General features: G+C 65.2%; 54 protein-coding genes (2 of these 54 only partly in view). 25 read left to right on the top strand and 29 right to left on the bottom strand.

Annotated features, from left to right (window positions below; all coding sequences use genetic code 11):
* From mutL to IEY49_RS03745, 4 genes are all read right to left on the bottom strand, one after another.
* Positions 1–441, bottom strand: partial view of a DNA mismatch repair endonuclease MutL gene (gene mutL / locus IEY49_RS03760; protein ID WP_189004686.1) — the 5' end (the start) only. Its footprint begins 1,215 nt before the window's first position; 441 of the gene's 1,656 nt are visible here — the first part of the coding sequence; it begins with the start codon at positions 439–441; its stop codon lies off the left edge, out of view.
* Positions 442–498: 57 nt separating this feature from the next.
* The gene (locus tag IEY49_RS03755; protein ID WP_189004685.1) at positions 499–1,893 is read right to left on the bottom strand and encodes an FAD-binding oxidoreductase; all 1,395 of its coding nucleotides are present in this window, start codon (positions 1,891–1,893) and stop codon (positions 499–501) included.
* 113 nt (positions 1,894–2,006) lie between these two features.
* A complete protein-coding gene (locus IEY49_RS03750; protein ID WP_189004684.1) occupies positions 2,007–2,477 on the bottom strand; it encodes a TlpA family protein disulfide reductase in 471 nt (156 codons plus the stop codon).
* Between the two features lie 131 nt (positions 2,478–2,608).
* Positions 2,609–3,460: a hypothetical protein gene (locus IEY49_RS03745; protein WP_189004683.1), complete on the bottom strand. Its 852-nt coding sequence runs from the start codon at positions 3,458–3,460 to the stop codon at positions 2,609–2,611.
* Between the two features lie 386 nt (positions 3,461–3,846).
* Here IEY49_RS03745 and IEY49_RS03740 point away from each other — a divergent pair, with 386 nt between their 5' ends.
* The gene (locus tag IEY49_RS03740; protein WP_189004682.1) at positions 3,847–4,926 is read left to right on the top strand and encodes an alpha-hydroxy acid oxidase; all 1,080 of its coding nucleotides are present in this window, start codon (positions 3,847–3,849) and stop codon (positions 4,924–4,926) included.
* A 103-nt stretch (positions 4,927–5,029) separates the two neighbouring features.
* Here the strand turns inward: IEY49_RS03740 and IEY49_RS03735 are convergent, their stop codons facing one another.
* Positions 5,030–6,373, bottom strand: coding sequence for a DUF2254 domain-containing protein (locus IEY49_RS03735; RefSeq protein WP_189004681.1), 1,344 nt, complete (start codon positions 6,371–6,373; stop codon positions 5,030–5,032).
* 466 nt (positions 6,374–6,839) lie between these two features.
* Here IEY49_RS03735 and IEY49_RS03730 point away from each other — a divergent pair, with 466 nt between their 5' ends.
* Positions 6,840–7,247: a hypothetical protein gene (locus IEY49_RS03730; RefSeq protein ID WP_189004679.1), complete on the top strand. Its 408-nt coding sequence runs from the start codon at positions 6,840–6,842 to the stop codon at positions 7,245–7,247.
* A 70-nt stretch (positions 7,248–7,317) separates the two neighbouring features.
* On the opposite strand, the gene mutS is transcribed toward IEY49_RS03730, so the two are convergent.
* Entirely contained in the window at positions 7,318–9,873 is a 2,556-nt protein-coding gene (gene mutS, locus IEY49_RS03725; RefSeq protein WP_189004677.1) for a DNA mismatch repair protein MutS, read from the bottom strand.
* A 359-nt stretch (positions 9,874–10,232) separates the two neighbouring features.
* On the opposite strand from mutS, the gene IEY49_RS03720 reads away from it, so the two are divergent.
* Both IEY49_RS03720 and IEY49_RS03715 read left to right on the top strand, forming a co-directional pair.
* Positions 10,233–10,559 (top strand): 4a-hydroxytetrahydrobiopterin dehydratase, encoded by a 327-nt coding sequence (locus IEY49_RS03720; protein WP_189004675.1) that lies wholly within the window; start codon positions 10,233–10,235, stop codon positions 10,557–10,559.
* Positions 10,556–11,011: an acyl-CoA thioesterase gene (locus IEY49_RS03715; protein ID WP_189004673.1), complete on the top strand. Its 456-nt coding sequence runs from the start codon at positions 10,556–10,558 to the stop codon at positions 11,009–11,011. Before IEY49_RS03720 ends, IEY49_RS03715 begins: the two co-directional genes overlap by 4 nt.
* 119 nt (positions 11,012–11,130) lie before the next feature.
* Here the strand turns inward: IEY49_RS03715 and IEY49_RS03710 are convergent, their stop codons facing one another.
* The 10 genes from IEY49_RS03710 to IEY49_RS03665 all read right to left on the bottom strand — a co-directional run bounded on the left by IEY49_RS03710 (position 11,131) and on the right by IEY49_RS03665 (position 23,202).
* Positions 11,131–11,751, bottom strand: a complete 621-nt coding sequence (locus IEY49_RS03710; protein ID WP_189004671.1) for a cyclase family protein — start codon at positions 11,749–11,751, stop codon at positions 11,131–11,133.
* Between the two features lie 259 nt (positions 11,752–12,010).
* Positions 12,011–12,457: a CHRD domain-containing protein gene (locus IEY49_RS03705; protein ID WP_189004669.1), complete on the bottom strand. Its 447-nt coding sequence runs from the start codon at positions 12,455–12,457 to the stop codon at positions 12,011–12,013.
* A 22-nt stretch (positions 12,458–12,479) separates the two neighbouring features.
* On the bottom strand, positions 12,480–13,247 hold the full coding sequence (locus tag IEY49_RS03700; protein ID WP_189004667.1) for a cupredoxin domain-containing protein: 768 nt from the start codon (positions 13,245–13,247) through the stop codon (positions 12,480–12,482).
* A 630-nt stretch (positions 13,248–13,877) separates the two neighbouring features.
* Positions 13,878–14,774, bottom strand: a complete 897-nt coding sequence (locus IEY49_RS03695; RefSeq protein ID WP_189004665.1) for a haloalkane dehalogenase — start codon at positions 14,772–14,774, stop codon at positions 13,878–13,880.
* Between the two features lie 418 nt (positions 14,775–15,192).
* A complete protein-coding gene (locus IEY49_RS03690) occupies positions 15,193–15,882 on the bottom strand; it encodes an anti-sigma factor (protein WP_189004663.1) in 690 nt (229 codons plus the stop codon).
* Positions 15,879–16,439, bottom strand: a complete 561-nt coding sequence (locus tag IEY49_RS03685) for an RNA polymerase sigma factor (protein ID WP_189004661.1) — start codon at positions 16,437–16,439, stop codon at positions 15,879–15,881. The genes IEY49_RS03690 and IEY49_RS03685 overlap by 4 nt, the downstream gene beginning before the upstream one ends.
* A gap of 279 nt (positions 16,440–16,718) precedes the next feature.
* Positions 16,719–17,546: a GNAT family N-acetyltransferase gene (locus IEY49_RS03680; protein ID WP_189004659.1), complete on the bottom strand. Its 828-nt coding sequence runs from the start codon at positions 17,544–17,546 to the stop codon at positions 16,719–16,721.
* 2 nt (positions 17,547–17,548) lie between these two features.
* Positions 17,549–17,797, bottom strand: a complete 249-nt coding sequence (locus tag IEY49_RS03675; RefSeq protein WP_189004657.1) for a hypothetical protein — start codon at positions 17,795–17,797, stop codon at positions 17,549–17,551.
* A gap of 100 nt (positions 17,798–17,897) precedes the next feature.
* Positions 17,898–20,825, bottom strand: a complete 2,928-nt coding sequence (locus IEY49_RS03670; RefSeq protein ID WP_189004655.1) for an ATP-binding protein — start codon at positions 20,823–20,825, stop codon at positions 17,898–17,900.
* A gap of 352 nt (positions 20,826–21,177) precedes the next feature.
* Positions 21,178–23,202 carry a DNA gyrase subunit B gene (locus IEY49_RS03665; protein ID WP_268239005.1) on the bottom strand — a complete coding sequence of 675 codons (2,025 nt, stop codon included), beginning with the start codon at positions 23,200–23,202 and terminating at the stop codon, positions 21,178–21,180.
* Positions 23,203–23,481: 279 nt separating this feature from the next.
* On the opposite strand from IEY49_RS03665, the gene IEY49_RS03660 reads away from it, so the two are divergent.
* From IEY49_RS03660 to IEY49_RS03605, 12 genes are all read left to right on the top strand, one after another.
* The gene (locus IEY49_RS03660) at positions 23,482–25,617 is read left to right on the top strand and encodes a vWA domain-containing protein (protein WP_189004653.1); all 2,136 of its coding nucleotides are present in this window, start codon (positions 23,482–23,484) and stop codon (positions 25,615–25,617) included.
* A 14-nt stretch (positions 25,618–25,631) separates the two neighbouring features.
* Positions 25,632–26,114, top strand: coding sequence for a hypothetical protein (locus IEY49_RS03655; protein ID WP_189004651.1), 483 nt, complete (start codon positions 25,632–25,634; stop codon positions 26,112–26,114).
* 93 nt (positions 26,115–26,207) lie between these two features.
* Positions 26,208–27,521: a LysM peptidoglycan-binding domain-containing protein gene (locus IEY49_RS03650; protein WP_229780609.1), complete on the top strand. Its 1,314-nt coding sequence runs from the start codon at positions 26,208–26,210 to the stop codon at positions 27,519–27,521.
* Between the two features lie 61 nt (positions 27,522–27,582).
* Entirely contained in the window at positions 27,583–27,870 is a 288-nt protein-coding gene (rbfA, locus tag IEY49_RS03645) for a 30S ribosome-binding factor RbfA (RefSeq protein WP_189004647.1), read from the top strand.
* Entirely contained in the window at positions 27,867–28,319 is a 453-nt protein-coding gene (locus tag IEY49_RS03640) for an acyl-CoA thioesterase (RefSeq protein WP_189004645.1), read from the top strand. Before rbfA ends, IEY49_RS03640 begins: the two co-directional genes overlap by 4 nt.
* Positions 28,316–28,792 carry an NUDIX hydrolase gene (locus IEY49_RS03635; protein WP_189004643.1) on the top strand — a complete coding sequence of 159 codons (477 nt, stop codon included), beginning with the start codon at positions 28,316–28,318 and terminating at the stop codon, positions 28,790–28,792. The genes IEY49_RS03640 and IEY49_RS03635 overlap by 4 nt, the downstream gene beginning before the upstream one ends.
* A 197-nt stretch (positions 28,793–28,989) precedes the next feature.
* Entirely contained in the window at positions 28,990–29,307 is a 318-nt protein-coding gene (locus tag IEY49_RS03630) for a PadR family transcriptional regulator (protein ID WP_189004641.1), read from the top strand.
* Entirely contained in the window at positions 29,304–29,633 is a 330-nt protein-coding gene (locus IEY49_RS03625; protein WP_189004639.1) for a hypothetical protein, read from the top strand. The genes IEY49_RS03630 and IEY49_RS03625 overlap by 4 nt, the downstream gene beginning before the upstream one ends.
* Positions 29,630–30,316, top strand: coding sequence for a signal peptidase I (gene lepB / locus IEY49_RS03620; protein ID WP_189004637.1), 687 nt, complete (start codon positions 29,630–29,632; stop codon positions 30,314–30,316). Before IEY49_RS03625 ends, lepB begins: the two co-directional genes overlap by 4 nt.
* Positions 30,317–30,395: 79 nt before the next feature.
* On the top strand, positions 30,396–32,123 hold the full coding sequence (locus IEY49_RS03615) for a sensor histidine kinase (protein ID WP_189004635.1): 1,728 nt from the start codon (positions 30,396–30,398) through the stop codon (positions 32,121–32,123).
* Complete coding sequence (locus IEY49_RS03610) at positions 32,120–33,148, top strand: DUF4097 family beta strand repeat-containing protein (protein WP_189004633.1); 1,029 nt, start codon at positions 32,120–32,122, stop codon at positions 33,146–33,148. Before IEY49_RS03615 ends, IEY49_RS03610 begins: the two co-directional genes overlap by 4 nt.
* Positions 33,145–33,795 carry a response regulator gene (locus tag IEY49_RS03605; RefSeq protein WP_189004631.1) on the top strand — a complete coding sequence of 217 codons (651 nt, stop codon included), beginning with the start codon at positions 33,145–33,147 and terminating at the stop codon, positions 33,793–33,795. Before IEY49_RS03610 ends, IEY49_RS03605 begins: the two co-directional genes overlap by 4 nt.
* Before the next feature lie 58 nt (positions 33,796–33,853).
* On the opposite strand, the gene IEY49_RS03600 is transcribed toward IEY49_RS03605, so the two are convergent.
* The 3 genes from IEY49_RS03600 to IEY49_RS03590 form a co-directional block, all read right to left on the bottom strand.
* Complete coding sequence (locus IEY49_RS03600; RefSeq protein ID WP_189004629.1) at positions 33,854–35,374, bottom strand: tripartite tricarboxylate transporter permease; 1,521 nt, start codon at positions 35,372–35,374, stop codon at positions 33,854–33,856.
* Positions 35,375–35,905 (bottom strand): tripartite tricarboxylate transporter TctB family protein, encoded by a 531-nt coding sequence (locus tag IEY49_RS03595; protein ID WP_189004627.1) that lies wholly within the window; start codon positions 35,903–35,905, stop codon positions 35,375–35,377.
* Positions 35,906–35,984: 79 nt separating this feature from the next.
* Positions 35,985–36,944 carry a Bug family tripartite tricarboxylate transporter substrate binding protein gene (locus tag IEY49_RS03590; RefSeq protein ID WP_189004625.1) on the bottom strand — a complete coding sequence of 320 codons (960 nt, stop codon included), beginning with the start codon at positions 36,942–36,944 and terminating at the stop codon, positions 35,985–35,987.
* A gap of 207 nt (positions 36,945–37,151) precedes the next feature.
* On the opposite strand from IEY49_RS03590, the gene IEY49_RS03585 reads away from it, so the two are divergent.
* From IEY49_RS03585 to IEY49_RS03575, 3 genes are all read left to right on the top strand, one after another.
* On the top strand, positions 37,152–38,768 hold the full coding sequence (locus IEY49_RS03585; RefSeq protein WP_189004623.1) for an ATP-binding protein: 1,617 nt from the start codon (positions 37,152–37,154) through the stop codon (positions 38,766–38,768).
* The gene (locus IEY49_RS03580) at positions 38,765–39,460 is read left to right on the top strand and encodes a response regulator (protein ID WP_189004622.1); all 696 of its coding nucleotides are present in this window, start codon (positions 38,765–38,767) and stop codon (positions 39,458–39,460) included. Before IEY49_RS03585 ends, IEY49_RS03580 begins: the two co-directional genes overlap by 4 nt.
* 68 nt (positions 39,461–39,528) lie before the next feature.
* A complete protein-coding gene (locus IEY49_RS03575) occupies positions 39,529–40,434 on the top strand; it encodes a hypothetical protein (protein WP_189004620.1) in 906 nt (301 codons plus the stop codon).
* 220 nt (positions 40,435–40,654) lie between these two features.
* Here the strand turns inward: IEY49_RS03575 and IEY49_RS03570 are convergent, their stop codons facing one another.
* From IEY49_RS03570 to IEY49_RS03550, 5 genes are all read right to left on the bottom strand, one after another.
* Positions 40,655–42,184, bottom strand: a complete 1,530-nt coding sequence (locus IEY49_RS03570; protein WP_189004618.1) for a glycoside hydrolase family 36 protein — start codon at positions 42,182–42,184, stop codon at positions 40,655–40,657.
* On the bottom strand, positions 42,174–44,168 hold the full coding sequence (locus IEY49_RS03565) for a beta-galactosidase (RefSeq protein WP_189004616.1): 1,995 nt from the start codon (positions 44,166–44,168) through the stop codon (positions 42,174–42,176). The genes IEY49_RS03570 and IEY49_RS03565 overlap by 11 nt, the downstream gene beginning before the upstream one ends.
* A gap of 94 nt (positions 44,169–44,262) precedes the next feature.
* Positions 44,263–45,114 (bottom strand): carbohydrate ABC transporter permease, encoded by an 852-nt coding sequence (locus tag IEY49_RS03560; protein ID WP_189004614.1) that lies wholly within the window; start codon positions 45,112–45,114, stop codon positions 44,263–44,265.
* Complete coding sequence (locus IEY49_RS03555) at positions 45,114–46,043, bottom strand: carbohydrate ABC transporter permease (protein ID WP_229780608.1); 930 nt, start codon at positions 46,041–46,043, stop codon at positions 45,114–45,116. Before IEY49_RS03555 ends, IEY49_RS03560 begins: the two co-directional genes overlap by 1 nt.
* 101 nt (positions 46,044–46,144) lie before the next feature.
* The gene (locus IEY49_RS03550) at positions 46,145–47,455 is read right to left on the bottom strand and encodes an ABC transporter substrate-binding protein (protein ID WP_189004611.1); all 1,311 of its coding nucleotides are present in this window, start codon (positions 47,453–47,455) and stop codon (positions 46,145–46,147) included.
* Positions 47,456–47,923: 468 nt separating this feature from the next.
* Between IEY49_RS03550 and IEY49_RS03545 the strand changes: the two genes are divergently transcribed.
* Together IEY49_RS03545 and IEY49_RS03540 are read left to right on the top strand one after the other, a co-directional pair.
* Positions 47,924–48,940 (top strand): LacI family DNA-binding transcriptional regulator, encoded by a 1,017-nt coding sequence (locus IEY49_RS03545; RefSeq protein WP_189004609.1) that lies wholly within the window; start codon positions 47,924–47,926, stop codon positions 48,938–48,940.
* A 54-nt stretch (positions 48,941–48,994) separates the two neighbouring features.
* Positions 48,995–49,744 carry a TspO-related membrane protein gene (locus IEY49_RS03540; protein WP_189004607.1) on the top strand — a complete coding sequence of 250 codons (750 nt, stop codon included), beginning with the start codon at positions 48,995–48,997 and terminating at the stop codon, positions 49,742–49,744.
* 199 nt (positions 49,745–49,943) lie between these two features.
* Here the strand turns inward: IEY49_RS03540 and IEY49_RS03535 are convergent, their stop codons facing one another.
* Positions 49,944–50,192 (bottom strand): hypothetical protein, encoded by a 249-nt coding sequence (locus tag IEY49_RS03535; RefSeq protein ID WP_189004606.1) that lies wholly within the window; start codon positions 50,190–50,192, stop codon positions 49,944–49,946.
* Positions 50,193–50,436: 244 nt separating this feature from the next.
* Here IEY49_RS03535 and IEY49_RS03530 point away from each other — a divergent pair, with 244 nt between their 5' ends.
* The gene (locus IEY49_RS03530; RefSeq protein WP_189004603.1) at positions 50,437–51,045 is read left to right on the top strand and encodes an HD domain-containing protein; all 609 of its coding nucleotides are present in this window, start codon (positions 50,437–50,439) and stop codon (positions 51,043–51,045) included.
* Positions 51,046–51,409: 364 nt separating this feature from the next.
* Here the strand turns inward: IEY49_RS03530 and IEY49_RS03525 are convergent, their stop codons facing one another.
* The 3 genes from IEY49_RS03525 to IEY49_RS03515 form a co-directional block, all read right to left on the bottom strand.
* Complete coding sequence (locus IEY49_RS03525) at positions 51,410–51,826, bottom strand: inorganic pyrophosphatase (protein WP_229780607.1); 417 nt, start codon at positions 51,824–51,826, stop codon at positions 51,410–51,412.
* Positions 51,823–52,203, bottom strand: coding sequence for a hypothetical protein (locus tag IEY49_RS03520; protein ID WP_189004601.1), 381 nt, complete (start codon positions 52,201–52,203; stop codon positions 51,823–51,825). The genes IEY49_RS03525 and IEY49_RS03520 overlap by 4 nt, the downstream gene beginning before the upstream one ends.
* Positions 52,204–52,265: 62 nt before the next feature.
* Complete coding sequence (locus IEY49_RS03515) at positions 52,266–53,105, bottom strand: alpha/beta hydrolase (RefSeq protein ID WP_189004836.1); 840 nt, start codon at positions 53,103–53,105, stop codon at positions 52,266–52,268.
* 601 nt (positions 53,106–53,706) lie between these two features.
* On the opposite strand from IEY49_RS03515, the gene IEY49_RS03510 reads away from it, so the two are divergent.
* From IEY49_RS03510 to IEY49_RS03500, 3 genes are all read left to right on the top strand, one after another.
* A complete protein-coding gene (locus IEY49_RS03510; protein WP_189004599.1) occupies positions 53,707–53,877 on the top strand; it encodes a hypothetical protein in 171 nt (56 codons plus the stop codon).
* 64 nt (positions 53,878–53,941) lie between these two features.
* A complete protein-coding gene (sdaAB, locus tag IEY49_RS03505; protein WP_189004597.1) occupies positions 53,942–54,607 on the top strand; it encodes an L-serine ammonia-lyase, iron-sulfur-dependent subunit beta in 666 nt (221 codons plus the stop codon).
* Positions 54,608–54,788: 181 nt separating this feature from the next.
* Entirely contained in the window at positions 54,789–55,436 is a 648-nt protein-coding gene (locus IEY49_RS03500) for a hypothetical protein (RefSeq protein ID WP_189004595.1), read from the top strand.
* A 91-nt stretch (positions 55,437–55,527) separates the two neighbouring features.
* Here the strand turns inward: IEY49_RS03500 and IEY49_RS03495 are convergent, their stop codons facing one another.
* Positions 55,528–56,253, bottom strand: the 3' portion of a protein-coding gene (locus tag IEY49_RS03495; RefSeq protein WP_189004593.1) for an IclR family transcriptional regulator. It continues 39 nt past the right edge of the window; only the last 726 of its 765 coding nucleotides appear in the window; its start codon lies off the right edge, out of view; it ends in the stop codon at positions 55,528–55,530.

Genomic DNA, 56,253 nt, shown 5'->3' with positions numbered 1-56,253 from the left:
CTGCACGGTGACCGTGGTGCCTGCCGGGGCCGAGGTGCGCGAGACACGGAGCTCCTCGCCGTGGGCCTGCACCTGTGCTGCCCCGACCTGCTGGGCCGGACGGGTGACCAGTTCCAGCTCACCGGCCTGGGCTGCAGCCCAGAGCGCTTCACCCCGGAAGCCCAGCGTCGTGACCCGGGTCACGGCGCCCTCCTCGGGAGCCAGTTTGCTGGTCGCGTGGCGTGCGGGGGCCAGGACCACCATGTCGGCCGGGATCCCACAGCCGTTGTCGCGCACCCGGACCAGGGCCAGCCCGCCGCCCTCCACCTCGATGTCCACGCGGGTGGCTCCGGCGTCCAGGGCGTTGTCCAGCAGCTCCCGCACCACGTCGAGCGGGCGCGACACCACCTCGCCCGCAGCAATCAGGCGGGCAACATGCGGTGGCAGGACGTGAATCTTCATAGGTAAGGTCCGCCCTGAGGCTAGCGCACCTCCTTTGCGGTGATTGCGCCGGGCGTTTTATTCGCTCGCAGCGCCCGATTCCGGATCCGGCAGGATCTTGCCCGGATTGAGCAGCCCCCGCGGATCCAGCAACGCTTTGAGGTCCCGCATCAGCTCCAGGGCGCCTGCATGCTCCTGGGCCAGAAAGCGGCGCTTGTGCAGGCCCACCCCGTGTTCACCGCTGCAGGTTCCTCCCAGAGCCAGCGTCTGCGCAATCATCCGGTCATAGACCGCCTCGATGCGGGTCCAGGTGTCCTGGTCGTCCGGGCGGGCATGGAACAGCACATGAAAGTTGCCGTCCCCCACGTGGCCCAGCAGGCTGGCGTGCAGGCCGGCCCCATCCACCTGCGCACGTGTAAAGGCAATAATTTCGGGCAGATGCTGCAGCGGCACGCACAGGTCGGTGCTGAGGCTGGTGTGCTCGGGGTACAGCGCTTTAAGCGCATAGAACGCGTGGTGACGGGCTTCCCACAGGGCGGCCCGTTCGGCGGCGCCCCGGGCCACCCCGACCTCCTGGGCGCCGGCATCCAGACACAGCTCGCAGCACAGGGTCAGGGCTTCTTCCAGGGCCGCCGCGCTGGGGGAGGCAAGTTCGATCCACAGGGTGGGGTGTTCGGGAAAGGCAGTGCCCTTGTGCAGGTTGACGGCCCGCAAGCCCTCGGCGTCCATCAGCTCCAGTCGTTCGGGTTGCAGGGCGGCCGTCATGACACTGACGGCGCAGGCGGCGGCGGCCTCCACGCTGGGAAAAGGGCAACGCAGCGCGACCAGGTGCGACGGCAGCGGCCAGAGCCTGACGGTGAGCTGGGTAATGACCCCCAGCGTGCCCTCCGCCCCGATAAACAGGTGCTTGAGGTCATAGCCGGCGCTGGTCTTGCGCGCCCGGCTGCCCACCCGGATCACCCGGCCGTCCATGAGGGCCACCCGCAACTCCAGCACGTTGTCGCGCATGGTGCCGTAGCGCACCGCGCCCGTGCCGCTGGCATTGGTGGACGCCATACCGCCCAGACTGGCCTCTGCCCCCGGGTCCACCGGGAAGAACAGCCCCTGTGCCCGCACCAGCCGGTTCAGTTCGGGGTAGGTCACGCCCGGTTGTACGGTTGCCTGGAATCCGGCGGGCTGCACGTCCACCACCTCTTTCATGCCGCTGACATCCAGGGAGAGGCCTCCTTGCAGGGGAATCAGCTGGCCTTCCAGGCTGCTGCCGGCTGCAAATGCCACCACCGCAAATTCGTGGGCACGGGCCAGGGCCAGGGCGTCCACCACATCCGCCTCACAGAGGGCGAAGACGATCGCGTGGGGCCGCATCTGTTCCAGGCCACTCTCATCCCGGCTGTGGGCATCCAGAACCGCTGGTACGGTGCTGAACTGCTCCCCGAAACGGGCGCGCAGCGCGGACAGGGCTTCGGGAGTCATGTGACCATCATGGCGCACAGACGGTTCCGGAAGGGTGGCATCGACAGGCCGGATGACTCCACCCAGAGAAGAGAGCCACGGACTCAAACCGGTTTTACCCTGCGCGGCCGTCCTCAGGTCAGGCCGAGCCGGGCGCTGATCTGGGCCTCATCCTTCGGGCCGCCCACCAGGGCACCTTCGATCTTCCCGGCGACACTGGTCAGCACCAGTGTGGGAAATACGCGAACCCGGTACTGCCTGCGAAGTTCTGCGCCGCGGTCAAGCACCAGCTGCTCTCCATAGGCATGGTCAGGAAGGGTGCCACGGCGTGCATCGATGACCCGCAGGTCAACCCCAGCGGTCGCCGCCAGCCGGCCGATAAACAGGTCTATCTGATCGCACCCGACGCACGCCTCGGCCTTGAAGTACAGCAGGGTGCGCCGCGTCAGGTTCAGCGAGGGGGGAGGGGGAATGGTTTCGCCCGGTCGTGGTCCGCTCGCGGCGACGAGTTGATCCATCAGGGGGCCCAGGAACCGGGGAAGTCTGATCTGCACAGGCATCTGCTCCGGATTACGGCGAAGGGCGCAGTGAAGTTTCGCCAGCATGGTGCATCCCGCCTTGAGCATTCAACGAACAGGGCTGCCGGGAAACCAGACCCGGCAGCCGTGTGTAGCTCACAGGTGTCATGGCGCGCTTGCAGACGAGGGACGTCGCTTCTGACCCCTGGAGCCTGGCCTCAGACTTTTGGCAACGGCGTGGTCGTGATCGTCTGGACGGACTCGTCGGCCGGCGGTACGAACGGCGTTTTGCCCAGCAGATGGTCCAGCATGGCGGGGAAAGCCATGTCGTTCGGCAGAAGCATGACCTGCGTCTGCATGGTAATGCGGTGAACGCGGTTGACCTTTGCTGCCACCCGGCGGGCCATGGCGAGGTGACCGTCGGGCTCGTGCCCCACGTTCGCGATGACCAGAAACAGCTCGTCGGTCAGCTGAAACATCCAGTCGCTGGCCCGCAGCTCGCCCCGCACCGCGTCACGCGCCCGGCGGAGGGTGGTGGCGACTTCGGTCGGGTCGTACAGTTGCCGGGCGACCGGCAGATCGGTGATCCTCACGGCCATGGCGGCGCCCTGCCCACCCGAGCGCTGGTATTCCGCCTGCAGCACGCCCACGAACATCTGGGCCAGACCCGGGCCCGGCAGTTCGGTTACCGGGTGCAGTTCGGTCTGCCGGGTCAGCAGCTGGGCCTGCTGGGTGATCATGGCCTGGGCCCCGCGTGCCTGATGGGCCACTTCACTGCCCAGGCGAGGAAGCAGCGCCGCACCGATCAGCCACAGCCAGTGCGTGCCTGAGGCGCCTTCAGGCACAGGCAGGCTGCCGCTTTGCCAGGCCACGGCCGTGACGAAGGCCAGAACCAGCCCCAGTGCCAGGCTCCAACTGGGAGACAGCAGCACGCCAGCACCCGCCGCCACGATCAGCCCAAGTCCCAGGGGCCACCCCAAAACAGAGCCGGCGACAAAGGCGCAGCTGCCCAGCAGGGCCACCAGCACGAGAAGGCGAAGCTTGATGCTTTTTTCGACGGTCAGTGACATGGCAGGGTCCCTTTGTGAATGAGGCGGCGATGGCGCGTATCTTCTATTTTAAATAGAAATTTCATTCAAGTCCGTTACAGACCTTGTTACTCGTGATAATTCTGCCTGGAGATGGGGTGCAGGAGGCCTCTTAATCAAAGCAGGTGGCAGTATTTCGCGCGAGTAACCCCTGCATCCGGCAGATGGACCGGAAGATGGTGTGGCGTGGTGCAGGGCCCCATGGACAGGAGGCCAGGGCGAAAGTTGACCTCCGGCTTGCCCCATCGGCGTCACGCTTCCTGGGACTGGCCGAAAGATCCAGGCTGCGCCGCTGCACCGGAATGAGTGCCCGGATGTGCCAGCATGCGGTGCGTGCTACACCCCGGTTCCCCACACCAGGAGGCCTTATGACTGCTCCGCACCTGCCCGATCTGCTTAACCTGACCGATATGGAAACTGCCGCCCGGCAGGTCATGCCACCGGACGCGCTGAATTATTACGCCAGCGGCGCCAACGACGAACACACGCTTCGCGCCAATCGCGCCAGCTTTTCCCACATTCGGCTGCGCCCGCGAGTCCTGGTGGACGTGTCGAACATTGACCTGAGCACCGAGGTCCTGGGCCTGCCCCTGAGTTTTCCCGTTGGGATCGCTCCGTGCGCCATGCATGGCCTGGTGCATCCGGAAGCCGAGGTTGCCACGGCCTGCGCGGCGGCGGCGGCCGGCAGCCTGGCGACCCTCAGCACCATGAGCCACAAACCCATCGAGGCTGTGGCGCAGGCGGCAGATGGCCGGATGTGGTTCCAGCTGTACCTGTACCGCGACCGCGAGGTCAGCCGCGCCCTGGTGCAGCGCGCCGAGGCCGCCGGAGCCCGCGCTCTGGTCCTGACGGTAGATACGCCGTTCCTGGGCCGCCGTGAGGTTATGCTGCGCTCGCCGCTGCACCTGCCTGAAGGCATGAGCCTCCCCAACGTGGGTCAGCGGCAACCCGGCACCGAGCACCTGGATGACCTGAGTTACCTGAACACGCTGTTCGATCCCAGCATGAACTGGCGGGACCTGGAATGGTTGCGCTCGGTGACGCGGCTGCCCATTGTCCTGAAGGGCATTCACACCGCCGAAGACGCGGCGCTGACCGTGGAGGTAGGCGGGCATGTCTGGATCAGCAATCACGGCGGCCGGCAGCTGGACACGGCCGTGACCCCGCTGGAAGCCCTGCCTGAAATCGTTGATACCGTCCAGGGGAGAGCCGAGATCTACCTGGACGGTGGCATCACCCGTGGGACCGATGTACTCAAGGCCGTGGCCCTGGGCGCCCGCGCAGTGTTCCTGGGACGCGCGCCGCTGTACGGGCTGGCGGTGGCTGGCGAGGCTGGAGTGCGGCACACCCTGGAACTTCTGCGCGAGGAGTTGCAGCTGGCCATGGCTCTGTGCGGCAAGGTGCGTCTGGCTGATCTTGGGCCGGAAGTGCTCCGGCCGACCTCTTAGAGACCACTTCAGCACTACCGGCGCCAGCCCGGGCCCTGACCTTCACGAAACGTGCAACGTCTGGTGCCGGTGCACGGACTCCGGTCATCTGACCCAGGGGCGCTCACTCATGAATCTGGACAGGGAGTGGCCGCGCCGGGTCTGTCAATTTTCGCCTGTCATGGCAGACGTCGACGAAGCGCTGATATCGCCGCTGTAGGGCATCGCGGTCGTGCTGGGCCTCGGTATGTTCAAGCGCTTCGGTATACACGAGGTCGGCGTGCGTCTGCAGAACACTTCGCCGGTCCGGATCCACCAGAACCGCCGCCGCCCGGGTGAGCACCTCGAGCATGCGGATCATCACGGCTGGGTGGGTCCTGCCGTACTGCCGGATCATGTTGAACATGGTCTCCACCATTCCGGAGAACCCGGGCTGCGGCATGATCAGCCGTACCTGGCCTTCGTGCTCGAACTGTCCATTGATCAGGCCACGCTCCTGAAGGGAGACCAGGGCGTCACCGAGATGATCCAGGACCGTCATGGCTGTGTACGGATCGTTCGTCCCCGGAGACAGGGCCCGGGAGGCGACCTCCACGAGTTTCCGGGCTGCATACTCGATGTCCTGGTTGGTCGTGCGGCTCCGCCCGATGGTCATCGTGCGCGTGATTCCCTTACATGCCCGTGGTGTCACCCAGGCGACCGGAATGCCCTTCATGACGAAATCTCCCGGTCTGACCAGAAGGCAGACGGTCGCGCCGTGGCTGACAGCCAGATGTACCAGGGCATCTGTATCAACACTCTGGAGGTACCCGCTCCGTGGGGCGGACACGATGTCCTGACCTGTCCATTCCGGTGGAAGCAGGTGCTGCTGGTCATGGCGCTGTCCCTGGACCGTCTGGGTGGTCAGCGTCCGGTGCAGGTCGTCGTGAACCGAGCGTATGACGTACCCCACGTTGATACTCGTGGCCACGTGATGAATAAAGTAGATCAGCACAATGATGCTGATGAACGTAAACAGCAGTGCCAGATGCACGCCCAGATGCGGGACGGATTCCGGCTGGCTTTGACCGATGGGAACCGACCGCAGGATCGTGAATGTATAGGAGACGGTTCCGAGGAACATTCCCAGAGAGACGCTGTTGCGCCAGTCACGTGTAAAGCTCTCCATCAGCCGGGGACCCATCTGACCCGACGCAATGCTCAGCGCGGTGATCGTGATCGTAAAGACCGTACCTGCAACGCCGAACAGGGACGACGCGATTGCACTCAGCAGGGACCGGGCGCCTTCCACGCCTCCGGGAAATGTGATCAGCTGGTTCCGACCAGACTGAGGCATCAACCCCTCCAGCCGGATGGTCAGCACAGCCAGCAGCACGAAGAGAACGACCATCAGGCTGGGCAGGAACCACAGGCTGTGCAGCATGTCTCTCAGGCGAGTTGCGAGCCGCGAGTAGGCAGAGGAGCGCATCAGCCCTGCACCACCGATGTGGGGCGGATCCGCCAGGTACCTCCTCTGGGGAGGCCCTTACCTTCGTGGGCCTTGAACCTAGATCGTGTCATCTGCGGCCGCTCGCCCTGACCGGCCAGCCAGGGCCGTGGGGCCGGGGCAATCGTAGCCCGACAGGGAGCGCATTAGGTTGATCAAGTTGCCCGGGGTGCCGTCCTGCATGCTGCCACCCTAGCACTGGCTGTGGATGGCCTTTACCAGGCTCGCCTTACTGCACATTGAAGTGCTGGTGAAGTTGTGATCGCCGTGGTTCCGCTCAGTCGGGCGCAGCAGGACGTACACCGCATCAGAGAATGACTGCATCCGATGGCCAGTCTGCGCTCACTGGCCAGAGCACTCCGGGTTCTTGCCGGGGTAACGCCTTTCCACTGCGGTAAATAAAGCTGCCCCGCTGTTCGCACCCTGTGAACGGTTTAAGCTGATCCGCATGAAGCGTGCTGCCCTGGCCTGTCTCCTGGTTCTCGTCGCCTGCCAGAAGAGAGACCCCGACGGTACCCTGCTGCCCACAGACAACAACTACACCACTGTCCCGGCTGTCGTGTTGAATTCGGTGCAGGGCGAGAATGTGCCCATGCGCCTTGCAGACAAGGAGTACCGGGTTCTTGTGTCCTATCCGGACGATATGGAATTTGACCGGTACAGCGACTGCGACCTGAAGGTTGAACTGCGCAAACACCGCGCCAAGCAGGGTGCGAATATCTATTCGCAGATGGCCCCGGGATCGCTTGACTCCACAGAAGTCTCGTTGGAAGAGCCTGGACTCTACCGGGTCTGGATCTCCGGCCGGCACGATTACTGTGCGCCTACACTCGTGTTTCAGCCGGAGGGTGCTTAGAAATTTGTCTGTCACGCGCGGGGCATAGCTGTCCGGGCGGCCGACTCAGCCGCTCTGGCGGCGCCCGAGCTCACGCCTGGCCTTCAACCGCTTCGGGTGATTCCTCTACCACAGCCCGCTGCCAGCCGTGCAGGATCTCCAGCGCCTGCATCGGCGTCAGGCGGCTGAGGTCCAGGGCCGCGAGTTCACCGATCAGCCGGCGGTCGTCGCCCCGGGCGTTCAGCGAGGTCAGCAGCCGCGCCGCCCGCTGGGTCACCGGGGCAGGCAACCCGGCCAGACGGGCGACCTCCACACCGTAGCTCTGCCGCGCGGCTCCAGGCACCACCTGATGGTAGAAGGTCAGCCCGCCCGAGCCGGCCGCGTCCTCCTCGGCAGCCACATGCAGGTTGACCAGCCCCGGAAAATCCGCTTCCAGGCGTGTCAGCTCGAAATAGTGGGTCGCAAACAGCGTGTGCGCCCGGGTAGTATGCAGATGTTCAAGCGCGGCGTGCGCGATGGCCAGCCCGTCCAGGGTGCTGGTACCCCGGCCCACCTCATCCAGAATGACCAGACTGCGGTGCGTAGCGCCGTGCAGAATGGTCGCCAGCTCGCTCATTTCGACCATAAAGGTGCTGCGTCCGCCCGCCAGATCGTCCGAGGCACCGATGCGGGTATGAATCGCGTCGTACACCGGCAGCTGCGCGCGGTCAGCCGGGACGAAGGAGCCGATCTGATGCAGCAGCGCGCACAGGGCCACAGTGCGCAGATAGGTACTTTTGCCGGCCATGTTCGGCCCGGTCAGCAGCAGGGTGTGGCGGCCTGAACCCAGCTGCGCGTCGTTGGGCACAAAGCGCCCACCGGCCGACCGTTCCACCACCGGGTGGCGCGCCTGCACCAGCCGGGTCTGGCCGTCCGTGGTCTGGGGCCGGGTCCAGCCACTTTCCACAGCCAGTTCGGCCAGGGCCGAGAGAACGTCCAGTTCGGCCAGCGCGCCGGCCGCTTCACTCAGCGCTTCGGCGTGGGCCGACAGGGCGTCTCGCAGCTCGGTAAAGACCTCCACTTCCAGGCGGCTGGCCGCCGCTTCCAGCCGGGCAATCTCGCGCTCGCGCTCGCGCAGGTCCGGGCGGGTAAAGCGCGCCCGGTCCTTGAGGGTCGCCACCTGCCGGTAATCGGACGGCACCTTGCTGAGGTGAGGCCCGGTGACTTCCAGGTAGTAGCCAAAGACGTTGTTGAACCCGACCTTCAGGCTTGAGATGCCGGTGCGTTCACGTTCGGTGATCTCCAGTTGCGCCAGCCACTCCCTGTGACGCAGGGCCCCGGCACGCAGGTCGTCCAGTTCGGCGTGAAAGCCCTCACGGATCAGGCCACCATCTCCGAGCCGAAGCGGTGGGTCGTCGACCATCGCCGCCCGGATCCGCGTGACCACGTCCGGCAGGGACGAAAGCCGGGTGTGAACGCCTGCAAGCAGGCCGTCCTGCCCGGCCAGCAGCGTCACCGCGTCTGGCAACAGGTCCAGCGTGCGCGCCAGGGACGCCACCTCACGGGGGGACGCGCGCCGGGTCGCCACCCGGGCAGCCAGACGTTCCAGGTCATGGGCACGGTAGAGCAGCGAGCGCACACTGCCGCGCAGGTCCGGTGCGCGGGTCAGGGCCTCCACGCTGTCGAGCCGGGCCTGGATGCTCAACTCATCCAGCAGGGGAGAGCGCAGCCAGGCGCGCAGCCGTCTTCTTCCACCTGCTGTGCGCGTCTGGCACAGCACGTCCATCAGGGTCACGCCCTGCGGGGAATGGGCCTGAAACAGCTCAAGTGCCCGCACGGCGGCTTCGGGCAGGCGCATCTGGGCGCCGGGTTCGAAACGCACCACCCGGCGGACCATGTCCAGCTGCCCCTGCTGGGCCATACGTGCGTACCCGAGGACGGCCCCACACGCCCGCACCAGTGCCGACGAGTTCAGCGACCCAGGGACCTCGCCCAGGGTGCGGTGCAGTTCTGCCCGGCTGGCCTCCTCGGCGAAGTTGGCCGGTGAAAGCATGACCGGGAAGCGCCCCTGAAAGTCCGAGAGCAGCGCCGGGTTCCCGGAGAGTTCCGGTGCCAGCAGCACCTCGCGGGCACGGTGGCGGCCCAGTTCGTCATACAGCGCCGCGCGGGTATGAAAAGCCGCTGCCCGAAAATCCCCGGTGCTGACGTCCAGCAGGGCCAGGGCGTAGCCGTCCCCCGTGGCCACCGCCGCCAGATAGTTCTCGTCGGCCCCCAGGTGCCGCTCCTCGGTCACGGTGCCAGGGGTCAGGAGCTGAGTGACCTTGCGGTCCACCAGACCTGTTCCGGCCTCTTCCATCTGGTCGGCCACCGCCACGCAGACTCCAGCCGAGAGGAGCTTTTCGACGTTCTGATCCAGCGCCCGCACGGGTATGCCAGCCATAGGAGTGCTGAATTCCTTGCTGGTCTTGTGCGTCAGCGCAAGACCCAGCAACCGGGCCGTCCGCTCAGCGTCCTCACCGAAGGTCTCGTAAAAATCGCCCACCTGAAACAGCAGGATGGCGTGAGGCAGCTGCTGCGCGACTTCGTCGCGCATTCGTACGTATTGATCCAGCATGGGTGGCAGCGCGCCTGACCCGGTCCCCTTAAGTACACTCTGCGCTGCTCGCATGGGCGCCAGAATACCGGGACGGCAGCGCACAGATCGCGAATGGACGCGGAATTCCGCGAGCCCCTGTTATCGGGTGGTCAGGTTGCCGGTCTACTCGTCACAGCCCAGTGCTCTGAGCAGGTCCAGGTGGGTGATGGGCGGCGGTACAGGTGCCGGCCGGTTACGGGCAACAGAATAACGACCACGGAACAGGCGACGGAGAAATACAGTCATGAGGCACCTCTCTTCTTCGATTTCTGATATGAAACTGATTGTAAGTTAAATTTCCTTACTTTTTTGTGACCCTTCTTTCGGTTGTGTGCAACTGAACCGGGTCGCAAAGGAGACGGGGGTAATGGGTACTCCCCTAACATGAAGCCATGAGCTACCACCCTTACGACCCGCGCATGGCCTACGACCCGAAGCGCAAATTGACCGACGGTGACGTGCAGGAGCGTAAGCCCGACGGCTGGTGGGGCGACGAGGGCAAGCTGTTCCGGGACTTTGCGTTCGAGACCTATCAGGCTGGACTTGACTTTGTGGTGAAGGTCGCAGCCCTGGCCGAGCAGCGCGGGCACCACCCCGATCTGCACTTGAAGTACCGCCGAGTTCGGGTGACTTTTTTTACCCACGACGCAGGAGGCGTGACCATGTTGGACCTCGACGGCGCGCAGGCCGTCAATGACCTGCTGAATGAGGACCGTTGACCACATTTCCGGGTCTGGACTTTCCCTGGGAAGCGCTGCCCGCCGAGCGCCGGCACGAGATGCAGCGCACCGTACAGGCCTCTGACCTCGATGATCTGGACCATGTCAACAACACCGTGTACCTGTCGTGGTGTGAGGCGGTTGCCCGTGCACATGCACTGCGCCTGGATATGGGTACTGCAGCTCTGGCAGCCCTGGGCGCTGTACCGGTGGCGCGCCAGCACACCATCACCTATCTGCGCCCGGCCCTGCTGGGTGAGGTGCTGCGGGTACGCACGGCGCTGCTGGAACATGCCGGGTTGCGCAGTGTGCGTGGCTATACCATCGACCGCCTGACAGGCGCTGAACCTCAGCGTCTGGTGGAATGCCGGACCGACTGGGTCTGGGTGGACCCGGTGACCGGCCGGCCCAGACGCGCGCCCACTGACGTGGCCACCCGTTTTGGGTTCTGAGTCGATGGCAGCGGATTTGTCGTCGGGGCCCTTGCGAAGACGTCCGTAAACCACGCGCGCTCGACCAGGGGGCCGCTGGCGCCTGTTGTAGGCTCTGAGCTGCTGGCGTCCGTCATCAATTACAGCAGGCGCAACACCGCGCGGGCAGGGGCACCGTCGACGCCAACCAGGGGCAGCGGCAGACACAGCAACTCGTACTCGCCGTCGTTCACCGCGCTCAGATTCAGGCCCTCCAGAATGTAGATGCCACTGTCCTGACAGGCATGGTGGGCGTCCAGTGTCTTGCTGGTCAGAGGGTCCACGCTGGGCGCATCGGTGCCGATCAGCTGTACGCCTCGCCTCGCCACCTCACGCACAAAGTCCGGACTCAGGGTGCGGAAGTCTTCAGGGAATACCGTCCAGTGCTCAGGCTGGCCGGTATTGAGCAGCAACCGGGATGGCAGGGTCTCTGGAAGTGTGCCGAAAACCTCTGATCCGATCATCCCGCTGCCATGGACACTCAGGACCCGGCACGTGCCCACGTAGACCTCCAGCGGTACGGCGTCCAGGCGCTCTCCCAGGTCGTCATAGTGCCAGGGAGCGTCGACATGCGTGCCTGTATGGGTGCTGGTGCACAGCTCGCTGGTGTTCACGCTGTCCCCGCCGGCCATGCGCGCACCGGGATTGACGCGGAAAGGGGCGTCGCCGGGCCAGTTGGGGTGGGCAGCGGTCAGGGCACGGGAGATATCAAGCAGCGTCATGGTCACAGGGTAGAGGAGAGACCCGGCCAAGCGGCCTGAAGGACCAGCACAGAAAGGTTGCTGTTCCCCTCCCTGGAGGGAGGCCATGAGAAAGCCTCAGCAGGCATGGCCATGGAGCGATACAGCCGGCTTGCCAGCCGCGAATCGCATCCTCGGCAGTCGCCACAACACTTCAGGCAACCCGGCATGTGCCGGGTTGCCTGAGCGACTTCGCATTGAAAATGCGGAGGTGCGGTCCATATGGCCCGCAGTCCTGGTCTCAGCCCTTGACCATCTTGATGGGTGCGCACAGCGGCACGACCGAGAGGGCGTCGCCGTGGTGCACGTTGATGTACGCGCCCTGGTCACCCGCGATTTTGGCCATCTCATTGGTGACGCTGACTGTGGCGCGGCCACTGGCGTCCGCCGTAAAGGGCGGGAACCCGACCGTCACAGGCCCGTTGGAGGCGCAGGGGTCGGTGTTCGATGCCGGCCCGAAAGCATGGTAGTGAGACGCATAGGTCTTGCCAGGGGTCAGGCCTGTCAGGGTGAGCGTGGTGGTTACCATGCCGTCTGCTTTGGTCATGACCATGGCGGTTCCAGCGGCCTGGGGATCAGCTGTGATGGGATTGTGCTTGAACGCCAGGGTTCTTGGCTGGCCCATCATGGTGCATGCGCTGAGAACGGAAGCCGCGACCATCCCGAGAATAATGTTACGTTTCATCATATTCAGTTCCTCCGTCATGCATTCAATCGGTCACGATGATCGTGCCGTTCATGCCTTCGTGATACGAGCAGTAGTACTCGTAGGTGCCTGCCTTGCTGAAGGTGTAGCTGTAGCTTTCGCCTTTTTTCAGATCGTCCGAACGCAGGGAAGGCGTCGTCAGTGAGATCACGTTATGAAGTGCGGCGCCCTGATGCTTCCAGGTCACGGTCGTTCCCGCCTTGACCGTGATCACCCTGGGCTGGAACACATGATCCCCAATAGCAACATTGACCGCTGCTGTCGGGGTTGCCGGGGCCGGGGTGACCGCAGCTGGGGTGACAGCAGATGAACGTGCGGCGGGCGGGGTTCGGCGGACAGCCGCGCACAGTGGCACCACCTTCAGGTCACTGGCCGCATGGACGTTGATGTACGCACCGGCATTGGACGCCACCTTCGAAGCTTCGGCTGTCACCTTGACGGTGGCGCGTCCGGTAGCGCTGGCGGTAAACGGCGGAAAGCCCAGGGTCACGGGTCCATTGGTCATGCAGGGGTCGGCACTGGCCTGAGGCCCCAGGGCGTGGTAATGGGCAGCGTACGCTTTTCTGGGCGTCAGGCCAGAAAGGGTCAGCGTTGTTTCGAGCATATTCGTTCCGGCAGACCGCACCACCGCCCGCCCACCTGCTTTCGGATCGGTCCGCTCAGCGGTGTGCTTGAACATGTGCACCTGCGTGGGAACCGTTGCGGCGGCTCCTATACCCAGCAGCAGCGTGCCGCCGGCCAGTGAACGCAGAATCAGTTTGCCTCGTGGCATGAAGTCCTCCTTGCCCATTGATATGCAGCAATCCGGACTTTGGATTCGTCGAGACAGCAAAGTGCCTGTCTCCGCACGACGACATGATGGCCTATGAGCGCCTCGGCAGCCGGTATACACCGTGGCCACCGGATAGAACCTTGTATTCAGTGGCAGAAAGTCATCGTCGACGGTGAACGTTTGCTAAGGATTACGGTGGTGGGTCCGGTGGGATAGGACTTCATGGAAGTGTTGCCGACACCTGATTTTTTCAGCGGTGCCTGTAGCGAATCTGACAAAGAGACCTGTCTCGGCTGAGGATCTATTCAGCCTGATACAGGTGGGCCTTCCGTTGGTTGACACCGGGCCGCCGGGCGTTTCGGCGAGGTGAGGGCACCCCATGGCTACTCGTCGAGCCAGCCAACGGAACCCGGAATCTCCACGATTAAGGCGCGGAGATCGGGCCGACGGGTATCAGGCGCGAAAGCTTCGAGAGCCTGTATGACCAGAAAACGGTCGGCTTTGTCGACACATTTTGGTTGACCCGGTTTCCAACCATCGGGTAACGCTGTGTTATGCGGTGCGGCCAGCTGGCTTCGCCCGGAGGAGTCGGAGGCCGCTGTAGAGGGGCCAGCGGTGACGCTCTCCGTCTTATTCGGGGGTGGCAAGCCCCTGGACAAAGGCTGCGACAGCCTGTCCGATCTCGTGTGGTGAGTCTTCCTGAATAAAGTGGCGGCCAGCCACCGTGACTTCCTGCTGACTGGGCCAGCTGCGGCAGAACTCACGCTGCCGACCGGTCAGGATCGAGCCGGGCTCCGCGTTGATAAACAGCTTGGGAATCGGGGTGGTGCTCATGAACCGGCCATAAGCCTCCACCATTGCGATCACTTCTGCCGGCTCACCCTCGATGGGCAACTGCTGAGGAAATGTCAGCATGGGACGGCGTTCCTCGCCGGGGTGAGGGAAGGGTCGCCGGTAGGCTTCCATCTCCTGCTCTCCCAGCTCCCGGATGACCGACGACGGCAGAATGCGCTCAATAAACACATTCTTTTCCAGAATCAGTGTCTGTCCAGCGGGGCTGCGCAGGGCCTGGAACATCCGGACGCCGCCCGGGTCCCAGTCGTCCCAGGTAACCGGCTGCACGATGGTCTCCATGTAGGCGATGCCCGCCACACGCTCTGGATGACGCGCCGCCCAGTGAAAGCCCAGCGCGCCGCCCCAGTCGTGCAGCACAAGCACAACACCGCGCAGGTCAAGCGTGTCGAACCAGGCGTCCAGGTAACGGGCATGCTCGGCGATGGTGTAGTTCCCTCCCGGTGCCTTGCCGGACTCGCCCATGCCCACCAGGTCGGGAGCCAGGCAGCGCCCGATTCCCTCCACTTCGGGAATCACATTGCGCCACAGGTAGGACGATGTTGGATTGCCGTGCAGAAAGACGATAGGAGGACCACCGCTCCCCGTATCCACGAAGGCGAATTCTGTATCGAACACCTGAACCCGGGTGCGGGCGTAAGGATCGGCCGGAGATGGCCTGGAATCGTTGGTCATGCGGGCCTCCTGAGAAAGAGGACGACGAAGCCGGAACAACGCAGTCCTCTGCAGGATAACAACATTCTTTGCAGCAGGGCTTGAGCTGATGCTCCCGCAGACTGGCTCCGTCAAATGTTCCCAGCACCCGGGCGATGGAACAAAACGGATACAGCGTACTGCGGTGGGCACGGACGCTAAACCCTCGGGCCAGCAGGCGGTGTTGCGGTTACAACCGCACAGGTGTTTGAACCGGCATGGGACGGGTTTTCATCATCTCGGCCGCTTGTTTCAGTTTCAAACTGGCAAGGGGCCGATTTGCAGGCTCAGAGGCGCCGTTCGTCCACCTGTCGCTCCACGTCCTGAAGCGTGTTGTCTTCCGCCGGCCAGATTGCATCCTGCTTCTGCATTCAACCGGAAGCTGTATATCTCCACCCTGCTACACGCCCGGCAGATTGACCCGGCCAAGCGGTCGGGTGGGGGCCGGGCTTCCCCCGGCCGGCTCAATGCTGATTCCCACCGAGCCGTAGCCCTGCCAGCGGACCTGCATCACAGTGTTACCAGTGATGCCCAGACTGACCGGAACGGCTGCCTGAGTGTCCCCAGCCTGCCGTCCCCAGGCCTGGTAGACCTGACCGGCTGGAGCCGGGCGATTAAGCACCACCAGGGCCTGGCCGTCCTCACGGACCCACAGTGTTCCGAAGATCTCGCCGGTGCGGGTCGACAGAGGCAAACGCACGGCCCCCTGCGCTTCCCAGCGGGTGACATCTGTCTGCAGGGTGGGTGGTGTGACGAGCATCCAGGTGGCATAACCCCCCAGCGCCAGGAGGGCGGCGATGGCTGCCGCCAGCGGCCATGCGGGGCGAGGGCGCGGAGGTATCCGACCTGAATGGTGCGCCGCGGGTTGCAGGCGACGAAGCTGAAGGCGTTCCCAGCCGCCCTCGGGTGCAGCGGCGGGCGGCAGGTCATCGGCCAGCGTGTACAGAGCTTCTTGTAGTCGGACAACCTCGGTGCGGCAGGCCCCGCAGTTGGTCAGATGCGCCTCGACCACCTCCAGCTCGTGGTGTTCAAGGTCACCCAGGACATAGCCGGGCAGCAGTTCCGCCGGGTGAGCGGAGGGGGGATTCACGGCAGCATCCTTTGGCGCAGTTTCAGCAGGGCGCGGCGCAGGCGGCTCTTGACGGTTCCCAGGGGAAGACCTGTCCGGGCCGTGATTTCAGCGTGGGTGTAGCCATCGAAAAACATGGCTTCCAGAAGTTCGCGGTCGGTCGTGCTCAGCCTGTCCAGGGCGTCACGGATAACGACGGCGTCCAGCGGATCACCTGCAGGCGCAGGGGCCGCTAGGTCAGGCACGGGTCCCCTGGAGGGATCCTCCTGACGCTGCGGGCGAGAGCGCCTGGACCGCAGCCGCTCCAGACACAGGTGCTGGGCGATGGTCAGCACGAAAGTTCGCACGGTGCCGCGAGTGGGGTCGTACCGCTGCGCCTGGACTTCCAGCCGGAGGAACGTGTCCTGAAGGACTTCCTCGGCGTCAGCAGGGGTCCCCAGCATGCGCAGACACACCCGGTAGGTCACGCCGGACAGGTCGTCATAAAGTGCTTTGAGGGCTGATTCTTCTCCATACTGGAGCTGCGCGATCAGGTGGTCGTGTGCGGCCTCAATGGATTGGCCACCAGGAGGACGCATGGGATCAGTCTGCCACGCTGCGGACGATGGGTTGGTATTCCGCAGACCGGCAGCCTGCCCCAGAAACCGTGGCACGGTCATATCTGAACTATGCCCGGCAGGGTCCCGTTGGATGCACATTTCCAGGCCATGAAGCGATCCGGACCTTTAACTGTGCCGAAAACGGGTCTGAGCGATAACGGCAAACCGAAGCACACCTGTCCCGGACCTCCTGCAGCAAAAAGGTCAGAAGACAGGCGTGCCACTCGAACAGCCCGGACCGTGTGCAGGCCTTTACGCTCAGGACGGCGTGTAAATGTAGTTCGGCTGCATGTAGGCCAGCTGGAAGCCGCTGCGCAACATGTTGTGGTACGACGGATTCGGTTTTTCGGGCGGGTCCTCGGCGGTCTCGACGGTAATCAGGTCGCACCCCAGCGCCGCGGCGTCGCGGATGCGCCGGGCCAGCAGGGCACCCTGTCCTCCCCGGCGCCGGAACTCGGGCAGCGTGCCCGCGCCTATAAAACGGGCAGTCTGACCTTCCACGAACATACTGGCGGCGGCGACCGGAGTCTCACCGTGGTACGCCAGGTAGCAATGGGCGCCGGGATGCCCGACCAGTGCGGTCATCAGGACCACCAGCGAGGGCGGCAGTCCGTACCCGCGCGCCAGGGTGTCACCGAAGACGGTGGCCAGTTCCTGCCCCACACGCTCCACGCGCAGCTCGGTGCTCACTTCCGGGGGAGGGCCCAGGTCACGCGTGAAAATTGCCCAGGAGTCCTTCCGGACCACCCCGCGCGCTTCGAGCCATGTGGGCAGCGAGTCGGGCGCGGCAATGGGGCTGAGCTGCACCATGAACGGCAGCCCCTCGGCGCGGTACAGCGCCACGAGCTCGTCCACCTGTTCCGGTGTGCCGGGCATACCGACACCCAGGTTCACGACGCGGTTAAAAAGAACAATCGGCACGCTGCCAACCATGCACGCGCCGGCAGATCCGACCCGCACCGTCTGCATTCGCAGCTCCTGCCGGACGTCCGGGGGCAGGTTGCTGTACATCTCCACAAAGGCCTCATCGAGCTGACTGCGGCGCAGGGCGATGTCCTGGGTGGTCAGGGTGGCTGCGGCGGTCATGGTCACTCCCCGCCGCAGATGGCATGGGTTCCGTCGTGACGGTGCGCCGTGCTGCTGACCAGCGCGCCGTAGGTCAGGCCGAGCTGTGTGGCGGCCGTACGGAGCATCAGCCGCACCTGGGCAAAGTCTCCCCAACGGGCGTGGTCGGACACGATCAGCCCGACACAGCTGGCGCGGGTATTTGCACCCGCCTGAGCAGGTGCGAAAGAAACAAGACCGGTGGCCAGGACCACGATAAACACTTTTTTCATCTGCCTTCCCCTTTGAGGTTCTTCCTCGCTCTCAGGGTAAAAAACCTCGCCCGAGCGCACATCGGGGAATCCCCGTAGATGAGCCTGTGCCGCGCCCGGTTTACCCCTTAGGTCCTGTGCTCAGCTGATGCTCCAGTGCGTACGTGGCTGCCTGAACGCGGGAAGTGACCTCCAGCTTGGCCAGGATGTTTGTTACATGCACCTCCACCGTTCGCTCGGAAATGCCCAGCGCGGTGCCGATACGCCGGTTGGGGAGGCCCTGGGACAGCAGACCCAGCACTTCGCGTTCGCGGCGGGTCAGCAGTTCCCGTTCGGGTCCGGGGGCAGACAGGCCATACTCACCCTCCAGCCGGGCGATCACGTCCAGTTCGGCCCTGGCGCCCACCTGTTCGAGCAGGGCGCGCGCCAGGGCCAGTTCACGCCGGGCCTCCTCACGGTCCCGCCTGGTGCCGGGCAGGAGTGCCCCGGCCAGGCGCAGGCGGGCACGGCCCTCGCGGAAGGGGAGACCCGCGCCCTGCCACACCGCTATGCAGGCGCGGTAGTGTGCGGCGGCCTGGGCTGTCTGCCCGGCATGCTGGGCCTCCAGGCCCCGGGCTTCGTGCAGCCAGGCGCCTGGAATGGCTCCACCTGTGGCACCAGCGACCTGGGACAGCACCTGTACGACAAACCCCACGTGGTCTGAATGACCGGAAGCCAGCAGCGTCTCGACGGTCTCGTACACGGCTGCGGCGCCATCGAGGCTGGGTACCCGGGCCTGTTCGAAAGCCATCAGACGGTTCACCTGATCCAGGGCGCCTGCCAGATCCCCGGTGGCGTGCCGTGCCCGCGCCAGCACCGGCAGGCCAAGACGCAGCGCGGCGGCTCCCAGAGGCTGTCCGGCCGCCAGCAATGGCTCCAGTGAAGCGCGGGCTGCCTCGGGGTGGCCCGCGCGCAGATCCAGTTCGGCCTGGAAAATCGTGGCGTGGAGCCGCGTGACAGTGGCCACTGCAGCGTCAGCCAGGACTGCCTGGAAGTGAGCAGCTGCCAGCTCGGGCTGGCCGCGTTCCAGGTGGATCAGGCCACGGTAGCTGCGTTGCATGCTGTGAATCATGCCCAGGCCGCCTTCACGGCCCATCGTGTCGGCTTGATCGAAGAGGGTCAGCGCCTGATCGTAGGCGCCCAGTGGAATATGCAGCAGCGCCAGATGAAACAGTGAGGTGGCCGAGCAGCCATAGCAGGGCAACCGCCGCGCCCGCGAGGCAGCTTCTTTCAGAAGGGTCTGCCCGTGTTCCAGCTGCCCGAGCTGGGCCCGGGCCATGCCCAGATGCTGCAGGCATCGGGTCACGATATGTTCGTCCTGCAATGTCCGGGCAAGGTCCATCGCCCGCTCGCCGTGGTCAAGGCTTTCGTGAAGCTCCCCCTGGTACTGATGCAGCCGCGCCAGGGCGCTCAGGGCCAGTGCCAGGGCAGCTCCGGGAGGCACGCCGCAAAGGGCGCCCAGGGCCGCCTGCAGCAGCGCGAAAGCCTGCTCATGGTCGCCGTGGTAAAAGGCGGTCACACTGCGGTACCGCAGAATCTCCGAAATTTTCCCGGGCTCGTTCAGCTGCGCAAACAGCCCATGGGCTTCACTCCAGGCCGATTCGGAGATGTTCCGGTCACCCACATGCCACGCCGCGCGGGCAAGAGCGTCAAGCAGGTCGGCCCGTTCCCGCGTATTCAGGCCAGTACTCAGCGACAGGGCCGTCTCGAAGAAGGTCACGGCCTCGCGGTGGGCAAACACCCCCGAGGCCCGCTCGCCGGCCAGCCGGGCATAGCGCGCGGCCTCAGGCTCGTGTGACCGCAGGCTGTGGTGCGCCAAGGCTTCAAGCAGGTTGTTCTGTTCGGGCGCTCCCAGGGACTCCAGGGCGCGGAGCACGCGGCGGTGGCGTACGCGGCGGTCCCGGCCCAGCAGGCTCTCGTAGACAGCCTCGCGCGTCAGGGCATGGCGGAACGAATACCAGTCCTCGGCTTCCTCGTAAATCAGGCCGCGCTGCACCAGTGCCTCCATGGCCCGGATCAGTTCGGGCTCGCTCAGCCCGGTCACTGTGAGCAGCAACTCGAAGCCGAACTGGCGCCCAAGAACAGCAGCGTAAGCCAGCGTTTCGCGCTCGATGGGCTCCAGGCCCGCCGTCCTGGTGAGCACGCTGTCGCGCAGCGTCTCCGGGAGGCTGCCCCAATCCGGTGCCCGCCCGTGCTGTGCGGCCTGCACCAGCAGTTCGAAGTCCCCCCGGTCCTTCAGGGCGTACAGCAGTTCCTCGGCATAAAAGGGATTGCCGCCCGAGCGGCCGTGCAGGCCATCCACCAGGCGGCTGGGCAGGACGCGTTGCAGAAGCCCTTCGGCCAAAAAGGAAAGTTCTTCAGGCGACAGGGGAAGAAGCCTGACCTCGTCACGCCGGCGTTCGCGGTTCAGACGCTCCAGCAGGTTGCCCAGCGCTGGAGTGCGGTCCTGGGCATCCGTGCGGTAGGTCGCCAGGATCAGGGTCTGCTGCGGCTCCACTTCCCGGGCCAGATGCGCGACGAGTTCCTGACTGGTCCGGTCGGCCCAGTGAAGGTCTTCGAGCACCAGAACCCGTGGTGCTGTGTCAGCTCGTGCCAGAAGGCCACTGAAGGCTTCGAAAATCCGCCCTTTGCGTCCTTCGGCATCCTCAATGACCGGCAGGGAGGGGAAACTGAATTCCGGCAGCAGAGGAGCAATCTCCGCCGCCAGCCTCGCAAGGTCTGCCGGAAGCTCATGGTCGTTGCGCTGCCCAAGCAGTTTCCGTATGGCCTGGACAAAAGGACTGTAGGGCGGGGCCGACTGATCCTCATAACAGGTCCCCTCCAGCACCTGGGCGCCAGCGGCACGCACCGTGGCCAGGAAGGTGCGCAGCAGATGGGTTTTGCCCACACCAGCTTCCCCGGACAGCAGGACCAGGCGGCCACTTCCCCGGCAGGCATGGTCGAAGTGGGCCCGCAGCAGCCCTAGCTCGGTGTGACGACCTATGAGTGCCTGCGAACGGTGCGGACTCACTGCAACCTCCGGGGGCCTGCCCGGGTAAGGGTGTCGGCTGACTTCCTGTGGCTTTAGCGTACTCCGAAAGGTTCCTGGGTGCAGAGGAGTAACAGGCGGGGATCACCGGGACCAGCCACGGGCATTGAGCCGGCGGGGCCAGCCTGGCGGCGGTATTCCTTCCGATCCGCTCACTCCACAGCAGTTGGAGGGTTCCACCGTCAACGGCCGTGATTGCCGCCAGGAGTCACCACGGCCGTGTGACTATGCTGCCCGGCTGTTATGCAGCCTGACTGGACCGGCCCCACACGGTCGGTTCCGGAACAAAAAAGAAGGAGGCGACCATTCGCCTCCCATTGCTGTGTTGCTTGCCTTAAACGCTGATTTCGGCGAAGCGGGCGTTTTCCTGGATAAAGGTCTTGCGCGGCGCGACTTCAGTGCCCATCAGGTTCTCGAACACCTCGTTGGCCACGATCAGGTCCTCGATCTGCACCCGCTTGAGCGCGCGGGTCTCGGGGTTCATGGTGGTGTCCCACAGCTGGTCGGCGTTCATCTCGCCCAGGCCTTTGAAGCGCTGGATCTCGTACTTCTTGCCTTCCTTGGTCGCGCGGGTCACGTGCACCTTGAGGTCCTCGTTGGTGTACAGGTAGGTGCCCTTCTTCTCGCGTCCTACCATGATGCGGTACAGGGGAGGCTGCGCGATGTACAGGTAGCCGGCCTCAACCACCGGGCGCATGTAGCGGTAGAAGAACGTCAGCAGCAGGGTAGCGATGTGGCCGCCGTCCATGTCCGCGTCAGTCATGATGATGATCTTGTGGTAACGCAGGTTGCTCAGGTCGAAGTGCATCCGGTCGCCGGTGCCCTCGACCCCGGCACCGATGGCGCCGATCAGTGCGCGGATCTCGGCGTTCTTGAGGATCTTGTTCAGGTCGGCCTTCTCGACGTTCAGGATCTTGCCGCGCAGGGGCAGAATGGCCTGGAAGCGCCGCTCACGGCCGCCCTTGGCACTGCCACCTGCCGAGATCCCTTCCACGATGAACATTTCACTCTCGGCCGGGTCCTGAGAAGAGCAGTCGGCGAGCTTGCCGGGCAGGTCGTCGTTTTCCAGCGGGTTGCTGCGGCGCACGATGTCGCGGGCCTTGCGCGCCGCTTCGCGGGCGCGGGCCGCCTCGGCCGCCTTCTCCACGATGGTCTTGCCAACCCTGGGATTCTCTTCCAGGAACTCGGCGAACTTCTCGCCGACCACGGCGTTCACGGCGGTCTGGGCCTCGCTGTTGAGCAGCTTGACCTTGGCCTGTGACTCGAACTGAGGCTCGCCCAGCTTGACCGACACCACGCAGTAGATGCCTTCAAGCAGGTCATCGCCGCTGGGGACCGGGTGACCGGACTTGATCAGGTTCTTGTCACGGGCGTATTTGTTGAGAATGCGGGTGTAGGCGGTCTTGAACCCGGTCAGAGGCGTGCCGCCGTCGCGGGTGCGGATCATGTTGGCGTAGGTCAGGATGTTGTCTGACGCGTAGGTGTTGGCGTGGATAAACGCCACCTCTACCTCCACGTCGCTGTTCTTGCCGCGCATGACGATGGGCTGGTCGTACAGCAGCTTGCTGTCGTCTACCACCAGCGCGCGCGCGAAGTTGGCGATGCCGCCCTTTTCGTGGAAGACCTCTTCCTTGATCATGCCGGCGTGCAGCTCGGTGCGCTCGTCACGCACGACGATCTTCAGTCCGGTCAGGTAGGCCAGTTCGCGCAGGCGGTTGCGGATGCGCGTGTAGTCGAACTGGTTGTCGAACTCCTTGAAGATGCTGGGGTCCGGCTGAAAGCTCACGCTGGTCGCCCAGGTGATGTCGGCCGGGGTGTCGCCCAGTACCTGCAGGGGCTGCGCGAGCTGACCCTGTTCAAAGCGGATATGGTGGATCTTGCCGCCCTTGTTGACCTTCACGTCCAGGAAAGTGCTCAGCGCGTTCACGACCGTCGAGCCCACGCCGTGCAGCCCGCCCGAGACCTTGTAGGCCCCGCCGCCGAACTTGCCGCCGGCGTGCAGTTCGCTGAAAATTACCTCAATGGCCGGGCGGCCCTTGGACTTCATGATGTCCACCGGGATGCCGCGCCCGTCGTCGGTCACGGTCGCGCTGCCGTCGGCATGCATGATCACGTGCACTTCGGTGGCGAAGCCCGCCAGGCCCTCGTCAATGCCGTTGTCGATGATCTCGGTCAGCAACTGGTGGTAGCCGTCGATGCCGGTTCCGCCCTGCACGTACATGCCGGGGCGCTTGCGCACGGCGTCCATGCCTTCAAGCACGGAGATGTCGTCGGCGGTGTAATTGGTCTTGCCCTGGGATGAGCTGCTATCGCCAATGTCTTCAATGACAGATTTAATTTTTTCGTCCTGTTGGGTCATGTCGCTCCTGAAGCGCGGTCCACCGGAGGCGGCGCGGCTGGAAGGGGTGGAAAAGAGCAGAAATTCGGGCGCCCTGTGCGCCTTCTGGTCCATTCAGTATACTACGCGGCTTGAAATGGGTCAAATATTTTACGTATATAACGTAATATGACGGGCGACTTGGATGCGGGCCAGGATGACCTTGGAGGCCCACCAGATCGGTCTTTTCTGAAACGGCCCGGGGAACCCCGGCAGGTGGGGGATGATCCCGGGGCGGGGACGCGTCAGAATATGCCTTGAATGCGCTGCGTTGCCGCCCTCACCCTGCTCCTGCTGACGGCCCCGCACGCGGCTGCCCGGAGCACTGTGCCTTCGTCTGCTGCGCCCCGGTCGGCAGAGGCTCTGGTGGAATCCCCAGACGTCTCGCTGCGCCGTGGGCAGCCTCCCCAGGCGGTTCCTGCCTGCCGTCTGCCTGCCGGTGAGCTGCCCAGGCGCACACGTGCGGTCTTCGTGCTGGACACCAGCGGCAGCATGCGCGGCACCGGCGACGGCCAGGCAGACATCTTCGAGCGGGTCAAGGCCAGTGTGGGGGCATATGTGCGCGGTCTTGACCCCGACCGGGTGGAGCTGGTGAGCTTCGACAGCGGAGTGAGGCATCAGCGCGGTTTTGACCGGCCGGCTGCCAGTTCTGAATGGACTGCGTTTCTGGCAGGACTCAAGGCCGATGGGAAAAACACGTACCTGTACCGCAGCCTGCACGCGGCCCTCTCCAGGCTGGGAGACCAGGACGCGTACCTGACCACCATCTTCGTGCTGACTGACGGCATCGATAACGACCCCGCACGGATCCACAGTGCCCACAGTGCGCTGCGGGCTTTTGCTGGCCGCGGCGCGCTGGACCGGCTGCACTACGTCGCACTGGGGACCCGCATCCCTGATGATCTGCGCGCCGCCCTGAGGGCGAGCACCTACGCAGCGGGGCACACCTACAGGGCCGGTCAGGTGCCTGTGCTGGGCCGGGGCAACCTGGCCGGCGGGGCCCTGAACGTGACCCGTCTGGATCAGGTGGATGTGCCGTTGCCCAACGGGACCCCCGTCAGTCTGGGCAGCGCCGTACCAGCCCGCCTGAGCCTCGCGCTGCCCGCCGTACAGGATGGGCGCGTCCGCCTGAGGCTGCGTGGGTCCCTGGCCCCAGGCAGCGCCGCGCTGCTGTGTGCCCCGCTGTCCCCCGCCCCCGAAGACATCAACCTGCGTCCGGCCGCGCTGCTGCTGCGGCTGAACACCCCCGAAAGCTCCGGCCTGACCTGGCTGAACCCGGGTGCGGACCTGAACCTGCGCCCTGGAGAGGACGTCGTGCTGCGCTACCGTGCCGGGAGCGGCGTGTCGCTGGGTGACCTGAGGGTGGATACCGGTCACCGCAGTCTGCACGCAACACTGGAACGGCGTCCGGACGCCCGCGAATTCGGGGTGCGGTTACGTCACACCGGCCAGGGTGCGGCCCGCGTGACGCCGCTGCTGCTCGGAACCGGCCGCACCGTGCCACTGCCTGCCATCCGCCTTGTAGCGGGTCCAGACCCTGCAGGAGGACCATCAGAAAATTCCGCGGCGCCGGCAGGGGAGGCGCCTGCCACGCAACCCGGCAGGGCCGCCGCACAGACCAGTCTGGAAGGTCAGCCCAGGTTCCCGGCCCGTTTTGGCATCCTGCTGCTCTGTGCGGCGGCCCTGGTGGGCCTGAGCCTGTTGTGGCGCCGCCGCCGGGCGGCTCCAGCCCCCGCTACCCGGCGTCTGGGGGGAACCTTCCCGGTGCCGGGCGTGGAAGGTCTGGAGTACAGCGAGGAACGTACCCTGGCCCTGGTGACGGCCCAGGGAGACGTCATGGGTGTTCCGGCGCCGCTCAGTGGACCGTTCGACGTGGGTCAGGTCTCGCGCGTGCCGCACCTGAGCGGCCTGCGGGCCGAGCAGCACCGCGACGGTCTGCAGATCCTGCGTGTGCCTGACGACCTGGAAGTCAGCCGCGGCGCCCTGCTGCTGCAGGCTGGAGATGTGGTGCGGCCCGGCACGCTGCTGGGCATCGCGGTGGCCGGGACGTCACGCGCCCCGGAAGCGGACCTGGGCAGCCTGGCGGGGCTGGGCCTGCCCCTGACGCTGCGCGCCGACGACCTGACGGTCCATATCAGCGGGCCCTACGGTGACCATGTGCTGGTGGTGCGTTCAGGGGTTGTCGACCTGGGAAGCGCCTTGCACGCGCCCGTGCTTGCTGGTCTGAAGCTGACGCCCAGTGGGACCCACCTGCTGCTGGTCGAGGTGCCTGAGGGGCTGCATCTGCGCCGCCCCGGTGAGAGCACACCGCTGCGGCCGGGCACGTACCTGCCGCAGACCCCCACCGTGCTGGAGCACGGTTTTGGGGCGTCCAGAGCCGGCCCCGGCCCGGTGTAATACGCTCTGGAACTATGGAGCTCCTGCGTCTGATCCACGGCTACCAGTTCGACAGTTCACTGGCCACGCTGTTTCCTACCCCTTACGCGCTGGCCACGTTGATCCTGTTCGTGTGGAGCCTGGGTCCGGCCCTGAAAGGCACCGTGGGGTTTTCCTTTCTGGTGTGGCTGCGCATCACCTGGGCGCTTACCCTGATTCCGGGCGTCACCGGCGTGATGCTGGCCTTGGGCGGCGCCAAGGTGCCCAGTGCGACTGACGTGGGCGGTGGCCTGACCAAGTATCGCCTGCCCTACGACCCCAGTCGTGACTACGAACACTGGATGTACGCGGCTCTGGCCCTGCTTACGTTATATGTCATCGAAGTGCTGATCAAAGGTCACCTGGTCGAGCAACGCCGTGGAATGAAGTTTCTTCCCCTGGCTACCCTGTTCCTGTACGCCTGCGCCTACAGAGTTGGCCAGGTGGCGGTTGTTCCCGGAAGCACCCCAGGGTCTTGATCAGCCCCTGGCCCCCGAGCCGGACCAGACTTTGAATACCGGGTCAGGTTCGGCTCATCAGCTGGGGGGGCAGAGATGTTCAAGTGTGACCCCATGCGTCCTCCCCTGCGTCTCTATGCCCTGCTGACTGTCCTGCTGACCGGCGCGGCCATGGCTGCGCCCACCGCCGTCAAGGTTCACACCGGCGACACCCTGTTTAAGATCGCCACCCGACACGGCATGACTGTTGCCAAGCTGCGGGCCCTGAACGGTCTCAAAGGCGACACCATCCGGGTGGGGCAGACGTTGAGGCTGAAAGGCGCGGCAGCCCCCCCCAGGGCCCAGAGACCAACGGTTCATACCGTCCGCTCCGGCGACACGCTGAGCATCATCGCGGGCCGCTATGCCGTCAGTGTGGGCGCGCTGAAGTCTGCCAATTCCCTACGCGGCACGACCATTCATGCTGGGCAAAGACTCCGGGTGCCCAAGGGGGGCAGTGCTCCTGTGGTCGTGCGCCGCCCCACGACCGAGGTCCGCGTCATCTACTCGTTCATCCGCATGGGGGTGCGCGACACGGCCGACAGCCTGGCACGCAAATACCACACCACACCCGACGCCCTGCGCCGCCTGAATGGCCTGTCGAGCCGAAAGCACATGGTGCCGGGTATGAAACTTCTGGTGGCCCAGCGTGTGCCGGTGCCCATCCCCCCGCGCGCGACCGGGCGGGCGCTGACGTTCAAGCAGCTCACGCCCCTGAACATCCCGGTGCAGCTGGTGCGCGTCGACCTGCGACACCGCGATGTCCTGGTGGCCCCGGTGCTGCCTCACGCCGGCCTGGTCTTTGGTCTGGGAGCCCGGGTGGGACAACTGGCGCAGCGCAGTGGAGCACGGGCACTGATCAACGGCAGTTATTTTCATCCACAGACCTTTGCGCCGGCTGGAGACATCGTGATGCAGGGGCGCATGCTGACCTGGGGCCGGATTCCCATGGCGCTGGCCATCACACCCGACAACCGAGCCACCATTCGGGCCTCCACCACGCCGCTGCTGCGCCGGCCGCTGGACACTACCTGGCGCGGCATGGAAACCGTGATCGCTACGGGGCCGCGTATTGTGACCGGCGGCCGGGTCCACACCAACTACAGCCAGGCCTTCCGTGACCCCGCGCTGTTCGGCCGCGCCGCCCGCAGCGCCGTGGGCCTGAGCAGCAACCGCGATCTGGTGATGGTCAGCACGCGTGCCCGGCTGACCACCACCGAGATGGGCAAGGTCATGACCCGCCTGGGGGTACGTGAGGCTCTGCTGCTCGACGGCGGCAGCAGTGCCGGTCTGGCCTGGAACGGCCGGGCAGTGCTGGACAGTGTGCGCAAGGTCAGTTACGGCATCGGAGTATTTACCGGATACACCGGAAGACGCTACGCGCGCTGAGGGCGGGCTACCATACCGGGATGAAGTTCTCTTTCCCCGCCCTGTGCCTGGCAGGTCCAGCATGAAACCCGAGCAGGTGCAGGCCCAGCTGACGCGCGTGCTCAGCGAAGCGATCGCCGAACTTCGCGACCCGCGCGTGCCGATGATCGTGACCGTCGAGCGGGTGACCGTGACCCCCGACTACACCCTGGCACGCGTGTATGTCAGTGCCCTGACCAGCGACATGCCAGGACTGCTCGATGCGCTCAACCGTGCGCGAGGTCACCTGCAACGTGAAATCGGCGCGCAGGTCAAAATGCGCCGCACCCCGACCCTGGAATTTCGTGCCCTGGAGGACGCCCGGCTGTGAGCGCGACGCTGAGTGACAGAAGCTGGGTGGAAATTACCGGCGAGAGCACCATCCGGGTCCGGTACGCTGAGACTGACGCCATGGGTGTGGTACACCATGCCACCTACCCGGTGTGGTTCGAGGTGGGCCGAACTGAGCTCATGGAAATGCTGGGCCTGCCCTACACCGAGGTCGAGGCCCGGGGCTTCTACCTGATGATCTCGGGTATCAACGTGGAATACCGCCGAGCAGCGCGCTACGGCGATACCCTGAGCCTGACCACCCGCCTGGGCAGCCTGCGTTCGCGCACCATGACCTTCCTGTACGAACTGCGCCGTGGCGAGGAACTCGTGGCCTCCGGCGAGACCCGGCATATTGCCACCGACAAGACCTACCGGCCGGCCCGCCTGCCCGACGACGTCCTGCACATCCTGGGGGGAGGCAAGGACGCTAGACTGCCGGGCGAATGACCCGGCCCACCCGCACCCTGCCCGTCAAGCGCGCCGCCCACGTGTACCTCGTGCGGGACGGCCATCTGCTGCTCGTCGAGGAACGCATGGACGACGGCAGCATCTTCTACGGCCTGCCCGGCGGCAAGGCGAACCCGGGCGAGACCCTGGGAGACGCCGCGGTCCGACAGGTGCAGTACGAGACCGGCCTGACCGTCACGGACCTGACCTTTGTCAGCCTGCTGGAAGGTGAACTGCTGACTGGCACGCGCAACGAGTGCTACGCCACCTTCGGCCGCTTCACCGCGCAGGCCCACGGCGAAATCGACCCCAGTGACCCCGAAGTGGTCGGGGTCAAATGGGTACCGTTTGCTCAGGTCGAGGGTCTGGTGCGCTATGGCCCGCCACCCGAGTGTGAGGAGCGTAACCCGCTGATCTGGGTGCCCACCCGGGATTTCCTGAGCGGCGAGGCCCGGTCCTACTACCCGATCTGAACTCAGGACGCTGACCCGGCCTTCCACACTGCCGCGCCGGTTTCCTATGTGGAACCAACAACTCTGGAGCCTGGACTCCAGGCCGCCCTGAAGCTGTATGGGGAAGTGTCGAAGAATACGTCCGAACTCAGGCTGTGACCTAGGCAAACAGACAGGCCCAACATACTCATATTCTGATATCAGATACTGATAGCGCAATGGACGTGAATCTGCTGAAGGGAAACCTCGACCTGATCCTGCTAAGTGTGCTGGAACGGGAAGGAGGGTACGGCCAGGACATCGCCAAGCGGGTGGACGCCCTGACTCAGGGAGAAATCCGGCTGAATGCGGGAAGTCTGTACCCGGCACTGCACCGCCTGGAACGCGCCGGTTTCCTTCAGGCCGTCGAGACGCTGCCGGGCCGGGGCGGCCCGTCGGTGCGGACCTACACGCTGACCCAGGCTGGACGGCGGGAACTCGACCGTCGCCGTGACGGGTACCGCGCCTTTGACGGCGCCCTGCGGAGGCTGTGGTGATCCCGGCTGACGCCGAGCGTTACCTGCGGGCTGTGACTCGGCTGCTCCCACCACGTGTGGCCCGGCAGGTCCGCGCAGAGTTACTGGGCCATCTGCATCAGGACATGCTGGACGCCCGGCTGCGGGGCCTGGATGAGGCCGAAGCCTGGGCACAGGCTCTTCAGGAGGCGGGGCCGGTCTGGCCGGCTGCCTGGCGACTGGTGCAGGTGCATACCCTGGGCAGGGCACTGCGTGTGGTTCTGGTCGGCGTCGCGCTGGGCGGCGCAGCATACGCGGTCCAGAGCGGTACGACCCTGCCTCCCATGAGCCAGCAGGCCCAGCCATGAAAGGCCAGCTGTGGCAGCTGTGGCGCGAATGGCTTTCCCCGGTATCTTTTGCCCTGCTGTTCACCCAGTTCGGGGCCACGGCCGTGAATGTGGACGGCGTCAGCATGCTGCCTGGTTTACGTCACGGTGAACTGCTGCTGGTCCCCAAAGCCGAAGGCTGGGCGCGTCAGCTGGGTCTGGGCGCCTACCAACGTGGTGACGTGGTCGTCTTCAAGCCGCCGAGTAGCGCAGACTACGAGAGAAAGAAGGACTACCGGGGTATGCCGCTGCCCTGGTCGTACCGTCCCTATCTGGTCAAACGGGTGGTCGGCGTGCCAGGTGACCGCGTGCAGGTGCGCGCAGGCACGTTGTATGTCAACGGGCAGGCGGTCGTGGAGCCGCGGACGCTGGCCTACTGGGACAAGAGCTGCCGAGATGTGAGGTCTATCCTGGCCAACACCCCCGCAGTCACGGTGGCCTCAGGGCAGTACTTCGTCATGGGTGACAACCGCAGCCCCGGCGGCAGCCTGGACAGCCGGATGTTCGGGCTGGTGGACCGCCACGACATTGCCGGACGCGCGGTTCTGACTTTATGGCCCGTGGCCCAGCGCGGTGGAGCCGGAGCGCCCTGCAACGACCAGCAGGCACCAGCAGGAGAAGAGCTGAACTGGTCTCCCCGCTGGCTGCCGGCCCAGCCGCGATAATCGGCTCCTACGTGGCTTCTGGCTGAGCTTCCGCCTTTCGGCGGACGTGGCGGGCCTTCGCGCCCGCTAGGCTGGACGCATGACGGAGGCTATGGGGGCAGGTGAGCACCGCAGGCATGAAGGCCTGCTGGCGGACCTGCTGAGCAGCCGCACCTACCGTGTGGCCCTGTATGTGTTGCTGGCCCTGCCCGCAGGCGGGCTGGTCGCTGCTCTGCTGACTGGCGGCGTGGTGGGCGGGGTGCTGACCCTGCCGCTGCTGGTCGGTGCGCCGTTGCTGTTGGGCGCCCTGTGGCTGGTGGGCGCTCTGGCAGACGTGCAGCGCGTGCTGGCTGCCCTGCTGGGCGTAAATTTTGAGCGTGCACACCTTCCGCGGGCCTACCGAGGGGTCCTGCCGTGGCTGCGTGACACCCTGGCAGACCCCTCAACCTACCGGGCCCTGCTTTTTCACGCGGTGCAACTCCCCCTGGCTGCCATGTGCTGGGTGGTGCTGGTGGCGTTACTGGTCCTGATGCTTGCCGGAATCAGCGCCCCGCTGTGGGTACTGAGCTCCGGCGCGCCTCCGGTGGTCTGGCGCGAATGGACCCTGGTTCCTGATGAGAGTGTGGTGGTCGGCCTGGTCCTGATCGGGCTGGGCAGCGCCCTGGTGCTGGGCGGCGTGCTCAATCTGATGGGCCGGCTCTGGACCCGGCTGACGCTGGGTTTGCTGGCCCCGGACCGCCGTGACGAGGCGGCGCGGCGCGAGGTGGTGGCGCTGCGCCGTGCTGCAGGCCGCGTGGCGCTCGGAGACGACCTGGGGGTGACCCTGGCTGATCTGGCCACGCAGGCCTGGACGGCCAGCACGGCGCGTTCGGTGGCGTTGGTTGCTTCAGACGGCACGCCGCATGCGATCAGTGGTGAGGAGCATCCTGCACTGGCCGGGCTGCCAGACGGCGCCCCGGTTCCTGGCGAGGCCAACGTGCAGGTCACCCCGGACGGCGGCACGCTGGTCTCGCTGCCGGTTACTCTGCCTCCATCGGCCGGCACGCTGGACGGCGGTACCCTGCGTGCCCTGTACCTGGGAGGGACGCGGCCCGGCACCGAAGAACTCGCCTTTCTGCTCAGCATTGCCGACCACGCGGGAACGGCGCTGCACGCCTCACAGCTGATCGAGCGGGCCGGGGCACGGGCCGGAGAACAGGAACGTGCCCGTCTGGCCCGCGAACTGCATGACAGCGTGGCGCAGGCCCTGTACGGCATCACCCTGGGAGCCAAGACAGCCCGCGCCACCCTGGACCGCGATCCGGGGCGGGCGCGCGAAAGCCTGGACTACACCATCCGGCTGGCCGAGGGCGGGGTCAGTGAAATGAAGGCGCTGCTGTTCAGCCTGCGGCCCGACGCCCTGGAGGAAGGGGGTCTGATCGCGGCCCTGACCCAGCACGCACACGCCCTGGAAGCCCGCCACGGGCTGCAGGTACATGCCGAGCTGCGCGCCGAGCCGCACCTGACGCCCGATGCCCAGGCCGCTGCCTACCGGGTGGCCCAGGAAGCACTGCACAACGTGGTCAAGCATGCCCGGGCCACCCAGGTATGGCTGAGCGTGCACGAGGCACTGGGGGTCGTCACGGTTTCGGTGCGCGACGATGGGCGGGGCTTTGACCCGTCCTCCCAGGGGCGGGGCACGCTGGGACAGCGCAGCATGCGTGAGCGGGCCGCTGGCGCTGGCGGCACGCTGGACGTCCAGAGTGCGCCGGGCGAGGGGACCATCGTGACCCTGCGTCTGCCTGCGGCTGTGGCAGCTTCTTTGCAGCGCGAGGAGGCACACGCATGAGTATTCCCTCGGCTGCTCCACCCTCCCGTCCGCTGCTCCCCGTGCTGGGGCGCATGGCCCTGGGCCTGCTGCTGCTGGGGACCGGAGGCCTGACCGCCTGGAGGGGCGTCTCGTTTTCGCCTACCCCGGGCCTGGGCACCGTGACCACGCCACTGGCCGTTCCACTGGACGGCCCCATGCCGCTGGATGTCGCTGCCAGCGCCACACTGCGCTTCGAGGGCAACCGCGGTGACCTGCAGATCCTGCCGCTGCCTGCGCACAGCGGTGACGTGCTGCGGGGTCTGGCCACCCACCGTGCCCGTAATCCAGTGGATGTGAAGCTGAAGCGGCAGGGGCATACCCTGGACGCTACGGTGGGCCTCAACGTGCAGTCGTTGGACCAGGATGGTGTGGTGGTCACCAGCCCGCGCCCGTTGCAACATCGTTTGCACCTGGCCCTGACTCCCCGCATCCCGCTGACGCTGAATGCCCGCACCACGGGAGGGGATCAGACGCTGGACCTCAGGCCCCTGCGGGTGCGGGCCCTGAGTGCCCGGTCGCTGGGAGGCAACCTGAATGTGACGGTGCCGGCACGGGCGGCCGGGCCCCTGGCGCTGGTCACGTCGGGCGGGCATATCCGGGTGGTGGCCCCCAGCGGAGCGCGCCCGGAGGCGCTGCGGGCCAATACCGCCGGCGGCAGCCTGTTCCTGGACCTGCGCGGGGCGCAACTGGACGCCCTGAGTATCGGCAGCGGCAGTGGCCAGGTCCGCTTGACGCTGCCCCGCCGTTCGGCGCGGGCCAGTGTGACCACCGCGTCGGGAGACATCACGGTGACGGCGGATCCTGAAACAGCCGGCAACCTGGACCTGCGGACTCAGACCGGAGAGGTGATTTTGCGCGTGCCCCGCAGTCTGCGGCTGAGGGTGCGGTTCACCGACCGCGAGACCCTGCTGCGTTCCTCCGCCCTGCCCCAGCCCACTGCTCCTCAGCTGGACGTGTTCGTAGACGCACCCAGCCAGAACTTCACCCTGGAGGAAACCCCATGACCATTCCCTCAACCGTCCGTGTGCTGCTGGTGGACGACCACGCCGTGGTGCGCCAGGGCCTGAAACTTTTCCTGGGCCTCGACCCCAACATCGAGGTGGTGGGGGAGGCCGCCAACGGCGAGGAGGCCCTGCAGGAAGCCGGGCGCCTGCATCCGGACGTGGTTGTAATGGACCTGATGATGCCGGTGATGGACGGTATTGCCGCCACCCGGCAGCTACGCCGCTCCTTCCCGGACACCGAGGTCATTGCGCTGACCAGCACCCTGGAGGAGCACAAGGTCAACGGGGCCATCGAGGCCGGCGCCATCAGCTACATGCTCAAGGACGCGTCGAGCGACACGCTGGCCGACGCCATTCATGCCGCAGCCCGTGGAGAGGTCCGCCTGCACCCCGAAGCGGCCCGGCGGCTGGTGCGGGATTTCCGCAGTCCCGATATGCGTGAGAGCCTGACGCCCAAGGAGACCATCGTGCTCCAGCTGATCGCCCGGGGCTGCAGCAACCGCGACATTGCACAGGACCAGGGCGTCAGCGAGGCGACGGTCAAGACCCATGTCAGCCGGCTGCTGAGCAAGCTGGGCCTGGAGAGCCGCACGCAGGCTGCGCTGTATGCATTGCGCCACGGCATTGCCACACTGGACGAGGCCTGAGGACAGACAGCAGCGGCGGGAAGGCTCCAAACCTTCCCGCCGCTGCTGTCTGGTTTGCTTAATCCACTTCGTCCGTATGGCCGCTGGTGCTGGCGGCCGGAGCCCGGCGCAGGCGCAGCAGGGCCGGAATGATCAGCACGGCCAGCGTCAGGATCACCAGCGCCAGGGTCAGTGGCTGCGTGAACACTGCAGCGTAATCTCCGTTGGTCTGCTGCACGGCAGTGCGGAACTGGCTCTCGGCGGCTGGCCCCAGGATCATGCCGATAATGGCTGGCGTGATCGGGAAGTCAAAGCGGCGCATCAGGTAGCCCAGCACGCCCAGCAGCCCCAGTAGGACCAGGTCGAACACGCTGTTGTTCAGGCTGTAGACGCCCACGGTGGCAAACACCAGGATGCCGGCGTACAGAAACGGACGCGGAATCAGCAGCAGCCGCGCCCACACACCTGCCAGCGGCAGGTTGAGCACCAGCAGCATCACGTTGCCGATGTACAGCGAGGCGATCAGGCCCCACACCAGGTCCGGACTGGTGACAAACAGCAGCGGGCCGGGTTGCAGCCCGTACTGCTGGAAGGCGGCCAGCAGGATCGCGGCGGTGGCACTGGTGGGCAGCCCCAGGGTCAGCAGCGGTACCAGCACACCGGCGGCTGAGGCGTTGTTGGCCGCTTCCGGGCCAGCCACGCCTTCGATGGCGCCCTTGCCGAATTCCTCGGGGTGTTTGCTGAGCTTCTTTTCCGTCATGTACGACAGGAAGGTCGGAATCTCCGCGCCGCCGGCAGGCAGGGCACCAAAGGGAAAACCCAGCGCAGTGCCGCGCAGCCAGGGTTTCCAGCTGCGGCGCCAGTCCTCGCGGTTCATGTGGGCGCCCTTGGTCAGCGGCACCACGTCGGCCTTGCCCTTGCGGAAGCGGGAGGCCACGTACAGCGTCTCACCGATGGCGAACAGGCCCACGACCACCGTGACCACGTCAATGCCGTCCAGCAGTTCGGGAAAGCCCAGGTCGAAGCGGGCCACGCCGGACTGGTTGTCGGTGCCCACCAGCCCCAGGAACAACCCCAGGCCCAGGCTGATCAGCCCGCGCAGCGGACTGCCGGCAAAGGTGGCACTGACGGTGGTAAAGGCCAGCAGAATAATGGCGAATTTCGCTCCTGGCGGAATCTGCAGGGCAATCTCGGCAACGGCAGGCGCGGCGAAGGTCAGCAGCAGGGTCCCGATGGTGCCGGCCACGAAAGAGCCGATGGCGGCGGTGGCCAGCGCCGCGGACGCGCGTCCGCGGCGGGCCATCTTGTTGCCCTCCAGCGCCGTGATGATCGAGCTGGACTCGCCGGGGGTGTTCAGCAGAATGGAGGTGGTGCTGCCCCCGAACATGCCGCCGTAGTAGATGCCCGCGAACATGATGAACGCGCTGACCGGAGGCAGCTTGGCGGTGACTGGCAGCAGTAGCGCGACCGTCAGTGCCGGTCCGATGCCGGGCAGCACGCCGACCAGGGTGCCCAGCGTGACCCCCAGCAGCGCCCACAGCAGGTTGATGGGCGTCAGGGCGGTATCGAAGCCGGCCAGCAGGGAGGTGATGGCCTCCATTTACAGCACGCCCCTGAATATGCCCTGCGGCAGCGGCAGCCCCAGCCCACGGGTGAACACCAGATAGGTCACCAGCGCCAGAATCAGCGCGGCGATTACGACCAGGCCCAGCCGGCGCTCGCCGAAGGCCCACGCCACGCTGGTGAACATGATGGCGCCGCCGATCACGAACCCCAGAGGGTTGAGCAGCGCGGTTCCCAGCGCGAAGCCACCCAGGATGGTCAGCGGCGAGACGTGGTTGACCGGGGCGTTGGGGTCGGTGTCCTCCTCAGTCGCCGGCTCGGCGCGGTCTCCGCGCAGCGCTCCTATGGTCAGCACCGCGCCCAGCACGCTCAGCAGGATGCCCACCACAGTCGGAAAGATCCCGGGCCCGACCTGCACGTTGGCCCCGGTGGTAATGCCACGTGCACTCAGCCACACGGCCAGCCCCAGCGCCAGGATGGCCAGGGCCACCACCAGATCCGGCACGCTCAGCCGCCGGCGCATGGGCCGGGAAAACTCGGGGGACGGGGGCGGAACAGGTTCGGACATAGGATCTCCAGCTTAAGAGGCTCAGAAGGCATAGCGAAGGGGGCGGGAGTCAATCCCGCCCCCAGTGACGGGGTGACGCTTACTTGATCAGGCCGATGTCTTTAAGCACACCGTTGATGCGGTTCTGCTCGACCTTCAGGAATACGCTGAACTTGCTGCCGCTCATATACAGGTTGGTCCAGTTGCGGGTCTTGAGGGTGTCCTGCCATTCCTTGGTCTTCACGGCCTTGTCCAGGGCGGCGACCAGGGCGGCCTTCTCGCTGGCACTGATGCCGGGAGGCGCCACGATGCCGCGCCAGTTGGCCAGTTCCACGTTCAGACCCTGCTCCTTGAAGGTGGGCACCGCGATGCCGGCCTGACGCTTGCCACTGCTGATGCCGATGGCCCGCAGGCGTCCGGCCTTGATCTGCTGCTCGAACTCGCCGTAGCCGCTGACGCCGGCGCTGACCTGGTTGCCCAGCAGAGCGGCGACCGCTTCACCGCCGCCGCTGAACGGCACGTAGTTCATCTTCTTGGGGTCAATGCCCGCAGCCTTGGCCAGCAGGCCCACCAGGATGTGGTCGGTGCCACCGGCGCTGCCGCCTGCGAACGAGACCTTGCCGGGGTCGGCCTTCCAGGCCTTGACCAGATCGTCCATGGTCTTGAAGGGGCTGCTGGCCGGCACCACGACGACCTCGTACTCGCCGGTCAGGCGGGCGATCGGGGTAACGCGCGAGAGGTCCACCTTGCTGTTGTTGGTCTTGATCGCACCGACCATCACCAGGCCCATGGTCATCAGCAGCTTGTCGTCATTCTTGCTGTTGACCAGCTGCGCCAGTCCGATGGTGCCGCCGGCGCCGGGCACGTTGAACACCTGCACGGGCTTGACGATGTTTTCGCCCTGCAGCACGCTTTGCAGCGCGCGGCTGGTCTGGTCCCACCCGCCGCCAGGAGCAGCCGGCGCCATGATGCGCAGGCCGGAGAGGTTCTGGGCCACGCCGGCAGGAGCGATGGTCAGCAGGGCACACAGGGTCAGGGCAGTCTTCTTGAGGTTCGTCATGTTGCCTCCAGGGCAGGTTCGGGCCACTCCAGCTGAGTGGTCAGGGGTTGGATTGCGGTTGACCGTACCTTACTGTTCCCGGCACTCCGGATCAAGGGTTTTATACGTCTGGCAGGGCATTTTCCGCTGACGCAATGCACAAACGTGAACACAATGAACGCAACTTCTGCCCCAGGGCAGCTGCACTTCTAGAATGGGCGGCGTCACATGACTGTTCTGGGTGCACGCAAAGGGCGGGGCCTGCAGGGCCGGATGGTGCGCTGGCACCTGCTGGTGCTGTGTGCCATGACCACGCTGCTGGTGGGCGTGCAGACCTGGCAGTTTTACGGCGAGGCCCGTGAACGCATCGGGGAGCGGGCGGTGGTCATCAGCCGGCTGGTCGCGCAGTTGCCGCTGGTCTACCAGGGCGCCGAGCGTGGAGAACCCAACGCCGCCCTGAACGCCCAGGTCAACGCCCTGCGCGACGAGGCCAAGGCCGACTTCATCGTGGTGGGCAATGTGCGCGGTATCCGGCTGGCCCATCCTGTCCCTGACAGCCTGGGCAAGCCCATGATGGGCGGCGACAATGACGCGCCGCTCTCGGGCCGGGAGATTGTCAGCGTGGCGCGCGGCAGCCTGGGGCTCAGTGTGCGCGGAAAGGTGCCGATCTGGGCCGGCGGAGAGGCCGGCACGCGGGTGGTGGGCGTGGTCAGCACGGGCTACCTGATGCCTCAGGCCTGGAATCTGGTGGCCCAGGCGCTGATCAGCCTGCTTCCCTGGTTTCTGCTGGCCCTGGCGCTGGGCACCGCAGGCGCCGTGTGGGCCGCGCGGCGTCTGCGGGCCGAAATCCTGAACCTGGAACCCGAACAGATCGCTGCCCTGGCGCAGCAGCAGCGGGCAGTCCTGGCGGCCCTGCGCGAGGGGGTCATCGCCGTGGACGGCAGCGGACAGGTCACGCTGGCCAGCCAGCGGGCTGTGGAACTGCTGGGACCCGTGCGGACGCCCGCACCCCTGGCTGAGCTGTGGCCGGAACTTGCGGCCCTGACTGCCGGGGGCCTCAATTCCCGGCAGCAGAACCTGGAACTGACCCTTCGTGGGCAACCGGTCCTGGTCAACCTTGAACCGCTCAATGGTCAGAATGGGGCACCCGACGCCCTGGGCGGCGGCTTCGTCTCGGGGTTTCGCGACCGTGCCGAGGCTCTGGCGCTGGCTGACGAACTCACGCACGCACGGGGCTTCGTGGACGTGCTGCGCGCCCAGACTCATGAGTACCAGAACCGCCTGCATGTGCTTTCCGGCCTGTTACAGCTGGGACGCAGTGAGGAGGCCCTGCGGGTCCTGAACGCCGAGATCCAGGCGGATGCCCAGTTCCGGCAGTTGCTGCGCGACGTGCAGGTGCCGCGGCTGGTGGCCCTGCTGGCCGGCAAGCGTGAGCGTGCCCAGGAACTGGGCATCGACTTCCAGGTGGCCGAGGGCAGCTGCCTTTCTGCGCTGTGGGAACGTCACGCCGACACCCTGGTCACGGCTGTGGGCAACCTGACCGAGAATGCCTTCGAAGCGCTGGGTGGCCGGCCTGGGGAGGTCACGGTGCTGATCGGCGAGGACCCTGAAGGCATGCAGGTGGAGGTCGAGGACAACGGTCCTGGCGTGCCCGCTGCCCTGACCGAAACCCTCTTTACACAGGGCGTGAGCAGCAAGGGTGAGGGACGAGGGTATGGACTGGCTGGCGTCTGCGCGCGGATTCAGGCGCTGGGCGGAGGCCTGCGCCATTCCCGGCGGGGCGGGCGGACGGTCTTTCAGGTCAGCCTGCCGGCACCCGGGGCACGAAGTGGGGGAGGACTATGAGTTCGCGCGTGCGGGTGCTGCTGGTCGAGGATGATCTGCGGGTGGCAAGGGTCAACCGTGACCTGCTCGAACGTGATCCGGACGTACATGTGGTGGGCAGCGCGGCCACCTGTGCCCAGGGCGACGCACTGGCGCAGGCCCTGCAGCCGGACCTGATCCTGCTGGACGTCCACCTGCCGGACGGCAGCGGGCTGGGGTTGCTGCGCCACTGGCGCTCGGCGGGGCGCACCACCGACGTGGCCCTGATTACCGCCGCCGACGATGAGGCCAGCGTGCGGCTGGCGCTGGCACACGGCGCCTTCGACTACCTGATCAAGCCGTTTACCGGACAGCGTCTGGCGGAACTGGTGGCCCGACACCGCGCACGACGCCTGAATTCGGCGGCCAGTGCGCCCCGCGTGGACCAGGCCAGCCTGGACCGCCTGCTGGGTGTCACACCGACAACCTCTGGAGTCCTGCCGCGCGGGATCGATCCACATACCCTGGACCGGGTCGCACAGGCACTGGCTGACGCAGCACAGGCCGTCAGCGCCGAAGAGATCGGCGACCGCGTGGGCCTGAGCCGCGTCACGGCCTGGCGGTATCTGGAGCATCTGGTGCGGGCCGGGCAGGCCCAACTCGATCATCAGTACGGTCAGGCCGGGCGTCCGGCCAAGCTCTACCGACACTGCCCCCTCCCCCCAGAAGCCTGAACGGTTGCTGTAATTCAACTGTTCCTCAGGTTCCCGCTGCCCTGAAAGGCCGGACTTACACTGACCGCGTGCTCCGTTCCGTTTCCCTGCTGCTGGCGGCCGCGCTGTCTGTGGGCGCCGCAGGCTGCGCGCCCCGAATCATGTCCGTGCCGGCCGCGCGCACCTCTTCGCTGAACCTGGATGGTCCCGCTCCAGATGTGGTGGTGCTGGGCATGTCCGGTCGCTGCGGACCTCCGTGCCGTGCTCCGCGTGACAACCGCGATGTCCTGTCGGCCCGGGGCACGCTAGACGCTGTGGCGGACTCGATTGCTGCGGCCGGTTACCGTGTGCAGGTCGCCGGGTATGCGTCTCATCCAGGGGCGAATTTCTCGTCACCTTACGTGCAGCCGCAGCAGCGGGGGTTTGGCGGACTGTGGGCCGACGTGCAGCGCATGCGCGCTACCTGGCTGCGCGCTCCGCGTCCTCCCCGGCTGGTGCTGCTGGGCCACTCGCAGGGCGGGCCGTGGCTGCATTACCTGTCCCGGGTGACGCCCGATGTGCCCTACGCCCTTCAGATTGATCTGGACAGCATCTGCGTGACTTGGAAAGGTGATTTCACCGACCTGATTGCAGAAAATCCGCTGCCGGCAGTGCTGCCCAGCCCACTGGCCGCCTGCGAGAACATGGACACGCCGGTGGGGCGGCGCAATGCCAAGGACATCGTGTGGCCCAATGTGGCGCGCAACCTCGAGGTGCAGAGCAAGCGCCTGCCCGCGCGTCCTGGCGAGGCGGGAGGCGTCTACCTGAACTACCTGTTCGAGGTCACGCCGAACATCCGCCCGGATAGCAGCACCACCGGCATCGAACGCTTCGTGGCCTGGAAAGAGGATCACAGCGCCGTGTCTGCGCCGGGCAGTGAGTCCCTGACCTGGGTGACCATCCGGACCAATGATCTGGCCCGGACCTGGAAGTCTGAGGACCTCAGTAGCCGCTAGGTAAGAGGCGCATACCGGGACCGCCGGAGGGAAGCACTTGATGTGCGCTGCTGGAAGAGTCCGGCTGCCCCTTCCGCGCAAGCATCAACATAGAGAGGCCAGCTGCAGCGCAACAACCGGCCGGAGTCTCCGGTTAAAAACCCAAAGAGAACGTGGCGCTACTCAGTCTGTCCCCGTGAAGGCGTAGAAAAGACCGGCCGGGCCTTTCCCCGGCGTCTGCCTACGCGAAATCCGCCTCCGAAGTCGTGACGGCCAGCCGCATGCCGTGGTGTTCCTGATAGCCATGCGCTGGAATTCCTTCTGCCAAAGTATCTTCCAAATTAAAGGTGCCCCGGCTGAAGTGCGTGACGGCCCCTCCGAAGCTGCGTGTCAGGGTGACGGGCCGGTCGGGGGCGCTGATCTGCAGGGATCGGCGCAGCAGCTCGAGCCCTTCGGCGTCCAGCATCGCTATCGGATCACTGCTGGCCCGCAGACCCCCGATCACGTCAAGCATGCCGGCCAGGGCGTGGCGTTCGTTCCGGCTCAGCAGACTGAGTTCGCGCCGGGCAATCATGACGTCAGGGTCGGGCTGGTACCACGCGTGCTGATACCAGCGGCTGAGCGAGGTGTGGAGCGCATTTCGTGCGCTGGGCCCGGTCGCGTCTCCCAGCCATACCCGGCGCGACTCCTCGTCCCAGAACGGCGCGACATCCGGACCCGTGCGCATGGCGTCCACCAGGCCGATGCTGCTGGCAAGCGGTGCGCCGCAGCCCAACAGAAAGGCGTCCTCACCGGCGCCGTCTCTCAGAGCCTGAAGGCCCATCCGGTAAGCCTGCGCCCGGCCCACGGCAGGATCGTGGCGAACCCCCGGAAGCGCGGCGCCGTACAGGAAGTCCAGCTTCAGGTAGGTGTAGCCCCATCCCCGGACCGTGGAGGCCAGCTCACGCAGCCAGTCCAGTACATCGGGGTGGGTGGTGTCGAGGGCGTGGTACGGCCCGCCCCAGTTGTGCCCCGCCAGCAGTGGGTTTCCCTGGCGGTCGCGCAGCATCCACTCAGGGTGCCCGGCGAAGAGGCGGGACGTGGGTGCGACCAGAAAAGGAGCCAGCCACAGTCCCGGCGTTACTCCCAGCCCGGTCAGGGCCGCAGGAAGGTCACGGGCGTGACCGCCGAAGTGCGCAGACGGCTCGGTCCAGTCGCCCAGGTCCGCCTGGAACCCGTCGTCCAGCTGGAATACGTCGAATTCAAGCCCGTATTGACGTGCCTGACGGGCGTTGTCGATCATCGCTTCAAGGGTGACGTTGCGGTAGTACGAATACCAGGAACACCACACCCGCAGGGGCGGCGGCGTCCGGGCACCCATGTTCTGGCCGAGCCGCGCGGCCTGCGCCTCGACTGAGCGGATCACGTCCGGGGTCTCCTCCCAGGCCACGGGAACTTCGGGCCCTTCCTGGGTGTACCAGACCTGAACCGCCGCACCGTCCGAGTGGGCTTCCCAGTGGGTAAAGGTACGGGTGGCGTCCTGGGCGCACCCCACCCATCCGCCCCCGTCGGGCCGGATCAGGGCGATCAGGGTGTGACTGCGCCAACGTCCCGGCGCGCCGCTGGGCAGGAAGGCCGGGTCGTGACCCTGCTCCTGCCTCCAACGCATCAGCGGTGTCGCCTGCGTGTCCTCGATCGGCCGGAGCTCAGCCTCGCTCCATGACTGGTACCCGTTCACCAGGACCCGCAGTCCTGCAGGGGAGACCGGAAGGGTCCACTGCCTACTGGTCATGCATGACCTCAAAGCTGGTGGGGGGCAGCACGCGGCCCTGCCACGGCACCGGCTCTGCCGTCCAGTTCTGTACCAGCGTGTGGCCGGCGCGGCGGCTGAGCCGCACACCCTCGGGCAGGTCGGCGGTGACGACCTGCGCCTCCTGCAGGGCTCCGCGCAGCACGTCCTGGATCAGCGATTCGCTGCTGGCCCCTATGACGGTGACGTTCCCATGCCGGATAACGGCCGCCTGCCCGGTCAGAGGACCGCCCTGGTACGTGTGGGTGGCCTGGGCGCCCTGCAGACGGTAACTTTCAGCCCAGGTATGGGCGGTGTGGCCCCCGCTGATGTCCTGCGTGACGCCTGGCCGCAGGGAATCGTATTGAAGGAGCCGCGCACCCACCAGGGTGCTCAGCGGACCAAACTGCCCGTCCGTCCAGGTGGCTCCGCCCGGTGTCCGGAACGCGGTCCGGGGGCCACAGACCAGGAAGGCGCCTCCCTGCGCGGCGGCGGTCCAGCGCGACGCCATCTCTGCCGTGACCAGCGTGATGGCCGGGGCGACCACCAGCACGTACCCGGTCAGGTCGGCGCTGGCACTGATCACGTCGACATCCACCCCCAGGGAACGCAGGGCCGAATAGTACGTGACCGTCTGCTGCCAGTAGGTGGCCGCGGCGTTGTGGGGCTGCGCATCGTACGCCCACAGGCTTTCGTAGTCGTGCACAAGCGCGACCCTGGCCGGCACGTTCCCGACCGGGAAGCTGCCGAGGTCCAGCGCCTGCACCTCGGCAAAGCCGCGGTCGGGGGTTTCGTCGTGACGCAGCAGGCCCGAATGCATCACTTCCTGGGCCATGGTCGCGGCGCGCCAGCGGAAGTAGCTGACCACGTCGGCCCCGTGCGCCCAGGCCTGCGCGGTCCACAGCTGAACAGCGCCGTCAGCCGGCAGGGGGTTGTACGGCGCCCAATTCACCTGTCCGCACTGCTGCTCCATCACCCAGAAGCCATTGGGGGAATCGGCACCCTCGCGTCCCAGGGCACCTCGCCCTTCCAGCAGGTTGCGGTAGAGGTCATGATTGAACGCGATGAGATCCGGGTGACCTGTGCGGGCGTAGCGGGTCTTGACGTCCTCGCGAATCCCTGGCGGCGCGAAGTACTCCAGCATGCCGGTGGGGTAATTGTCCCAGGTCACGAAATCCAGACCACGGGCGACCTCATAATGGTCGAATCCGGACTCGAAGATCATGAAATTGTGCGTGATGAAACGCCCCGGCGAGAGCTCGCGCAGGATGGCCACCTGCTCGGCCTGAAACTGGCGGATCATCTCCGAAGAGAAGCGGGCGTAGTCCAGCACATGGCTGGGATTGGGCTCCGTGACAGTGAGGTGAGGTGGCCTGATCTCGTCCCAGCCGGTGTACTCCATGCTCCAGAACACGTTGCCCCAGGCCTCGTTCAGCGCTTCCAGGGTGCCGTACTTCTGCTGCAGCCAGCCGGGGAACACTGCGGCACTGGCTCCACCGAAGGAGCGGCTGGTGGCATGGCAGCCGAACTCGTTGTCGGTCTGCCATCCCGCCACCGCCGGATGCTGCCCATAGCGCTCCGCCATGACCCGAGTGATGCGCCGGGAGTGTTCGCGGTAGACCGGCGAGGCGAAGTCGTAGTGCCTCCGGGAACCGAATTCCCGCACGCGGCCCTGAGCATCGTAAGGAAGTATCTCCGGGTGGAACCGCACCAGCCACGCGGGAGGGGTGGCCGTGGGCGTACACAGCACCACCCGCATGCCTGCCGCATGGTAGGCCTCCACGGCCCGGTCAAGCCAGGCCCAGTCGTACTCGCCGGACCGGGGCTCCATGCGGCCCCAGGCGAACTCGGCGATCCGGACGTAGGTCAGGCCAAGCTGACGCTGCTGCTGCGCGTAGGCACTCCAGCGGTCTTCAGGGACGTGTTCGGGGTAGTCGCACACCCCAAGCTGGAGGCGGACTGACGGGCTGGTTTCAGGCCGGGTCATCAGGCCTCCTTGAATGGGCATGGGGCGAATGGGCATGAGGGGACTGCTTCAGCCGGGCGTACAGCTGAAGTCCGGCGGGCGGGTGACTGACGCTTCATCCTTTGACCGCGCCCGAAGCCAGGCCGCCCTGCCAGTACCGTCCTAGCGTCAGAAAGGCGATCAGCAGGGGCAGGATGCTGACCAGGGCACCCAGCACGATCACGGTGTAGATCGGCTCCTGCCCGCTGCTGCTGCTGGTCTGGTTCCAGATGCTCAGGCCCAGCGTGAGTGGAAACAGGTCACTGTGGTTGACCACCACCAGCGGAAGGAAGAAGTTATTCCACGCAGCCACGAACGCAAACAGCCCGACCGTGACCAGTCCGCCCCGCACCAGCGGCAGGCCGAGCCGCTGAAAGATGGTCCATTCCCCGGCCCCGTCGATGCGCGCAGCTTCCATAAGTTCACGGGGAAAACCGGAGTCCCAGAACAGGCGCATCAGATACAGGCCGAACGGATTGGCCAGCCCGGGCAGGATCACGGCCCAGTAGGTGTTCAGCAGGCCAAGTTTCTGCATCATCAGGAACAGCGGCAGGACCAGCGCGGTGCCCGGCACCATGATGGTGGCCAGAATCACCGCGAACAATGTGTTTTTGCTGGCAAACGAGTAAGCGCTGAAGGCGTAGCCGGCCATGGCGCTCACCAGCATGCTGCCCAGTGCGACGGCACTGGCGTACAGCACGCTGTTAAGCAGCCAGCGCAGAAAAATCCCATCTTCTCGTGTGATCAGCGTATTCCAGTTCTCCGCCAGGTGCGGCACTGAACCGAACCACAGGCCAAAGGTGGAAAACAGCTGCCCGTTGTCCTTGAAGATCGTCACGAAGACCCACCACAGCGGCAGCAGGGAATACAGGGCGAAGATGCCCAGCACCATCAGCTGAAGGGGCGAAAAGCGTTGACGCTGCAGCATTAGACTTCTCCTCCCCGCCGGGTCAGACGCAGAAAGATGGCACTCAGCAGGAACGTGAAGACCGCCAGCAGAATCGCCAGGGTCGCGGCGTAACTGAAGTTTCCGTCACGGCTGGCCACCAGGTACAGGTACGTATTCGGGGTGATATTGTCCGGCACGTATCCCAATGGCCTCAGGACAAACGGCTCGGCGAAGATCTGCATGGTGCCGATCACCGAGAAGATCAGCACCAGCAGCAGGCTGGGCCGCAGCAGCGGCAGCTTGATATCCCGGGTCAGGGTCCAGCTGGTCGCCCCGTCGATCCTGGCAGCCTCGTACAGTTCGCCGGGAATGTTCTGCAGGGCGGCGTAGAGCGTGATCATGTTGTAACCCGTCCACGTCCAGGTCACGATATTGGCGATGCTCCACAGCACCACGCCGCTGGCGAGAAAGTCGGTCTGACTGCCGGTGATCTGGTTGAACGGCGACAGGTTCTTGCTGTACAGATAGCCCCACAGCAGCCCGGCAATCACACTGGGAATGGTGTAGGGCAGGTAGAACGCGGTGCGGAACAGGCCCTGGAGCCGCCCCCGGACCCCGTCAAGGATCAGGGCCAGCGTCAGGGCCAGGACCACCATCAGGGGAACCTGCACCAACCCGAACTTCAGAATGTTCCAGAGGCTGACCAGGAAGTCGCTATCCTGAAAAGCGCGAACATAGTTGGCCAGGCCGCCGAAGACGTCCCGCGCCGGACCGAACGCGCCGCGCTTTTTGATAAAGAGGCTGAGGTACCCGGCGTAGAACACCGGGGCCACATAGAAGATCGTGAACAGCAGCAGAAACGGCGCCAGGAACATCCAGGGCATGGCGCGCTGCCGGGCCCGGAAGGCGCTCCGGCGGTTCGGCTGGCCAGGGGCGCGGCCGGTGCGGTGGGCGGAGACTTGACTCATAGGCATGAACCTCACAGCTCAGGTACTGGCCGGGGCCGGGAGCAGACAGAGCGGGCCGGATACCTGTCCGGCCCATTCTTGTCGTCACGGGCTCAGGACACTTAGCGGACTGTGTACCCCTGCTTCTTTGCTTCGGCCAGACTTTCGCGCTGCCAGGCATCGAGCGCCTGATCGGGCGAGAGGCGGCCTTTGAGCATCAGGTCCATCTGCTTGTTGAAGTTGTCGTTCACGAATGGGAACCACGGGGCCCACTGGAAGTTGACGTTCACACCGCGACTGGCCCGTGCGTATACCGCACTGATGTCCTGACCCCCGAAGAATTTGCTGGGATTCTTGGTCTTGTCCTTCAGAATCACCAGGTCCAGCCCCGCGTCGCTGGCCGGGAACAGGCCACCGTTGGTCCAGTTCTGGCTGATCGCGTTCTGCGAAAGGTTGAGCCACAGCGCAAAGAGGGTAGCGGCTTCCTTGTTCTTGCTCTGGGTGGTCACGACGCTGCTGCTGCCTCCCCAGTTCCCGCTGCGCACCGGGCCGCCGGCTTTCCACTGGGGCAGATCCGCGACCCGCCACTGGCCGGCGCTCTTGTTCTTGAGGCTTCCGGCGTATCCCCCGGGTCCCCAGGCGGCTTCCATGTTGGTCACGACCTTTCCGGCTCCGGCGGCATTCCAGTAGTCGGCGGTAAAGGCCTGCAGGGTGCCCACGTGGCCTTTGCGGATCATGCGGTTCCAGGTGTTCAGCACCTTTTTGGCACTGGCGTTGTTCAGGTTCTGCACCCAGCCGTCGCCTTCACGCCGGAAGAACTGCGCGCCATCGGCCCAGGCCAGCGCCATGAACCACGGCGCGAAGGTGGAGTAGAAGTTGCCGAACTTGACGGCCCCGCCGCTTTTCTTGTAGACCGCCTCGGCCGCCTTTTCGTATTCAGCCCAGGTTTTCGGAACGGCCACACCGTACTTCTTCATCAGGTCGGCGCGGTAGACCATCGAGAACGGTCCGGTGTCCTGCGGGATGGCGTAGACCGCTTTGCCGTCCGGACTGACCTGACCCCAGGTCCAGGGCACGAAGTACTTCCTGTAGGTGTTGGCCCCGTACTTGCTGAGGTCTTCCAGGCCACCCAGGTCCACGAAGGCCGGCAGAAAGCCGTACTCGATCTGCGCGACATCAGGCGCCCCGCTGCCGGCCTGAAGGGCCGTGCGCAGCTTGGTGTACGTCTGAGGCCCGCCGCCCAGGTTCGTGATCCGGACATCGATATTGGGGTAGGCCTTCTCGAAAGCCTGAACCGTCTTGTCCAGGCCCGGCACCCAGGACCAGACTTCCAGGGTGACCTTGCCACTCGGAGCCTTCGGGAAGGCCGGGTCGGCAGCGAGCGCGCCGGAAGCAAGCATCAGGGCGGACAGGGCAAGCAGTGCTTTTTTCATAGGTTCCTCCAGGAACGGTGGGCGTGCACGAAGGGTGGGTCGCAAGGGCTTGAGGCAAAGTTGGGCTGGACGAGGGAAGAATTCAAACAACGCCCTGCTACAGGTACGCACTGCTTTCATGAAGACCGCGGGGTATGTGTCCGTACGTTCAGCAACCGGTTGCTCAGCTGGGTGAAAAGTGGATGGTTCTGCTTGCTTCTCTGGTCGGGGTATTGGGCCGGAGGTACTTTTCTGGTGAGCAAGGCGCGAGTGAAGCGGAACCGTCAGGTGGCAGTTGGATTCCCGATCCTGGACCAGATTCCCTGTCAACAAATTTCAAAGCGCATCCTGTAGAAATCAGCCGCAGATCTCCCCGAAGCATCATGATTGCCAGTCAGGGAAGCCTGTGCTTCACCCCTGACCAGAAGGATTTGACTGTCGAACGTTAGCAGCATACATTTCAGAAACCGGTTTCTCAAGAGGGGTGTTATGCGGAAACGAGCCACAACCATCTACGACATCGCGCAGCACGCCCAGGTCTCGGTCTCCACGGTCTCGCGGGTCATGAATGGGCACGACACCGTTCATCCCGAGCTCCGCACCCGGGTCGAACATGCCATCCATGAACTTCGTTTCCGCCCCAACCGGATTGCCCAGACCCTGTACCACCGCCGCTCGAACACCATCGGCTGCATCCTGCCCGATATCACCAACCCCTATTTCGCCCAGCTGTTTTTGCAGTTGGAAGTCGGAGCATCGGAACTGGGATACACAGTCATTCTGGGCAATACCACCAGCAACCCTGACCTTGAGCAGACCCTGGTCCGCAGCCTCGTGGAGCGGCAGGTCGATGGCCTGCTTCTGCTGGGCGGTCTGACAAACCACCCTGAGCCTCCCGAAGCCGGCGTTCAGGCGGTGCGCGAGGTTGCCGAGCGTTTGCCCATCGTGGCGGTCAACGGCGACCTGCCAGGGGTAGACCTTCTGTGCAGTGTCACCTCGGACGAGGCCGGTGGGATGCGCAGTGTGCTGACCCATCTGCAGGGACGGGGACATACCAAAGTCGCGTTCCTCGGGGGAGACAGCAGCGTGACCAGCAGTCTGGAAAAGCTCGCGGTATACCGGGAGTTTTACCCGAACGCCCTTCCTGAGTGGGTGCACTTCACCGGGCTGACCATTCGGGCGGGAGAGGAGGCCCTCCATCGCCTCGGCCAGGCGTCGCAGCGGCCCACCGCCCTGGTGTGTATCAATGATCTCGTTGCGGCTGGAGTGCTTAAGGCGGCGCGAGACGAAGGGTTCGACGTTCCCGGAGACTTCTCTGTCGTGGGATTCGACGATGTATTTCTGGCCCAGGTGATGTGTCCCCCCCTGACCAGCGTGAACCACAATTACGCCGAGCTGGCACGGCAGGCAATAAGCGCGCTTGTAGCGGGAATGGAAGGCAGGAAGCCCGAGCGGGTCATCCGGGTTCCGACGCTGCTGGTCGAGCGCCAGTCCGTGTCCGGCTGACCACATTGCCGCAGCTCTCAGCTTATTTCCGCCCTTTATGCCCAGAGGTGATGTATGACCGGACTCTCCCGCCAGGCCACCCTGTTGATCGCGACCCTCGTGACGCTGCTGATGAACTACCTCAGCAACGCGCTGCCACTGTTCGGCAACAGCAACAAGGAGGTCAGTGACAGCCTGCCCAACGCCTTTACTCCAGCCGGACTCACCTTCGCCGTCTGGGGCCCCATTTTCCTGGGTCTCCTGGGGTTCGCGGTCTATCAGGCGATGCCGGCTCAGCGGGGGCCCAGACTGGACCGGCTGTTCTGGCCATTTCTGCTGTCCAACGTCCTGAACGTCAGCTGGTTGCTGGCCTTTCAGAGCCTGAATTATGGTCTGAGCGTGATCATCATGCTGGCCCTGCTCAGCAGTCTGATCTGGCTGTACCTGACCGTGCAAAGAATGGAACCGCACGGAACTGAACGCTTCACACTGCTTCTGCCGGCCAGCCTGTATCTGGCCTGGATCAGTGTTGCCACCATCGCCAACATCACTGCCTGGCTGGTCAGTCTGGGCGTCACGTCAGGACTGGCCGGGCTGGGCTCCACCGCCTGGGCAGCCCTGCTGGTCGTGATCGCCGCCCTGATCGGCGTGTTCTTCCTCATGAGGTTTCGGGACTTCGCTTTTGCGGCAATTCTGTTGTGGGCTTTTTACGGAGTCTACGCTGCGCGTCCGGAGGTGACGGCCGTGGCAGTTGCGGTGGCGTTGGCGGCCGGACTGGTGCTGATTGGCGGAGTGCTGGCCACCCGTCGCCGTGTGCTCATCTGACCTTGACCAGGCACAGCCTTCAAGGCACCAGGGACGCAGTGATGTCATCGCTGCGTCCCCTGGTGGGCCTGTCTGGTTGTCAGGTTCTATCCTGCCAAGCCAGGGCAGTACCCGAGTCTGAGGCGGCTACTGTGTCCCGTATTTAACAAGCCAGTGAGATCAGCACATTCCCGGAAATGGCGGTTGTGCCCAGCGCTGCTCAGACGATGCCGACCCGCAGGCCGGCCTTGGCCATCGCCCGGGTCAGGTCGGTCAGGGTCACCGAGTCGGCGTCATAGTGCACCTCGAGGTTGCCGGCCATCCCACCCTCGGCCTTCAGGACACCCGGCTGCCGGGACATGTACAGCGCAGCTTTGCGGCCCACTTCAGCGTCGATGGGTTCCCCGTTCTGAAGGCGGACATTGAGAAGCACACGGGTGGGGCGGGCAGGATTGGAGGCGTCGCTCATGCTGCCTAGTGTGCCATCTGGGCTTGTGTGAGGGTGAGTGCCCCCTCACCGTTTGGGCCCGGCGGATGCGAACCCCAGCTGCTGGGCGCAGTGCCTTGGCCGGATCAGAGATGAAAGCGGAGCTTTATGACCGACGTAACAGTTGAATGGCAGGTGCTGCTTTCTCCGGTGTCAAGGTACTAGGTGCGTCGGTGCTACCAGCTTTTCGTGTTCCCTCACCATAAACCTGTGCTGAACTGTCGGAATGCCAATTCCGGCACTTACCAGGGCCCAGGAGATGCTCGGGGAGGCCGCTGAGCTCAATCCTGGCCCCTGGGTGGACCATTCCCTTTTCGTTGCCGCCGCTGCCAGGGCTTTGGCCGAACATCTCGACCCTGAGCAGGCTTACGTCTACGGCCTGATCCACGACATCGGGCGCCGTGCCGGCGTGTCCGACCTGAGGCACATCATCGATGGCTACCACTACCTGATGGACCAGGTGTTTCCACAGGCGGCGCGCATCAGCATGACGCACTCCTTTCCCCTTCAGGACGTTGACGCCGGGGCTGGTGTCTGGGACTGCTCACCTGAAGAAAAAGCGCTGGTCGCGTCCTACCTGGCGTCCGTCACCTACGACGAGTACGACCGACTGCTTCAGCTGTGTGACGCGCTGGCCCTGTCGGCCGGGTTCTGTCTGCTGGAAAAACGCTTCGTGGATGTGGTGCGGAGGCGGGGATTCAATGCCCTGGCCCTGCAGAAGTGGGAAGCCTGGCTGGAACTGGAGCGGTCGTTCAGCCAGGCGGTGGGAGGATCGATTTACGCGCACCTCCCTGGGGTCGTGCACACGACGTTTGGTGTTTCTCTGCGTATGTAAGCCCCCTGAGTGGGATTTCTGAATTCCCGTGAGCCCTGTTTCTGGGACGGCCCTTCTATGGTTGCTGCTCTTTGTTTGGGCATATCTTTCGCTGCGTACGGGCCAGTGCAGGTTTGGGCCTTTATGAGGTGGAGTTGCCGCAAGACGCCCTGGGTTGCTCAACCAGACCAGAAGTCTTGTAGGTCATGACTGGGGGAGGCGCGGGTTGGAGCTGTTCGGGGCAAGGCTCCCCCACGACGGTGCGTTTGGCCGTAACACGCGTTTCACGAGAACTCCCGCCCTGTGTTCGCTTCTCTCGCAGCACCCAGCCACACAGGCGTGGAGCCAGTCTTTCCGGTCCCTGCCCCAGATGGCGGACCGCGGTCTAATTCACGACCACGACGTCGAGGACCGGGGGTGCGGGCAGACCTGACAGCCAGTGTTGAGCGGACTCGGCGTCCAGCAGCTGGGCCCCGCGTTCTTCCGGAAACCATGCCAGCAGTGCCTGGGCGCCCTCTTCAAGCGGTCCGAACACCACCTTATGGTCCCCGTCGCGCAAATAAAGAAGGCCAGTGGGAAGCCCGGCAACCTGCTCACCGACCGCCAGGGGGGCGCCCAGCCACACGGCATCGGCCTCTGCATCGTCAGCTGGGTTCCATATGCCAGGCACACACCCATAATTCACTGGAGCCTTCAGCGGTTCGGTACGCAAGGGCACCACCCTACCTGCGCGCCAGACAAAGCGCTCCCGGGTCCCAGCAGTCCATTCCACCACGCCGGTCCACAGCCGGCTCTCGGTCACGGGCTGACCTCGTACAGTTCCACCTGCCGTAAGACCACCCCGCCAAAAGACAGAACCGCGCGGTATGCACCCTTGGCTGGGGCATCGAGCCTGAAGACTGCCTCGCGCTGCGCGCTGTCCAGGTAGACATTGTCGGTGCCCAGTTCGCGGCTGCCGTCAAACCATTGAACGGTCAGATAACCTGGCTCGAAACGCCCGTCAATCTGCGCTTTCAGCCTCAGCTGCTGCTCTTCGCGGGCCAGAGTCGCGTTGGTAACTCGCGTGGGCAGACGCACCTCGACCTGAGGAGGAATCAGCGGCACATAATTGTACCGGCAGGCACTGAGCGTGACGCATAGCGCACCGGCCAGCAGTCCAGTCACAAGGCGGGGGTTCATGACGTCATTTTATGGCCGCGCCGTGAGAGGCTGGCCCTCCCATCCCCGGAGTCAGACCCGCCTTAACGGCGCCGGTGGGTCTCGATAAAGTCAATCACAGCCTGACGTGTGCCGCCCAGGAAGGTCAGAGGACGCGCCACCGCCGCCATGATCGTCAGGTGGTTGACGCGGGGCAGCACGGTTCGTGTCACTGGCACGCCGGCGCGCTTGAGGGCCGCTTCCATGTTTACGGCGTTCTGTGGATACACGACAGAATCACTCTCTGCGACCAGCAGCAGATGTGGCGGGGCGTCAGGACGCACGTGGCGGTCAGGCATGATCTCGTCAGGCGTTCCACCCTGCGGGAAGGCCCGGGCACTCGAGAACTGCCGGAAATCGTAACTGTACGGTCCAGCTATGCCAATCACGCCACGCACGCTGCTGACCGGCACCCCGGCCTCGCGCAGCCAGCGTTCATTGACCACCACTTCTACCGCATTGAAACCCCCGGCCGAGTGTCCCATCACGAACAGATTGTCGGGACTGCCTCCAAGACTGACCGATCGGTCGCGCAATACCTTCAGCGCCGAGGCTGCGTCCTGCACATAACTGGGGTAACGGTTTTTCGGCGCCAGCCGGTAGTTCATCACTGCCGTTACGTACCCGGCGCGTGCCAGGGACTCGCCGGCAAACCGGTGACCTTCCTTGTCGCCGCCTTCCCAGGAACCACCATGAATGAACAACACCGTCGGAGCCCCCTTGACGTTGGCCGGGGCATAGATATCCATGACGTTCCGGGCATCCGGACCGTAGCGGACGTTGGTGTTGACATTCAGGCCACTGGTGGACACGGCCCGGTTCAGGGTGGTCTGGGCGTCCTGCGCCGAGCAGGACGCCAGCAACGGAACGGAAAGCAGGGTCATTGGAAGGCGCCAGGAACGGCAGGATGAATGGCGAGGCGTAGACATGCTGACCAGGGTAAGGGGCCGTAGCAAGTGCCGGCTGGCACAACCACCACACTCTGACTTCAGAGTCTGTTTACATAGCCTTCCAGTGATAAAGACTACTTGCACACCGGTCTGTCAGACACATTTTCCCGCGCCTAGCAGATGGAAAAATGTCCCTGGATCTGTCCAGGGGTGCTAAGGCTTGCCTTGCCATGGGGCGTCGGTTCACTGCCGGTTGGAACCAAGGAGTGGTGAAGAAGGTTCTGAATAGTTAGAGCGCCCATCGCGCCGGGCGTACATCTCCCACCCGGCGCGATGGGTGCCCCTGATTTCACGATGCAGAACAGGGAGGAATGATTGCGTTGAGCCTCGTGGTCGCTCTAAGGGATCTGGCAGAAGGATGCCATCTTATTAACCAGGTGGAGTGGGTAGATTTTGCCGGGCAGGACGCGGTATGAGCCGCCGAGAGGCCGCCTTCCCGGTGGTGTAAGGCGGAGAACCGCTCTAAGGGTTGCTCTAAAGGTTCCCTGCGCGTTTTCCCACGTGTCTTGTGGTGGCCACGGAGCAAGCTGCGTGCATGACCAATCCCAATCCGGAAAGTGGTGACGTGAATCAGGGCGAACAGATCAACGACGGAATGCAGGGGGCCGATGGCAGCGTCGATGCCAACGGTATGAACCCTTCGGTCAACGCGCAGGAAAAACTCGAGGAACTGCGCGAGAACCTGGGCGACCTCAGCGACGAATAATCCATTCTTCAGACTGTCTGCGCGGGCAGGACGCCATCAGGCGGACCTGCCTATACTTCTGGCCATGTCCCTCCTCGACATGATTGGCCCGGTCATGATCGGACCCAGCAGCAGCCACACCGCCGGAGCCTGCCGCCTGGGTCTGGTGGCACATCACCTGCTGGGCGAGGCTCCGAAGCGCGCGACCATCGGACTGCATGCCTCGTTTGCCAAGACAGGCCGAGGGCACGGCACGCATCTGGCGCTGATTGCCGGACTGCTCGGCTTTGCACCGGACGATCCCCGCCTGCCTCGTGCCTTCGAAGAAGCCAAGGTCGCCGGCCTGGAATTCGAGTTTCGTGATGTGGATCTTGGGGACGTGCACCCCAATACCGCCCATCTGGCCGTGCGGTCTGAAGCCCATGAGGTCACCGTACAGGGCAGCAGTACGGGTGGCGGTGTTATTCAGGTCACCCATGTTCAGGGGCTGGGAGTGAACTTCAGTGCCGCGAGTCCCACAGCACTGCTGCTGTACACCGATGCTGTGGGCATGATCGCGCGGATCGCGGCAACCATTGCCGCCGACGGTGTGAATATCGCCACCCTGACCTGTACTCGTCAGGCCCGTGGAGGACAGGCGTTGCTGGCTGTGGAACTTGACCAGCCCCTCAGCCCGCAAGCCCTGGGTTTTCTGAACCACTGGCCGGATATGGACTGGGTGCGCCTGCTTCCCAAGCTGATGGATGGCTAGGACGTTTGTGCAGTCCTGTGCGGAGGTGTGGGCAGGTTCACTCTTCAGTGCCCAGCCCAGGTGTCTAGTGCTGCGCTTCATCCAATTCGGTGCGCCCATGAGCGTTGGTGCAGGGTGTATTGATCCGGCTGTCACCGGGTTGAGAATGAGGCGGCCCATACTTCGGCGCAGGAGGTCTCCAATGAAAACCATGCTGGTCACCTTGATGTTGCTTTCTGCCCCTGTGGCGTACGCCCAGACCGAGACCGATACTGCGACTGAAACGACCACGACAGACGTCACCGGCACCGATACGACCGGCACCGATGCGACCGGCACCGATACTGCTGGTACCGATACTGCTGGTACCGATACTGCTGGTACCGATACTGCTGGTACCGACGCAACCGGTACTGACACGACTGGTACGGATGCAGCCGGCACAGATGCCACCGGTACAGACACTACGGGGACCGACGCCACGGGCACGGATGCAACAGGCACCACCGATGCAACCGGTACAGATACGACCGGTACAGATACTGCTGGTACCGACGCAACCGGTACTGACACGACTGGTACGGATGCAGCCGGCACAGATGCCACCGGTACAGACACTATGGGGACCGACACCACGGGCACGGATGCAACAGGCACCACCGATGCCACTGGGACTGCGGCGACCGATACCACGACAACGACAACTGGGACCACCGTCACGGCGACAGAAAATCGGCCCGGCTTCCCCTGGGGCCTGCTGGGTCTGGCTGGACTGGCTGGTCTTGCCGGACGTAACAAGGGAACTCGCGCCCAGACCACCACCCAGACCACGCAGACGCGTCGATCCTGAGGCGTTGCCTCGGGCTGGGACGGCTTCCAGTCCCGGTTGAAGTTCGGTTTCCAAGACTCAGACAAATCGTTACCACGCAGACGCAGGCAGCCTAATTTTCTGAGCTGCCTGCTCGTGTTGGTGTACGGTAACCCAGCTGCCAGCTCACTTCATCGGCGGCGTCGTGGAGTGCGCGCAGCAGCGTGTCACTTTCACGCAGCCGGGGGGTGGGAAGGCTGATTCCAAGCGCGGCCAGGACCACGCCGTCTTCACCCCGGACAGGAACGGCCAGACTGCCCGTGCCGCTGGCCCATTCGTTGGCGGTCACCGCATGGGCGCTCTGGCGAATTCTGGTGGATTCTGTACTCCAGCCGGCCGCTGTGGTCACGGTCCGATCCGTAAACGCCACCGCCGGAGAGGGAAGTGGGCGCCCAGCCAGAGCCAGCAGCAGTTTGCCGCTGGCCGTGGCATGGGCTGGAAGCTCAAAGTCCAGCTCTCCGGCGACCGGAGGCCCATCGCGACCCTGCACCGATCGGGCCACGCACAGCACCCGGGAACCGTCAAGCACGCATAGAAAGGCCAGCAGGTGGGTGCGCCGCGCGAGGCGTTCCATAGCAGCGTGGGCAGGTGCGTACCACGGGAGGCTGCCATACAGGGCGCTGGCCAGCTTTAACAGTCGCCAGCCCAGCCGGTAGCGGCCGCGCCCTGCCCGGGTCAGCAGGCCACTTTCACACAGGGTCGTCAATTGCTCGTGGACCGTCGAAGTGGGCTTGCCCACATGCCGCGACAGACTGCTGAGGTTCCATTCCGTGTGGTCGGCGTCGAACAGTTCGAGCAG

Origin of the sequence: Deinococcus malanensis, assembly GCF_014647655.1 — a bacterium.
In the GTDB taxonomy this organism is placed as follows: domain Bacteria; phylum Deinococcota; class Deinococci; order Deinococcales; family Deinococcaceae; genus Deinococcus; species Deinococcus malanensis.
This window is presented reverse-complemented; position numbering and strand designations above follow the sequence as displayed.

Excerpts from the sequence above, each read along its gene's own strand:
- IEY49_RS03755 (WP_189004685.1), bottom strand. The coding sequence starts at position 1,893 with ATGACTCCCGAAGCCCTGTCCGCGCTGCGCGCCCGTTTCGGGGAGCAG.
- IEY49_RS03750 (WP_189004684.1), bottom strand. The coding sequence starts at position 2,477 with ATGCTGGCGAAACTTCACTGCGCCCTTCGCCGTAATCCGGAGCAGATG.
- IEY49_RS03745 (WP_189004683.1), bottom strand. The coding sequence starts at position 3,460 with ATGTCACTGACCGTCGAAAAAAGCATCAAGCTTCGCCTTCTCGTGCTG.
- IEY49_RS03740 (WP_189004682.1), top strand. The coding sequence starts at position 3,847 with ATGACTGCTCCGCACCTGCCCGATCTGCTTAACCTGACCGATATGGAA.
- IEY49_RS03735 (WP_189004681.1), bottom strand. The coding sequence starts at position 6,373 with ATGCGCTCCTCTGCCTACTCGCGGCTCGCAACTCGCCTGAGAGACATG.
- IEY49_RS03730 (WP_189004679.1), top strand. The coding sequence starts at position 6,840 with ATGAAGCGTGCTGCCCTGGCCTGTCTCCTGGTTCTCGTCGCCTGCCAG.
- mutS (WP_189004677.1), bottom strand. The coding sequence starts at position 9,873 with ATGCGAGCAGCGCAGAGTGTACTTAAGGGGACCGGGTCAGGCGCGCTG.
- IEY49_RS03720 (WP_189004675.1), top strand. The coding sequence starts at position 10,233 with ATGAGCTACCACCCTTACGACCCGCGCATGGCCTACGACCCGAAGCGC.
- IEY49_RS03710 (WP_189004671.1), bottom strand. The coding sequence starts at position 11,751 with ATGACGCTGCTTGATATCTCCCGTGCCCTGACCGCTGCCCACCCCAAC.
- IEY49_RS03705 (WP_189004669.1), bottom strand. The coding sequence starts at position 12,457 with ATGATGAAACGTAACATTATTCTCGGGATGGTCGCGGCTTCCGTTCTC.
- IEY49_RS03700 (WP_189004667.1), bottom strand. The coding sequence starts at position 13,247 with ATGCCACGAGGCAAACTGATTCTGCGTTCACTGGCCGGCGGCACGCTG.
- IEY49_RS03695 (WP_189004665.1), bottom strand. The coding sequence starts at position 14,774 with ATGACCAACGATTCCAGGCCATCTCCGGCCGATCCTTACGCCCGCACC.
- IEY49_RS03685 (WP_189004661.1), bottom strand. The coding sequence starts at position 16,439 with ATGCGTCCTCCTGGTGGCCAATCCATTGAGGCCGCACACGACCACCTG.
- IEY49_RS03680 (WP_189004659.1), bottom strand. The coding sequence starts at position 17,546 with ATGACCGCCGCAGCCACCCTGACCACCCAGGACATCGCCCTGCGCCGC.
- IEY49_RS03675 (WP_189004657.1), bottom strand. The coding sequence starts at position 17,797 with ATGAAAAAAGTGTTTATCGTGGTCCTGGCCACCGGTCTTGTTTCTTTC.
- IEY49_RS03665 (WP_268239005.1), bottom strand. The coding sequence starts at position 23,202 with ATGACCCAACAGGACGAAAAAATTAAATCTGTCATTGAAGACATTGGC.
- IEY49_RS03660 (WP_189004653.1), top strand. The coding sequence starts at position 23,482 with ATGCGCTGCGTTGCCGCCCTCACCCTGCTCCTGCTGACGGCCCCGCAC.
- IEY49_RS03655 (WP_189004651.1), top strand. The coding sequence starts at position 25,632 with ATGGAGCTCCTGCGTCTGATCCACGGCTACCAGTTCGACAGTTCACTG.
- IEY49_RS03650 (WP_229780609.1), top strand. The coding sequence starts at position 26,208 with ATGCGTCCTCCCCTGCGTCTCTATGCCCTGCTGACTGTCCTGCTGACC.
- rbfA (WP_189004647.1), top strand. The coding sequence starts at position 27,583 with ATGAAACCCGAGCAGGTGCAGGCCCAGCTGACGCGCGTGCTCAGCGAA.
- IEY49_RS03635 (WP_189004643.1), top strand. The coding sequence starts at position 28,316 with ATGACCCGGCCCACCCGCACCCTGCCCGTCAAGCGCGCCGCCCACGTG.
- IEY49_RS03630 (WP_189004641.1), top strand. The coding sequence starts at position 28,990 with ATGGACGTGAATCTGCTGAAGGGAAACCTCGACCTGATCCTGCTAAGT.
- lepB (WP_189004637.1), top strand. The coding sequence starts at position 29,630 with ATGAAAGGCCAGCTGTGGCAGCTGTGGCGCGAATGGCTTTCCCCGGTA.
- IEY49_RS03615 (WP_189004635.1), top strand. The coding sequence starts at position 30,396 with ATGACGGAGGCTATGGGGGCAGGTGAGCACCGCAGGCATGAAGGCCTG.
- IEY49_RS03610 (WP_189004633.1), top strand. The coding sequence starts at position 32,120 with ATGAGTATTCCCTCGGCTGCTCCACCCTCCCGTCCGCTGCTCCCCGTG.
- IEY49_RS03605 (WP_189004631.1), top strand. The coding sequence starts at position 33,145 with ATGACCATTCCCTCAACCGTCCGTGTGCTGCTGGTGGACGACCACGCC.
- IEY49_RS03600 (WP_189004629.1), bottom strand. The coding sequence starts at position 35,374 with ATGGAGGCCATCACCTCCCTGCTGGCCGGCTTCGATACCGCCCTGACG.
- IEY49_RS03595 (WP_189004627.1), bottom strand. The coding sequence starts at position 35,905 with ATGTCCGAACCTGTTCCGCCCCCGTCCCCCGAGTTTTCCCGGCCCATG.
- IEY49_RS03590 (WP_189004625.1), bottom strand. The coding sequence starts at position 36,944 with ATGACGAACCTCAAGAAGACTGCCCTGACCCTGTGTGCCCTGCTGACC.
- IEY49_RS03585 (WP_189004623.1), top strand. The coding sequence starts at position 37,152 with ATGACTGTTCTGGGTGCACGCAAAGGGCGGGGCCTGCAGGGCCGGATG.
- IEY49_RS03580 (WP_189004622.1), top strand. The coding sequence starts at position 38,765 with ATGAGTTCGCGCGTGCGGGTGCTGCTGGTCGAGGATGATCTGCGGGTG.
- IEY49_RS03570 (WP_189004618.1), bottom strand. The coding sequence starts at position 42,184 with ATGACCAGTAGGCAGTGGACCCTTCCGGTCTCCCCTGCAGGACTGCGG.
- IEY49_RS03565 (WP_189004616.1), bottom strand. The coding sequence starts at position 44,168 with ATGACCCGGCCTGAAACCAGCCCGTCAGTCCGCCTCCAGCTTGGGGTG.
- IEY49_RS03560 (WP_189004614.1), bottom strand. The coding sequence starts at position 45,114 with ATGCTGCAGCGTCAACGCTTTTCGCCCCTTCAGCTGATGGTGCTGGGC.
- IEY49_RS03555 (WP_229780608.1), bottom strand. The coding sequence starts at position 46,043 with ATGAGTCAAGTCTCCGCCCACCGCACCGGCCGCGCCCCTGGCCAGCCG.
- IEY49_RS03550 (WP_189004611.1), bottom strand. The coding sequence starts at position 47,455 with ATGAAAAAAGCACTGCTTGCCCTGTCCGCCCTGATGCTTGCTTCCGGC.
- IEY49_RS03545 (WP_189004609.1), top strand. The coding sequence starts at position 47,924 with ATGCGGAAACGAGCCACAACCATCTACGACATCGCGCAGCACGCCCAG.
- IEY49_RS03540 (WP_189004607.1), top strand. The coding sequence starts at position 48,995 with ATGACCGGACTCTCCCGCCAGGCCACCCTGTTGATCGCGACCCTCGTG.
- IEY49_RS03535 (WP_189004606.1), bottom strand. The coding sequence starts at position 50,192 with ATGAGCGACGCCTCCAATCCTGCCCGCCCCACCCGTGTGCTTCTCAAT.
- IEY49_RS03530 (WP_189004603.1), top strand. The coding sequence starts at position 50,437 with ATGCCAATTCCGGCACTTACCAGGGCCCAGGAGATGCTCGGGGAGGCC.
- IEY49_RS03520 (WP_189004601.1), bottom strand. The coding sequence starts at position 52,203 with ATGAACCCCCGCCTTGTGACTGGACTGCTGGCCGGTGCGCTATGCGTC.
- IEY49_RS03515 (WP_189004836.1), bottom strand. The coding sequence starts at position 53,105 with ATGACCCTGCTTTCCGTTCCGTTGCTGGCGTCCTGCTCGGCGCAGGAC.
- IEY49_RS03510 (WP_189004599.1), top strand. The coding sequence starts at position 53,707 with ATGACCAATCCCAATCCGGAAAGTGGTGACGTGAATCAGGGCGAACAG.
- sdaAB (WP_189004597.1), top strand. The coding sequence starts at position 53,942 with ATGTCCCTCCTCGACATGATTGGCCCGGTCATGATCGGACCCAGCAGC.
- IEY49_RS03500 (WP_189004595.1), top strand. The coding sequence starts at position 54,789 with ATGAAAACCATGCTGGTCACCTTGATGTTGCTTTCTGCCCCTGTGGCG.